The organism is Arthrobacter sp. 01T428, from assembly GCF_056398685.1.
In genome coordinates this window covers 1-54,092 of record NZ_JBFTPW010000008.1, presented here as the reverse complement: position 1 = coordinate 54,092, position 54,092 = coordinate 1, and the positions used below count along the sequence as shown (strand labels likewise).

The 54,092-nt window shown below is 62.2% G+C and carries 66 protein-coding genes and 1 pseudogene (1 of these 67 running past the window's edge); 34 read left to right on the top strand and 33 right to left on the bottom strand.

What is annotated here, in order from left to right:
* Positions 1-465: the 3' portion of an alpha/beta hydrolase gene (locus tag AC1DJB_RS10995; RefSeq protein WP_441438228.1), read on the top strand. Its footprint begins 429 nt before the window's first position; 465 of the gene's 894 nt are visible here — the last part of the coding sequence; the start codon falls outside the window, past its left edge; the stop codon is at positions 463-465.
* A gap of 66 nt (positions 466-531) precedes the next feature.
* On the opposite strand, the gene AC1DJB_RS10990 is transcribed toward AC1DJB_RS10995, so the two are convergent.
* The gene (locus AC1DJB_RS10990) at positions 532-879 is read right to left on the bottom strand and encodes a hypothetical protein (protein ID WP_332601588.1); all 348 of its coding nucleotides are present in this window, start codon (positions 877-879) and stop codon (positions 532-534) included.
* 140 nt (positions 880-1,019) lie between these two features.
* Between AC1DJB_RS10990 and AC1DJB_RS10985 the strand changes: the two genes are divergently transcribed.
* From AC1DJB_RS10985 to AC1DJB_RS10960, 6 genes are all read left to right on the top strand, one after another.
* Positions 1,020-1,544 carry an AAA family ATPase gene (locus AC1DJB_RS10985; RefSeq protein ID WP_332601589.1) on the top strand — a complete coding sequence of 175 codons (525 nt, stop codon included), beginning with the start codon at positions 1,020-1,022 and terminating at the stop codon, positions 1,542-1,544.
* A gap of 111 nt (positions 1,545-1,655) precedes the next feature.
* Entirely contained in the window at positions 1,656-2,282 is a 627-nt protein-coding gene (locus AC1DJB_RS10980) for a 2'-5' RNA ligase family protein (protein WP_332601590.1), read from the top strand.
* A 183-nt stretch (positions 2,283-2,465) separates the two neighbouring features.
* On the top strand, positions 2,466-2,990 hold the full coding sequence (locus AC1DJB_RS10975) for an adenylyl-sulfate kinase (RefSeq protein ID WP_476910243.1): 525 nt from the start codon (positions 2,466-2,468) through the stop codon (positions 2,988-2,990).
* A gap of 127 nt (positions 2,991-3,117) precedes the next feature.
* Positions 3,118-3,483, top strand: a complete 366-nt coding sequence (locus AC1DJB_RS10970; RefSeq protein WP_332601592.1) for a GNAT family N-acetyltransferase — start codon at positions 3,118-3,120, stop codon at positions 3,481-3,483.
* Positions 3,484-3,582: 99 nt separating this feature from the next.
* Positions 3,583-3,849, top strand: coding sequence for a hypothetical protein (locus AC1DJB_RS10965; protein WP_441438230.1), 267 nt, complete (start codon positions 3,583-3,585; stop codon positions 3,847-3,849).
* 70 nt (positions 3,850-3,919) lie between these two features.
* On the top strand, positions 3,920-4,330 hold the full coding sequence (locus AC1DJB_RS10960; protein ID WP_332601594.1) for a tRNA (adenosine(37)-N6)-threonylcarbamoyltransferase complex ATPase subunit type 1 TsaE: 411 nt from the start codon (positions 3,920-3,922) through the stop codon (positions 4,328-4,330).
* A 137-nt stretch (positions 4,331-4,467) separates the two neighbouring features.
* Here the strand turns inward: AC1DJB_RS10960 and AC1DJB_RS10955 are convergent, their stop codons facing one another.
* Positions 4,468-4,827 carry a hypothetical protein gene (locus AC1DJB_RS10955; RefSeq protein WP_332601595.1) on the bottom strand — a complete coding sequence of 120 codons (360 nt, stop codon included), beginning with the start codon at positions 4,825-4,827 and terminating at the stop codon, positions 4,468-4,470.
* Between the two features lie 295 nt (positions 4,828-5,122).
* Here AC1DJB_RS10955 and AC1DJB_RS10950 point away from each other — a divergent pair, with 295 nt between their 5' ends.
* Positions 5,123-5,686, top strand: a complete 564-nt coding sequence (locus tag AC1DJB_RS10950; RefSeq protein ID WP_059388055.1) for a hypothetical protein — start codon at positions 5,123-5,125, stop codon at positions 5,684-5,686.
* Between the two features lie 127 nt (positions 5,687-5,813).
* On the opposite strand, the gene AC1DJB_RS10945 is transcribed toward AC1DJB_RS10950, so the two are convergent.
* Positions 5,814-5,909 carry an MYXO-CTERM sorting domain-containing protein gene (locus AC1DJB_RS10945; protein WP_113990585.1) on the bottom strand — a complete coding sequence of 32 codons (96 nt, stop codon included), beginning with the start codon at positions 5,907-5,909 and terminating at the stop codon, positions 5,814-5,816.
* Between the two features lie 1,278 nt (positions 5,910-7,187).
* On the opposite strand from AC1DJB_RS10945, the gene AC1DJB_RS10940 reads away from it, so the two are divergent.
* The 6 genes from AC1DJB_RS10940 to AC1DJB_RS10915 all read left to right on the top strand — a co-directional run bounded on the left by AC1DJB_RS10940 (position 7,188) and on the right by AC1DJB_RS10915 (position 12,629).
* Positions 7,188-8,597, top strand: a complete 1,410-nt coding sequence (locus AC1DJB_RS10940; protein WP_059388057.1) for an MFS transporter — start codon at positions 7,188-7,190, stop codon at positions 8,595-8,597.
* A gap of 233 nt (positions 8,598-8,830) precedes the next feature.
* The gene (locus tag AC1DJB_RS10935; protein WP_284991761.1) at positions 8,831-9,250 is read left to right on the top strand and encodes a YciI family protein; all 420 of its coding nucleotides are present in this window, start codon (positions 8,831-8,833) and stop codon (positions 9,248-9,250) included.
* 7 nt (positions 9,251-9,257) lie between these two features.
* The gene (locus AC1DJB_RS10930) at positions 9,258-10,511 is read left to right on the top strand and encodes an RNA polymerase sigma factor (protein ID WP_476910242.1); all 1,254 of its coding nucleotides are present in this window, start codon (positions 9,258-9,260) and stop codon (positions 10,509-10,511) included.
* A gap of 67 nt (positions 10,512-10,578) precedes the next feature.
* The gene (locus AC1DJB_RS10925) at positions 10,579-11,721 is read left to right on the top strand and encodes an FAD-dependent oxidoreductase (RefSeq protein WP_441438232.1); all 1,143 of its coding nucleotides are present in this window, start codon (positions 10,579-10,581) and stop codon (positions 11,719-11,721) included.
* Between the two features lie 83 nt (positions 11,722-11,804).
* The gene (locus AC1DJB_RS10920; RefSeq protein WP_332601598.1) at positions 11,805-12,095 is read left to right on the top strand and encodes an antibiotic biosynthesis monooxygenase family protein; all 291 of its coding nucleotides are present in this window, start codon (positions 11,805-11,807) and stop codon (positions 12,093-12,095) included.
* A 36-nt stretch (positions 12,096-12,131) separates the two neighbouring features.
* On the top strand, positions 12,132-12,629 hold the full coding sequence (locus AC1DJB_RS10915) for a MepB family protein (RefSeq protein ID WP_332601599.1): 498 nt from the start codon (positions 12,132-12,134) through the stop codon (positions 12,627-12,629).
* On the opposite strand, the gene AC1DJB_RS10910 is transcribed toward AC1DJB_RS10915, so the two are convergent.
* A complete protein-coding gene (locus AC1DJB_RS10910; protein WP_476910241.1) occupies positions 12,601-12,879 on the bottom strand; it encodes a DNA gyrase subunit A in 279 nt (92 codons plus the stop codon). The two genes, AC1DJB_RS10915 and AC1DJB_RS10910, sit on opposite strands and share 29 nt — an antisense overlap.
* An 81-nt stretch (positions 12,880-12,960) precedes the next feature.
* Positions 12,961-13,710, bottom strand: coding sequence for a GAF and ANTAR domain-containing protein (locus AC1DJB_RS10905; protein ID WP_441438233.1), 750 nt, complete (start codon positions 13,708-13,710; stop codon positions 12,961-12,963).
* A gap of 122 nt (positions 13,711-13,832) precedes the next feature.
* Here AC1DJB_RS10905 and AC1DJB_RS10900 point away from each other — a divergent pair, with 122 nt between their 5' ends.
* Complete coding sequence (locus AC1DJB_RS10900; protein ID WP_284991767.1) at positions 13,833-14,198, top strand: TfoX/Sxy family protein; 366 nt, start codon at positions 13,833-13,835, stop codon at positions 14,196-14,198.
* Positions 14,199-14,223: 25 nt separating this feature from the next.
* On the opposite strand, the gene AC1DJB_RS10895 is transcribed toward AC1DJB_RS10900, so the two are convergent.
* Positions 14,224-14,412 (bottom strand): YegP family protein, encoded by a 189-nt coding sequence (locus AC1DJB_RS10895; protein WP_059388065.1) that lies wholly within the window; start codon positions 14,410-14,412, stop codon positions 14,224-14,226.
* A 455-nt stretch (positions 14,413-14,867) separates the two neighbouring features.
* On the bottom strand, positions 14,868-16,136 hold the full coding sequence (locus AC1DJB_RS10890) for a multidrug effflux MFS transporter (RefSeq protein ID WP_441438234.1): 1,269 nt from the start codon (positions 16,134-16,136) through the stop codon (positions 14,868-14,870).
* 145 nt (positions 16,137-16,281) lie between these two features.
* Between AC1DJB_RS10890 and AC1DJB_RS10885 the strand changes: the two genes are divergently transcribed.
* The 7 genes from AC1DJB_RS10885 to AC1DJB_RS10855 all read left to right on the top strand — a co-directional run bounded on the left by AC1DJB_RS10885 (position 16,282) and on the right by AC1DJB_RS10855 (position 21,857).
* Positions 16,282-17,190 (top strand): helix-turn-helix transcriptional regulator, encoded by a 909-nt coding sequence (locus AC1DJB_RS10885; protein WP_441438235.1) that lies wholly within the window; start codon positions 16,282-16,284, stop codon positions 17,188-17,190.
* Between the two features lie 186 nt (positions 17,191-17,376).
* Positions 17,377-18,111: a GAF and ANTAR domain-containing protein gene (locus AC1DJB_RS10880; RefSeq protein WP_059388067.1), complete on the top strand. Its 735-nt coding sequence runs from the start codon at positions 17,377-17,379 to the stop codon at positions 18,109-18,111.
* Between the two features lie 16 nt (positions 18,112-18,127).
* Complete coding sequence (locus tag AC1DJB_RS10875; RefSeq protein ID WP_307054080.1) at positions 18,128-18,385, top strand: hypothetical protein; 258 nt, start codon at positions 18,128-18,130, stop codon at positions 18,383-18,385.
* Entirely contained in the window at positions 18,382-19,161 is a 780-nt protein-coding gene (locus AC1DJB_RS10870) for a GAF and ANTAR domain-containing protein (RefSeq protein ID WP_441438236.1), read from the top strand. Before AC1DJB_RS10875 ends, AC1DJB_RS10870 begins: the two co-directional genes overlap by 4 nt.
* 107 nt (positions 19,162-19,268) lie before the next feature.
* Positions 19,269-19,988: a GAF domain-containing protein gene (locus AC1DJB_RS10865; RefSeq protein ID WP_441438237.1), complete on the top strand. Its 720-nt coding sequence runs from the start codon at positions 19,269-19,271 to the stop codon at positions 19,986-19,988.
* 9 nt (positions 19,989-19,997) lie between these two features.
* Entirely contained in the window at positions 19,998-20,324 is a 327-nt protein-coding gene (locus AC1DJB_RS10860; RefSeq protein ID WP_476910240.1) for a hypothetical protein, read from the top strand.
* Positions 20,325-20,657: 333 nt separating this feature from the next.
* On the top strand, positions 20,658-21,857 hold the full coding sequence (locus tag AC1DJB_RS10855) for a hypothetical protein (protein WP_476910239.1): 1,200 nt from the start codon (positions 20,658-20,660) through the stop codon (positions 21,855-21,857).
* Between the two features lie 484 nt (positions 21,858-22,341).
* On the opposite strand, the gene AC1DJB_RS10850 is transcribed toward AC1DJB_RS10855, so the two are convergent.
* Positions 22,342-22,509, bottom strand: coding sequence for a hypothetical protein (locus tag AC1DJB_RS10850; RefSeq protein WP_441438240.1), 168 nt, complete (start codon positions 22,507-22,509; stop codon positions 22,342-22,344).
* A gap of 98 nt (positions 22,510-22,607) precedes the next feature.
* On the opposite strand from AC1DJB_RS10850, the gene AC1DJB_RS10845 reads away from it, so the two are divergent.
* Positions 22,608-22,757 (top strand): hypothetical protein, encoded by a 150-nt coding sequence (locus tag AC1DJB_RS10845; RefSeq protein WP_307054074.1) that lies wholly within the window; start codon positions 22,608-22,610, stop codon positions 22,755-22,757.
* A gap of 884 nt (positions 22,758-23,641) precedes the next feature.
* Here AC1DJB_RS10845 and AC1DJB_RS10840 read toward each other — a convergent pair.
* The 3 genes from AC1DJB_RS10840 to AC1DJB_RS10830 form a co-directional block, all read right to left on the bottom strand.
* On the bottom strand, positions 23,642-23,854 hold the full coding sequence (locus AC1DJB_RS10840; RefSeq protein ID WP_307054073.1) for a hypothetical protein: 213 nt from the start codon (positions 23,852-23,854) through the stop codon (positions 23,642-23,644).
* Positions 23,855-24,023: 169 nt separating this feature from the next.
* A complete protein-coding gene (locus AC1DJB_RS10835; RefSeq protein WP_476910290.1) occupies positions 24,024-27,143 on the bottom strand; it encodes a DEAD/DEAH box helicase in 3,120 nt (1,039 codons plus the stop codon).
* Between the two features lie 356 nt (positions 27,144-27,499).
* Positions 27,500-28,312, bottom strand: a complete 813-nt coding sequence (locus AC1DJB_RS10830; protein WP_307054111.1) for a nuclease-related domain-containing protein — start codon at positions 28,310-28,312, stop codon at positions 27,500-27,502.
* 134 nt (positions 28,313-28,446) lie between these two features.
* On the opposite strand from AC1DJB_RS10830, the gene AC1DJB_RS10825 reads away from it, so the two are divergent.
* Positions 28,447-29,142: a DUF6994 family protein gene (locus tag AC1DJB_RS10825; RefSeq protein WP_307054071.1), complete on the top strand. Its 696-nt coding sequence runs from the start codon at positions 28,447-28,449 to the stop codon at positions 29,140-29,142.
* Between the two features lie 114 nt (positions 29,143-29,256).
* On the opposite strand, the gene AC1DJB_RS10820 is transcribed toward AC1DJB_RS10825, so the two are convergent.
* Entirely contained in the window at positions 29,257-30,192 is a 936-nt protein-coding gene (locus tag AC1DJB_RS10820; RefSeq protein WP_441438241.1) for a 2-hydroxyacid dehydrogenase, read from the bottom strand.
* 210 nt (positions 30,193-30,402) lie between these two features.
* Here AC1DJB_RS10820 and AC1DJB_RS10815 point away from each other — a divergent pair, with 210 nt between their 5' ends.
* The 4 genes from AC1DJB_RS10815 (at position 30,403) to AC1DJB_RS10800 (ending at position 32,778) form a co-directional block, all read left to right on the top strand.
* A complete protein-coding gene (locus tag AC1DJB_RS10815) occupies positions 30,403-30,966 on the top strand; it encodes a hypothetical protein (protein ID WP_441438242.1) in 564 nt (187 codons plus the stop codon).
* 128 nt (positions 30,967-31,094) lie between these two features.
* Positions 31,095-32,069, top strand: coding sequence for an aldo/keto reductase (locus tag AC1DJB_RS10810; protein WP_441438243.1), 975 nt, complete (start codon positions 31,095-31,097; stop codon positions 32,067-32,069).
* A 150-nt stretch (positions 32,070-32,219) separates the two neighbouring features.
* Positions 32,220-32,570 carry a hypothetical protein gene (locus tag AC1DJB_RS10805; RefSeq protein ID WP_441438244.1) on the top strand — a complete coding sequence of 117 codons (351 nt, stop codon included), beginning with the start codon at positions 32,220-32,222 and terminating at the stop codon, positions 32,568-32,570.
* Between the two features lie 28 nt (positions 32,571-32,598).
* Positions 32,599-32,778 (top strand): hypothetical protein, encoded by a 180-nt coding sequence (locus tag AC1DJB_RS10800; protein ID WP_441438245.1) that lies wholly within the window; start codon positions 32,599-32,601, stop codon positions 32,776-32,778.
* 75 nt (positions 32,779-32,853) lie between these two features.
* Here AC1DJB_RS10800 and AC1DJB_RS10795 read toward each other — a convergent pair whose 3' ends face one another.
* The 3 genes from AC1DJB_RS10795 to AC1DJB_RS10785 form a co-directional block, all read right to left on the bottom strand.
* The gene (locus tag AC1DJB_RS10795) at positions 32,854-33,960 is read right to left on the bottom strand and encodes an ABC transporter substrate-binding protein (RefSeq protein WP_345447790.1); all 1,107 of its coding nucleotides are present in this window, start codon (positions 33,958-33,960) and stop codon (positions 32,854-32,856) included.
* A gap of 66 nt (positions 33,961-34,026) precedes the next feature.
* Positions 34,027-34,881 carry an ABC transporter permease gene (locus AC1DJB_RS10790; RefSeq protein ID WP_284991788.1) on the bottom strand — a complete coding sequence of 285 codons (855 nt, stop codon included), beginning with the start codon at positions 34,879-34,881 and terminating at the stop codon, positions 34,027-34,029.
* A gap of 26 nt (positions 34,882-34,907) precedes the next feature.
* Positions 34,908-35,765 carry an ABC transporter ATP-binding protein gene (locus AC1DJB_RS10785; RefSeq protein WP_306962292.1) on the bottom strand — a complete coding sequence of 286 codons (858 nt, stop codon included), beginning with the start codon at positions 35,763-35,765 and terminating at the stop codon, positions 34,908-34,910.
* 215 nt (positions 35,766-35,980) lie between these two features.
* Here AC1DJB_RS10785 and AC1DJB_RS10780 point away from each other — a divergent pair, with 215 nt between their 5' ends.
* Positions 35,981-36,646: a response regulator gene (locus tag AC1DJB_RS10780; protein WP_307054066.1), complete on the top strand. Its 666-nt coding sequence runs from the start codon at positions 35,981-35,983 to the stop codon at positions 36,644-36,646.
* A gap of 37 nt (positions 36,647-36,683) precedes the next feature.
* On the opposite strand, the gene AC1DJB_RS10775 is transcribed toward AC1DJB_RS10780, so the two are convergent.
* Both AC1DJB_RS10775 and AC1DJB_RS10770 read right to left on the bottom strand, forming a co-directional pair.
* A complete protein-coding gene (locus tag AC1DJB_RS10775) occupies positions 36,684-37,247 on the bottom strand; it encodes a YceI family protein (RefSeq protein WP_306962285.1) in 564 nt (187 codons plus the stop codon).
* A gap of 103 nt (positions 37,248-37,350) precedes the next feature.
* A complete protein-coding gene (locus AC1DJB_RS10770) occupies positions 37,351-37,890 on the bottom strand; it encodes a flavodoxin domain-containing protein (protein ID WP_441438246.1) in 540 nt (179 codons plus the stop codon).
* Positions 37,891-37,998: 108 nt separating this feature from the next.
* Between AC1DJB_RS10770 and AC1DJB_RS10765 the strand changes: the two genes are divergently transcribed.
* Positions 37,999-39,333 carry a DUF2254 domain-containing protein gene (locus AC1DJB_RS10765; RefSeq protein ID WP_441438247.1) on the top strand — a complete coding sequence of 445 codons (1,335 nt, stop codon included), beginning with the start codon at positions 37,999-38,001 and terminating at the stop codon, positions 39,331-39,333.
* A 13-nt stretch (positions 39,334-39,346) separates the two neighbouring features.
* On the opposite strand, the gene AC1DJB_RS10760 is transcribed toward AC1DJB_RS10765, so the two are convergent.
* The 9 genes from AC1DJB_RS10760 to AC1DJB_RS10720 all read right to left on the bottom strand — a co-directional run bounded on the left by AC1DJB_RS10760 (position 39,347) and on the right by AC1DJB_RS10720 (position 45,538).
* Positions 39,347-40,738, bottom strand: coding sequence for an APC family permease (locus AC1DJB_RS10760; protein WP_307054063.1), 1,392 nt, complete (start codon positions 40,736-40,738; stop codon positions 39,347-39,349).
* Between the two features lie 117 nt (positions 40,739-40,855).
* Positions 40,856-41,272, bottom strand: a complete 417-nt coding sequence (locus AC1DJB_RS10755; RefSeq protein WP_059388081.1) for an ester cyclase — start codon at positions 41,270-41,272, stop codon at positions 40,856-40,858.
* A gap of 46 nt (positions 41,273-41,318) precedes the next feature.
* Positions 41,319-42,149: a DUF2182 domain-containing protein gene (locus tag AC1DJB_RS10750; protein ID WP_441438248.1), complete on the bottom strand. Its 831-nt coding sequence runs from the start codon at positions 42,147-42,149 to the stop codon at positions 41,319-41,321.
* The gene (locus tag AC1DJB_RS10745; protein WP_306962333.1) at positions 42,146-42,751 is read right to left on the bottom strand and encodes a DUF1326 domain-containing protein; all 606 of its coding nucleotides are present in this window, start codon (positions 42,749-42,751) and stop codon (positions 42,146-42,148) included. The genes AC1DJB_RS10750 and AC1DJB_RS10745 overlap by 4 nt, the downstream gene beginning before the upstream one ends.
* 180 nt (positions 42,752-42,931) lie before the next feature.
* Positions 42,932-43,435 (bottom strand): hypothetical protein, encoded by a 504-nt coding sequence (locus tag AC1DJB_RS10740; protein WP_306962273.1) that lies wholly within the window; start codon positions 43,433-43,435, stop codon positions 42,932-42,934.
* Between the two features lie 48 nt (positions 43,436-43,483).
* Complete coding sequence (locus AC1DJB_RS10735) at positions 43,484-43,924, bottom strand: hypothetical protein (protein WP_148667453.1); 441 nt, start codon at positions 43,922-43,924, stop codon at positions 43,484-43,486.
* A gap of 177 nt (positions 43,925-44,101) precedes the next feature.
* Positions 44,102-44,488, bottom strand: a complete 387-nt coding sequence (locus tag AC1DJB_RS10730; RefSeq protein ID WP_306962270.1) for a hypothetical protein — start codon at positions 44,486-44,488, stop codon at positions 44,102-44,104.
* Between the two features lie 268 nt (positions 44,489-44,756).
* A complete protein-coding gene (locus AC1DJB_RS10725; protein WP_084784395.1) occupies positions 44,757-44,966 on the bottom strand; it encodes a response regulator transcription factor in 210 nt (69 codons plus the stop codon).
* Between the two features lie 8 nt (positions 44,967-44,974).
* Positions 44,975-45,538: a hypothetical protein gene (locus AC1DJB_RS10720; protein WP_441438250.1), complete on the bottom strand. Its 564-nt coding sequence runs from the start codon at positions 45,536-45,538 to the stop codon at positions 44,975-44,977.
* Between the two features lie 28 nt (positions 45,539-45,566).
* On the opposite strand from AC1DJB_RS10720, the gene AC1DJB_RS10715 reads away from it, so the two are divergent.
* On the top strand, positions 45,567-45,782 hold the full coding sequence (locus AC1DJB_RS10715; protein ID WP_441438251.1) for a hypothetical protein: 216 nt from the start codon (positions 45,567-45,569) through the stop codon (positions 45,780-45,782).
* Positions 45,783-45,853: 71 nt separating this feature from the next.
* Here the strand turns inward: AC1DJB_RS10715 and AC1DJB_RS10710 are convergent, their stop codons facing one another.
* From AC1DJB_RS10710 to AC1DJB_RS10690, 5 genes are all read right to left on the bottom strand, one after another.
* Complete coding sequence (locus AC1DJB_RS10710; protein WP_441438252.1) at positions 45,854-46,522, bottom strand: hypothetical protein; 669 nt, start codon at positions 46,520-46,522, stop codon at positions 45,854-45,856.
* 471 nt (positions 46,523-46,993) lie between these two features.
* The gene (locus tag AC1DJB_RS10705) at positions 46,994-48,361 is read right to left on the bottom strand and encodes an MFS transporter (RefSeq protein WP_441438253.1); all 1,368 of its coding nucleotides are present in this window, start codon (positions 48,359-48,361) and stop codon (positions 46,994-46,996) included.
* Positions 48,362-48,444: 83 nt separating this feature from the next.
* Complete coding sequence (locus AC1DJB_RS10700) at positions 48,445-48,756, bottom strand: hypothetical protein (protein WP_306962261.1); 312 nt, start codon at positions 48,754-48,756, stop codon at positions 48,445-48,447.
* Between the two features lie 199 nt (positions 48,757-48,955).
* Positions 48,956-49,876, bottom strand: coding sequence for a glycoside hydrolase family 25 domain-containing protein (locus AC1DJB_RS10695; RefSeq protein WP_476910238.1), 921 nt, complete (start codon positions 49,874-49,876; stop codon positions 48,956-48,958).
* Between the two features lie 235 nt (positions 49,877-50,111).
* Complete coding sequence (locus AC1DJB_RS10690; protein WP_059388091.1) at positions 50,112-50,660, bottom strand: TetR/AcrR family transcriptional regulator; 549 nt, start codon at positions 50,658-50,660, stop codon at positions 50,112-50,114.
* A gap of 115 nt (positions 50,661-50,775) precedes the next feature.
* Between AC1DJB_RS10690 and AC1DJB_RS10685 the strand changes: the two genes are divergently transcribed.
* The gene (locus AC1DJB_RS10685; protein ID WP_441438255.1) at positions 50,776-52,185 is read left to right on the top strand and encodes an MFS transporter; all 1,410 of its coding nucleotides are present in this window, start codon (positions 50,776-50,778) and stop codon (positions 52,183-52,185) included.
* Positions 52,186-52,192: 7 nt separating this feature from the next.
* Here the strand turns inward: AC1DJB_RS10685 and AC1DJB_RS10680 are convergent, their stop codons facing one another.
* The gene (locus tag AC1DJB_RS10680) at positions 52,193-52,696 is read right to left on the bottom strand and encodes a mycothiol transferase (protein ID WP_284991801.1); all 504 of its coding nucleotides are present in this window, start codon (positions 52,694-52,696) and stop codon (positions 52,193-52,195) included.
* Between the two features lie 30 nt (positions 52,697-52,726).
* Positions 52,727-53,017 carry a nucleoside/nucleotide kinase family protein gene (locus AC1DJB_RS10675; RefSeq protein ID WP_441438256.1) on the bottom strand — a complete coding sequence of 97 codons (291 nt, stop codon included), beginning with the start codon at positions 53,015-53,017 and terminating at the stop codon, positions 52,727-52,729.
* A gap of 131 nt (positions 53,018-53,148) precedes the next feature.
* On the opposite strand from AC1DJB_RS10675, the gene AC1DJB_RS10670 reads away from it, so the two are divergent.
* Both AC1DJB_RS10670 and AC1DJB_RS10665 read left to right on the top strand, forming a co-directional pair.
* A complete protein-coding gene (locus AC1DJB_RS10670) occupies positions 53,149-53,472 on the top strand; it encodes a hypothetical protein (protein ID WP_284991803.1) in 324 nt (107 codons plus the stop codon).
* 93 nt (positions 53,473-53,565) lie between these two features.
* A pseudogene (locus AC1DJB_RS10665) lies at positions 53,566-54,092 on the top strand (HNH endonuclease signature motif containing protein); the annotation flags it as partial.

Below are 54,092 nucleotides of genomic sequence, written 5' to 3'. Positions count from 1 at the left end.
AGCCTTCAGGCCAAGCACGCCAAAGACATCGCAACTCTGACGACGTGGCTGGTTGAGGAGCCCGGGATGGCCGGGATTCTGGGCATCATGGGCCATTCCCTTGGCGGTCAGGTGGCGCTCTTCAGCCTAGCGTTCGATGCGCGCCTCTCCGTTGGCGTAGTCAGTTGCGGTCTGGGCACCGTCGCCTCATTCGCATCTCACCGCATCAAGCACAATCCGGCATGGTTCGTCCCTGGCCTTGAGGCGGCCGGCGACGTGCCTGCGCTCGCGAGAGCGCTCCACGGACAGAAGGTGCTTGTCACCGCCGGATCCGCTGATCCGTGGTTCCCAGTTATCGGAGTGCGCGCCGTGCTCGCGGGCTTCGGCCCTGGAGTCTGCGACACACATCTGTTTGATGGCGGGCACGAGCTCCCCGCCGAGATGATGGAGCTTGCCTGCTCCCACTTTGTCGACGCAATCTCGTGACAGCACCTCTTGTCCAAACGTCCGGTAAAGGATCCCCACCGGACATTTGGGATTTGCTCAGTGCGGCTACGGGCCGCCCATGAGGTCGCAGGTGTAGGTGGCTTGGCCAGTCTTGATCACGATCCAAGTCGCTGTGCCGCTTTGTGTTCCTGGTGCGGCTGAGTAGATGTCAGCTCCGCCCGCGGTCTTTCCTTGCTTGGTCACTCCGTCGAGGTTGTGCGTGTTTGGCATCGGATTCGTCCCGCATTGGTAGTCACGATTGGCGAACTGGACCTTCGATGGCACCTCCTTTGGCCAGAGCGCCCAATCAGAGGTCATCTGATGGACGTCCCAGACCCGAAACACCACTACAACGAGCGCAACGACAATGACCGCGCCGAGGACCCCGCCTGCAACCCATTTCCCCCGTTTCACTCCGCAACTATCGCACGGGTCGCTCTTCCCTCACCATGGGCGCACCCTTTCGCCGCAGCTAGTCCGTTTTGGGGTGCCCGAAAGCCGATCGGCTACCGGGCGCGCCTTGAAGGACACTTCTTGGCGCTAGAGTTCGGTTCATGATCGTTTGGCTCAACGGCACCCACGGCGCTGGAAAGACGACGACGAGCGCGCTCGTGCAGCAATTGCTGCCCGACGCGCGCGTTTTCGACGCTGAGAAGGTCGGTGAGATGCTCATGGACATCAAGCCGGGGCTTCCTGCAACGGACAACTTCCAGCATTGGGAGCCGTGGCGAAGGCTCGTCGTCGAAACGGCTCGACGCGTGCTCGAATACACCGGAGGCACACTCGTAATGCCGATGACCGTCCTGGTCGAGAGCTACTGGCGGGAGATCAGCGATGGTCTTACGGAATACGGCATACCGATCCAGCATTTCGTGCTCCACGCCGACCAGGCCACGCTCCGCGACCGCATACAGAACGACATAGACCTCGGCCCCTCGACGTTCCGCTTCGCGTACTTGGAGCCATACGCCGAGGCAGCTCGTACCTGGCTGCACGATGAAGCCGAGGTCATCGACACCACACACATCACACCGAACCAAGCCGCGCAGCAGATTGCGCATTCGGTGCTTGGCCGCTGAGAGAACTCCAGACGGATCTACTGACGCCCACCATCAAGGCGCGCGGGCGTTTTGCTGCCCATCAGGCAGTCGGTTCACCTCCGATTCATACGACGACGCTACGGTTTACCCGTGAAGCGCTTCTTTGGGCACCCCATCACCTTGTGGCCGTCTATGCAGAACCGCCTGCACATCTACGCACTGCCCGCCCCCGACCTCCGATCGGCGCTGGAAGAACGTCAGCGCGTCCTGGAGGCGTTCGACTACTGCTCCATCCAGCCAGCAAACTACCTGCATGCAACGGTGCAGCAGTTCGCGGTTACCTCCGACGACGTCAGCCCTGAAGATATGGATGCCTTCATGGCCACGCTAAAGAGCCTCGCCGCCGACACCAAGCCGTTCAGCATCGAGCTAGGCGAACCGGAAGCGGATGACTACTCGCTTGGAGTCAAAGGAACCAGTACGTCATCATGGGCGAAACTGACCGCGGCGGTTCGCGACGCGGCCGCTGACACCATCAACAAGGGCCAACCGCTGCCGGGAGCCCCCTTCAACCCCCATCTCACCCTGGGCTACGCCCTGGCCGAAGGCAGTACCGCCCTCATTCAACAAGCGTCCGACCAGCTGAGGGCACCCGCCCTTCCTCCCCTGACCATCAACGAAATGCATCTCATAGCCGTCCACCAGGATGCCAAACGAGGCACCTTCACCTGGGACACCACATCTCGCTTCCCATTCAGCGAACCCCCTGCCAAATAATCGAAGCGGACGCCTCCTGGCTTCGGCGACGTGCACGCTGAAGGATCAGCTAACGGGCACCGTTCCACATAGCCACATGGCGCTTCGAGAACTACCTGTCTGCCTAGGGTGCTTGCATTAGTACCTGTAAGCGACCGTTTCTGCTGCTTCGGGCGGCTTCTAGGCAATACTCGAGGGGTGTACATGCGTAGCGAGGTTCTTTTTATCGGGGGTCGCTCTGGCGTTGGGAAGAGCTCCGTGGCGTTTGAGCTCCACGCGCAGCTCGCCGTTCTGAACATCAAACACTGCGTGATTGAAGGCGACAATCTTGATCTGGCCTTCCCCCGTCCATGGGAGCATCAGCTGGCCGAGCGGAACCTAGCCGCGATCTGGGCAAACTATCGAGACCTTGGATATCGGAGGATGATCTACACAAACACGGTCAGCGTCCGATTTTCCCAGGAATTGGCGGCCGCCATGGGAGATGAACCCAGAATTACCGCCGTTCTGCTGACCGCTACTGATGCAACATCCTCAACTCGGCTGCGCGGGCGCGTTCAGGGGAGCGACCTTCAGGATCATCTTGACCGCAGCAGTGCCGCGGCGAGGGAACTTGAGCTCCTCACGCCGCAGTGGGTCCAGCGATGCCGTACTGACAACCGCAGCGTCCAGGATATTGCTGGTGATCTCCTGTCCCTCACCGGATGGACAGCTGTCCCGGCCAGCTAGGTCATCAAAGGTGGGTCGCTGAACCGCATTGCAGATGGCCTCGCCTACAGTTCCGCCCGGTGAGGTGCCAGATGCAAAACCTCACCATGACGATCAGACGCGCCGTCATCAATGATGCGGACAACGTTTGGCTTCTACTTCAGGATTTCGCCACAACGTTCGTGCCAGAGCCGGAAGCCTTGAACTAACCTTCCGTTCGTCGCTCCAGGCGCCCGAGACGCTCGTTCTGATAGCCGAACAGCATGACGGGTCCGTCGTTGGGTATCTTTTAGCCCGTTGTCGGGCCACCTTTCTTGCCAACGGTCCTGCTGCCTGGGTCGAAGAGGTCATGGTGACCAAGCGAGCACGACGGCAAGGTGTTGGACAGGCTCTGATGACTGAAGTCGAGTCGTGGGCGCAAGGCGCAAGGGTCGTCTTATGTGGCGCTAGCAAGCCGGAGGGCCGACGATATCTATCTTGCCCTCGCATACGAGGACGCCGCAACCTTCTATAAGAAGGCCCTTTAGCTCTCGGAAAGGGTGCGGCCGGCTGCGTGGCGCTGTCGGGGATGGTCATGCGAAATGAGTTCGTCGGCTTTATGCGATTCTTGAGCATGCGACGACCACAGATCGACCACCAGATTCCCGAGCCAACGGCGGAGGACCCGGAAAGAATTGGCAAGCTTTTGCGGCACGTCGGGGGGCAAGACGTCGCTTGGGGTGCACAGCAATCCCTCGACGTCTGGGTAATAGAGCAGCGCGCCAAACTCGATCAGCGGATGTCCGAACGAATTCGCACCGCCTCGTGGGCCCTCGTCGTGGCGACAGCCGGCCTGGTTGTATGCACTGCCGGTCTCATCTGGGCGACCCTGGCTGCCTGAACCGGCGGTGCGAGGCCAGTGATACCCGGTAAAGGATCCGTTTCGGGCATCCCTCTGTTACGTTCGAAACATGCTCGTTGTCCTGCGTGGTAACTCCGGTTCCGGTAAGAGCACCATCGCAGCGGGGCTACAACAAGCGCTGGGATGGCCGACTGCTATCCTCAGTCAAGATCATTTCCGGCGGGTCGTGTACCGCGAGCGGGAACAGGAGAGCCTCGCCCACGCAGACCTTCTCGAAGCCGCGGCAGCTCACTGCCTCAGTGCAGGGCATCACGTCATCCTCGAAGGCATATTCAACGCGGAGTGGTATTCGGCGATGCTCCAACGGGTCGCCGCCCAGCGCAACGACGCGAGGTTCTTTGCCTTCGACCTTACGTTCGATGAAAACGTCCGCAGGCACGCTACGCGGCCACAAGCGACAGACTTCAGCAAGAAGGATTGCGGGCCTGGTACCACGGCTGGCAGCCGTTATCTTTCGTAGAAGAAGAGCGCATCAATGCATCGGAATCGGCGAGCCGAATCGTGGCGCGCATTCTCGGCGCGGACGCCCGATAGTCGATCCTCACCGGACACTGTTCGCTTCGGGTGGTCTCGCCTCAGAGTTCAAGCGGGCTATTCCTAGCCTGTGGCTCCCGCCCGATTGTTCGATGGGTTGACGACCACAACGGGTTCGAGCGGCTCGGGGGGCAAGCCCTGCTTTCGCCGTTTGCGATCGGCGGCGGATGAGCGAACGATCCTCCAATATCCCGGAACCCACAAGACGGCATAGGTCAGAACAGACAGCCACATCACACCAATAGGAACCCAAAAGAACGGGCTGCTCACGTCAGGTCGAAGGCTAGCAAGCGTAATCATGATGATGATCATCTCGCCGAGAAGGAGACCGGTCCTGATCAGCATGCCCTTTTGGAACCGTGTGTAGGCTTCCAGGGTGGCGTTGCTGTATTTGCCCGTTGCGGCCAAGGCCTCGATGTTCATTTTCCCCGCCCCATTGTCGAAATGAATCAGACCGATCCTGGTCCGCTGTTGGATCTATTGCACAACCGAGGCCGTAGCGCGATAGCCGAGGCCCTGATGCTTTCACGTGAGTCTAACCTCGCCGATCCCTCTCCGCGCCGCTCCACTGGTTCTGTCCAGGTGCACGGTGAGGGATCCCTATTCGGGCACCGCGGTATACGGCGAGGCACTGGCTTGCGGTCACTTCGGACGGGCCCCTACCGACGCCGGCCATGCGCCTGCTACCGTGAACCATCGCTGACGCAAGGGGGATGTCATGCAGCTACGCGGCGCCGCTGGGTTGGCCGTCATAACGCTCAGTTTGTCCGGCTGCGCGCCTTTGCTGCCGATGATCCACCCCAGTCCCGCACCCAGCCCAAGTTCGTCAGGGCCTTCAGGCAAGATCCCCGTCACCGGTCAGCCGTCCGCTCAGTTCTGTGAGAACGCCGGGACCTACCTGTCCAAGTTCCCCGACCTCCCGCTGTACGGGCCACACCCGGAGACGCAGGAGGCCACGGGCTTTCTCAGCTGCTGGTACACCGTCGACGGTGACCCCTACCATCCGCGTGTCACCTTGGAGGCGCTGACTTTGAAAAACGACGACGACCGGGCCGTCTTTACCGAACAATGCGATGGCGGAAAGCTGGGACCCGGCACCGTCAAGATCATCGCTAACTGGACTCAGGACCGTCATTGGTCTGCGTGGATAGCGGCACACGACAGCTCCTACAGCGAGGCTATCCTCTGCACCCCGGACCAGATCTACACAGCGTCGGTGACGTACGTCCCCGGCGCCACCGCCGACGATGCCCTGGCCACCATCATGGCCGCCATCGACTGATCCGGCCTGGATAGCGACTGACTCGTCGGCCGGGCAGTCAACGCCCTCCGGGTGCCGCGTCAACAAGCCGACTATCCGCAGAATGCACGGGCAGGGATCCCTCGCGAGGACGTTTGCGAAGGGGCATTCACTTCCTGCGGCGTACCACCAGCACGATGTACAAGGCAGCGGCCACAGCAACCAATGCTCCGACGCTGACCCCTGCGCTTCCATTGTTGAGCACGCTAGAACTCCTCTACGGCCTCAATTGGCTACTGACTACACAGCGTACGCGGTGTTCTGGGTGCTGAATGAAAACCTGGCGAAAGCAGTGAATGCCATCCCGCCCGCGGGAGCCTTGTTGGAGGATTTAGCTTTGAACGCAAGTGGGATCCAAAGCGATGGTAGTTTCAGGACCGCATGTTCTCCGGTCGCGTCCGCGGGTGCTGAACATACACTGATTCCAGTCGATGATCTGGGGGACGATGCAAGCGGAAACCGTTCAGCTGCCTGATGATCTGCTGCTGCCCGCGACCGCCCTGCCTCTTGCGGCCGCGCCCAGATGGTCGGGCTCGCGTCTCCGCCGGCGTCTGCTGTGGCGCGCTGGGTTGAGCGTGTTCGCCTTCGCCTTCCTGGTCGTTGGCCTGGTTTTTCTCTGCGGACAGTCCCCCATTCGGCCGGTCCGTGCCGTTGTGGAAATCGTCCGACTCGCCGACGGTGCCTTTCGAATAGAACCGAGATCCTAGGCGTTCCGGTGCGGGATCCCTAACCCGGACGGACGGTGGCCCCTGGGCGCGTGAAGTCCACAGTCTCGACCCAGGACGAGCCTGCTGAAGAACGAGTTGCAGGTCCGAAGTCGTGAGGTCGTCGCGTGGTCGAGGCCATTTGTTTTCAACCAGACGGCACTTGTACTGGATTGAACCGCACTGGTCCGCCGCATTCGGGGCCGTCAGGGTGCTCCCCTATCGGCTCCGTTTCTATTCGGGAGCACGCGCCACACGGACACCTGAAGAGTCCACAGCGTCGACAAACACAGACGTGACTCTGACGGGCGGCATCAGGAAAGGCGCAGACTGCGGTACCAGCCACCTGCCGTCGGGTGTCCTGATTACCCGGGCCGGAGTGCAGCCCTCCCCGAAGCAAGCCCAAAGTCTCCGGCGTACGCTGCCGAGTCTGGCAGCACTAAATGTTGGCTCAGAGCGTCCGCCTGGCATGCACGTTGACGGAACCTGCGCCGGTTCAGACAGACCCCGTGAGCCGACGGATACAACCAATTTACACATCAAACTCTTGACCGGGTGAGGATCGCACCCATAGAGTTCTCTGATATATGAGTCATATGTCACATTGGGCAGCAGTGATACATGACGACGCCGAAATCATCTCGCGAGTCCTGCGCGGCCATATCGGCTGGCGTCAAGCCAATCGGCATCGTCCACCGGTCGCTAAGGGCTGCGGCTGTCCGTGCGTCTAGGAAACGGCGTCAGCGGTTTGCGCTGACGTCAGAAGGGAACAAATCTCAATGATCTATCCGACCGGGACGACGGCCTCCGTCGACACCTCCATATCAAGAGAGACCAGCTCCAAGTTCAAGCGCCGCTTCATGGTGCGGCTTGTCGCTGTCTTCATCGGCGGGATGTTCCTCGATGGTTACATCCTCGGAATTATCGGCCCCGTCAGCGGACTCATGCGGTCAGATCTCCAGCTCGACGCACTATCTCTGGGCATGATTGCTGCAGGCCCGCTGGTTGGTATCTTCGTCGGCTCCCCGCTGGCCGGCTGGGCTACTGACAAGTTCGGACGAAAGCCCATGTTCATGGTGGACATGGGCCTGTTCCTGGTCGCCTCAGGGGCCCAGTTCTTCGTGACTTCCGGAGAAGGGGCCGTGATCCAGCTGGCCGCCATCCGGTTCTTCATGGGCGTCGCGATCGGCGGCGAGTACTCGATCGGTGGGCCATTGCTATCAGAGTTCTCCCCGCCAAAGCTCCGCGGGCGATTGCTCGGGCTGACTCTGATCGCCTGGTACGTCGGTTTCATGATGGCATTCATCATCGGCACGCTCCTGCACGACGCCGGCACCCCATGGCGCCTCGTAATCGGGACAAGCACGATACTCGCATTCGTCCTGTTCCTCGCCCGCTTGGGCCTCCCCGAATCTCCGAGCTGGCTCATTACGAAGGGACGGCATGAGGAAGCACTCGCGATAGCACGCCGATATGTCGAATCGCCCCAGATGCACGACAGCATCACTGGAGAGATGGATCTGAGGATGATCCAGGAGGCCCAAGCCGCGCAGAGTAGGACCAAAATCAAGGGCGCCTCCTTCGGAATGCTGTTCTCGAGGCAGTACTGGCGCACCACCCTCTTCACCTCAGGTTTTTGGTTCTGTGCGGTCACTCCGTACTTCGCGATCGCGACCTTCGCCGACGACGTGCTCAACCAATTCGGCTTCGGCGGCTGGACCGGCGGAGTCGGCCTGTCCGCACTTGCGGCCGCGGGTGTTGTCACCACCGTGCTTCTGATTGACAAGCTCGGCCGTCGAATTCTCACCGTGCCCGGGCAGTGGCTCTGCGCAGGCATCCTGCTGATCATCGGAGTCTGGGCGAACGCACCAGCGATCCTCGTGCTCGTCCTGTTTCTCGCCTTCTCCTTCTTCAATGCCGGCTACACCACGATGACCCAGGTCTATCCGGCGGAGGTATTCCCCGGCCACCTGCGCGGCATCGGCATGGGCTTCGCCGCGGCCTTCAGCCGCATCGGAGCCGCACTCGGCACCTTTGCACTGCCATGGGCGATCAGCAACATCGGCCTGGGCCCAAGCATGGTCGTGGCCGCCGCCGTCGCATTACTCGGCGCAGCCCTCTCGCAATGGCTCGCGCCCGAGACAAAGGGGCGCACCCTCGCCGAGATCTCAGCAAACTTCTCCCACTGACACCGGCGTCCGACTGTCCCGTTCAAGGATCCCCTTACGGGCGGGGGCCTGCGCGCCCTTGACCCTACGGTCAGGCACCGCTGGTCAGCTAGCGTTGGTCGAACGATGGCAAGCAGTCCACCGCGGAAGCAAACAAAAAAAGATTCTCCGGTCTGTGTCGATCCGGCCTCGCGCCGTTCGACCTGTGGGTGAGAAGGTCGAAAAAGCGACCTTCCGGAATCAAGGAGCATTCGATGGCCAAGTACATGTTGATCATGCGTCCCACGGACGAGTCCTTCGCGAACTTCGCGAACACGGACTTCGCCGAAATCATGGATGCCATGGGAAAGTTCAACGACGAGTTGATTCGTGCCGGTGTCCTGCTGGCGGCCGAGGGGCTGGACGACGCGAATGAGGGCGTCGTGGTCGACTTCACCGGCGAGACGCCGGTTGTCACCGATGGCCCGTACGGAGAGACCAAGGAGCTGTTCGCCGGCTACTACATCCTTGATGTCGCATCGAAGCAGGAGGCCGTCGAGTGGGCCAAGCGGGCGCCGCTCACGGCGGGTAGCAAGACCGAGATCCGCCGCGTGACGACGATCGATGAGTTCCCGCAGGACAACAAGTGGATCCAGAAGGAACGGGCGTGGCGCGAGCTGACCGGGCAGCTCTGAGTCGACGGTGAGCAGCGCAGAGGCGCGGGGCGCCGTCGAGGCTGTGTGGCGGATGGAGTCCGCCCGCATCGTCGGCGCCCTCGCCCGCTATACGGGGGACTTCTCGCTGGCCGAAGATCTCGCCCAGGAAGCCCTCGCCGAGGCGCTGGTGTCCTGGTCCGTAAACGGGGTGCCGGCCCAGCCGGCAGGGTGGCTGCTCACTACGGGCCGCCGTCGTGCCATCGATGCTTTCCGGCGGCGCGCCGGGCGCGACGAACGGTACGCTCTTCTCGCCCGGGGCCTGGACGACTCGACGCCCGGGGCGGACGCGCTGTTCGACCCTGACGCGATTGATGACGACGTGCTCGCGTTGATGTTTATCTCGTGCCACCCCGTGCTGTCGAAGGAGGCCCGGATCGCCTTGACGCTGCGGGTGGTCGGCGGACTGGGCAGCGACGAGATCGCCACGGCGTTCCTGGTTCCGGTGGCGACGATCCAGGCACGCATCACGCGGGCCAAGAAGACGCTGGCCGCCGCACAGGTGCCCTTCGCTGTGCCCGAACGGCAGGAGTTGAACGAACGGCTTGGCTCGGTGCTTCAGGTCGTCTATCTCATCTTCACGGAGGGCTCGTTTGCATCGGGCGGCGAGGAGTGGATCCGCACCGATCTGGCCAGCGAGGCCCGCCGGCTGGCCCGCGTCCTGGTGCGGCTCGCGCCCGAGCCGGAGGTATTCGGTCTTCTCGCGCTGCTGGAACTCACGGCAGCCCGGTTCCCGGCCCGACTTGATGAGTCCGGCCGCCCGGTGCTTCTGGAGGACCAGGACCGGAGGCTGTGGGACCAGGCGGCGATCCGGCGCGGGCGTGCGGCGCTGGCACAGGCTGTGGGGGCCGGACGTGGACTGGGCGCATATGGCCTCCAAGCCGCCATCGCCGAGTGTCACGCGGTGGCTCGCTCGGTTGCCGAAACGGACTGGCAGCGGATCGTAATCCTCTATGAAGCCCTCGGACGGCTGACGCCTTCGCCCGTCATCGAACTCAACCTAGCGGTCGCGGTCGCGATGGCCACCGGCCCCGCGGAGGGTCTCGAGCTGGTAGACGCGATCTCGTCACGGGGCGAACTGACGGGTTCGCACCTGCTCCCCGCGATCCGCGGCGCGATGCTCACCCGGCTCGGTCGTCGAGACGAAGCGCGGTCCGCTCTCCTGCAGGCCGTTGAGCTGTGCAGGAACGCCGCCGAACGAGCTGCGCTCGAGCGCAAGATCGACGGCGTCAGCCAACCATGAAGGGGGCCGCCGTCGACCGCGGCAACGCCCGAAGACCACCCCTGGTGTTGAGTGCTTGAATGAGGGCATGGTGGATCGAAGCGTACTTGTCTCCGGTGGCGGCATTGCCGGCTTGACCGCCGCGTACTGGCTGGCGAAGGCTGGTTGGTCAGTCACGATTGTGGAACGATCGGCCGATGCGCGATCTAGTGGCAACCCCATCGACGTACGCGGAGACGCGGTCGCTATTACACGGCAAATGGGCATCTGGTCGCGCCTGGAGGAGGCCGCCACTGGTGTCGAACGCCTGGTCTTCGTCGATGCCGACGGGCGGCCGCAGGCCACCATCCCCACCCGGCAACGCGCCGACCGCGACGGAGAGGTCGAGGTCGAGGTCGCACGCACCGACCTCGTCGGCCTGTTGCTTGAGAAGGCCCAGGAGACAAGCCGCATCATCCGGGACGACTCGATCACCGCCTTGCACCAGGACGACGGCGGAATCGACGTCGAGTTTCGGCGGACTCCTTCCCGTCGCTTCGACCTGGTCGTCGGGTCCGACGGGCTCCACTCCGCCGTTCGGCGCTTGGTATTCGGCCCCGAAGAACGCTTTTCCCGCCCATTCGGCATGTTCGTGGGCACCGTGCGCGCCCCTGCACCGATCCAAGATCCGCGCATTGTGCTGATGTACAACGAACCGGGAACCTCCTTGACCATCCACCCGGCGGGCGGGAAGCCCGGGTTCGCATTCATCTTCCGGGGGCAGCACCATTTCGACTACCGCGACGCGGACCAAGGCAGACGCCTCGTCGAGTCCACCTACGCCGACGGCGGATGGCTCACCCCGCTCGCGCTCGAGGAATGGGGCGCGTCCGACGAAAGGTACTTCGACGCAGTCACCCGCATGGACGTACCGCAGTGGTCTGCCGGCCGCGTGGTGCTGCTCGGTGACGCGGCGAGTTGCATCTCGCTGTTCGGTGAAGGATCCAGCAGCGCGATCGTTGGAGCCAAGACCCTCGCCGACGCGATTGCTGCCTACCCGGATGACCACACCGCCGCTTTCGCCGTCTATGAACGCAGCCACCGCAAACACGTGCACTCGCTACAACGGGGCGCCGGCATCGCATCGCGCCTCCTCGTACCCAAAACGCAATCGGGCATCACGATCCGCAATGCTGTGTTGAACGCGCTCCCCTTTCGGAACACCCGACAAGCCCCGGATTCGCGGCGATAAGCGACGAACTTTTCCCAACGCTATTTTGTCACCCGGTGACCGTTAGCCGGCCCTCATCTGGACCACCGTGAGAAGCTGAGGGAATGATTCTGGAGCACGCAATCCTCCCCGTCCGTCCCGGCAGCGAGTCCGATTTTGAAGAGGCATTCCGGATGGCGCGACCTCTGATCAGCCGGCAGCAGGGCTTCCGCAGTCTTTCGATTTCACGCTCGATCGAGTCCCCAAACCTGTACCTTCTACTCGTTGAGTGGGATTCGGTCGAAGCCCATTCCGACGGCTTCCGTGGGTCCGCCGACTATGAGCGGTGGAAGGAGCTGTTGCACCATTTCTACGATCCATTCCCGGTGGTTGAGCACTTCACGACGGTGCGGTAGCCAGCCCCTCACCCGGCATGTGGATACAGTTTGAGAGTGAATTTCCACGCGTTCAAGCGTTTCTTCGATCTTGCGCCTGCTCTTGCCGCTGCACAGCCTGTCATCGAGGTTGAAGAACAGAACAGCGACTACGAATCCGGTGTTGCCCGCATCAGGAATGAGCTATGGCGAATCCGCACCGCCCGGATCACACCGACGAAACCCGGTGCCTTCGTCGCGGTCTGGAAGCGCGGCGAAGGCGGATCGACCAGGCCCTTCACGGCTGACGAGTCGATGTCCGGACTGCTCGTCTTCGTAGAGGAGCAAGAACGGTTCGGGGTCTTCCAATTCACCAAAGCCCACCTGGTCTCGCTCGGATACGTCAGTTCCGACGTTCATCCCGGCAAACGCGGTTTCCGCGTCTATCCCGCATGGTGCAACGACCTGAATCCTCAAGCGTCACGCACGCAGCGCGCGCAAGGGCCTGCGTTCGCCGAGATTACTCCGACAACCGCACGCGACCACTTCAGCGCCCGTTGGGCAGCCTTGATCTGAGTTCTTCTGCATAGGAAGCGATGGCCTGGCGCTGGTCTCGGGTGAATCTTCTGACTTGCATGTCGAGGACTACCCGACTGCCCAGTTCTCCCAGGCCCAACAGCTGACCCACCCGCTGGATTGATTCGTCCACGTTCTCTGAATCCTCAACCACCTCGAAGACCTCGCCCCGCCGATCCATCGCCTTCACCAGGGCCTCGTGGAGCATCAATTGTTCCCTTGTCCGCCGCTCATCCTCATCCTCATCCATGCCGCGATTCTTGCACGAATGGTTGCGTCAAACTGCCGGTGCTATCCCGCCTACCGCGGCGCCCAAAGCGTGCGCGTGCCCCTACTCGAAGTGGGTTTCGATCCCGCTCCCCGAGACTTGTTCGATCAGTTCGGTGGCGATGTCCCGTAGTTTGCGGTTGCGGTTGCTGGAGACCTTGGTGAGGATTTCCATCGCTTCTGCCTGCGAGCATCGGTTTTGCGCCATGATGACACCGCAGGCCAGGTCGATGGCCGTCCTGCTTTGCATTGCTGATTCCAGGTCCTCTGCCCGGTGGTGGGCCGAGTCGATGCGCACCGACAGGTGGAGGATGTTGCGGGCAGCAGCGGCGAAGCCCACGGCCTTGTTGAAGACATCGGGGGTGAACGCGCCGGGCTTGGATGCGAAAAAGTTCAGCGCCGCACTAGCGTCCTCGCTGATTTCCATGGGAATCCCCAACGAGCTATGAACGCCGATCTCGGCGAATTTCTTGGTGACCGCCGGCCAGCGGAGATCTGTCGAACCGTCGTCGATGATCACGGGAGACATCTCGCGGAGTGCCGCGATGCAGGGGCCGTCACCGATAGCCTGCTCAAACCGGTCAATCTGCACGGCGCGTGGGGAGCTGCCCGCTGCAGTGAGGGGCCGGCGTCTGACTTTGACAGTGATGGCGCATTCAATCTCGTCGCCGGAAGCTTCGGAAATCGACGCAGCGGCGAGCTTAGTGAGCCCGCTCAGGAAATCAGATGCATTCCCTGCGCCGACCAGAACAGACTGAAGGTCCAGAATGCCTTGAAGCAGGTCTGCTGCTTCGTTTTCCGGTGAACTCGACATTCGCCCATCCTACTTTCATCGTTTGCCAAGGAGAACGGTGCGCCGACGCTGGAAGCCCGCATCCCGCCGTCGTATGCTGCATGCAGTCCTAGGCTTTCGATCCCCTACCGTGGAGTACGCACATGCAGATCCCCAAACCGTCCGACGCCGACAAAGACCGCTTCCGCGCGGTGGTGCCGGAGAACCCTGACGTCGTGGTCAAGCCGATGTTCGGGAATCTGGGCGCTTTCGTGAACGGCAACATGTTCGCCGGACTGTTCGGCCCGATGATCGGCGTCAAGCTTTCCGACGCCGACCGCGAGGCACTGGAGGCAAGCCACCAAACGCTCCCGTTCGGCCCGGAAGGCCGCGCCATGGGCGGCTACGTCGGGCTCCCCGAAGCCTTGGCCGGCGACGATGAGCAAACGGCGGAGTGGGTCGAAAAGGCCTTCGCTTACGTTGCGACTCTCCCGCCGAAAGCCGCGAAGCCGCGTTCGGCGAAGAAGTAGCTGCCGCGGAGGCGGCGCACAAAGCTCAGAACCGGGACGTGTGGTCTTCGATCAGTCCGCTTGCCGCAATCTCACGGAAGGTATAGATCCCCCGGACTGCGGCGGCCGTGTCCCGGAATGGTGACGAGACCGCAAGCTCTTTCCCGAACTCGTCAACCAGCCTGACCCTGCAGCTGCCCCCGTTGTCAGTGAACACTTCAAAGTGTCCCGCCATCAGAGAAGTTCTCCCCGACGGCGTACAGGAGCAAGCTTGGGCAGTCCGGGATGCCGGGAAGCCGGGCTGCTGTTAAGCGGTTGATGATGTCCCGATTCGCGTCGCCGCTCCAGTTCGCCCGTCACGAGGTCAAGCAACGCCTGCGCTGGTTCGGAGAGCCTGTGGGTTGCCGCCGTGTGCGCTATTTCGTCGCAGTGAAGAAGAACGAGGCGGATGCGTTCCAATTCGCGCGAGGGCACGGATGGCCATTGCCGAAATAGTTGTTGAAGCGCACTGTGCCTGGGTAGGTGGTTCCGCCAAGATTCATCGGAGGTGTCTGGGGTCCAGGATCCCCGACGCCGTGCAGCGCGAACATGGGGGTGACTGGGTTGAATAGGTGCCATGGCTGACCTCCTCGTACTAAATCGAGAAAGCCAGCTGCTTGACCTCTACCAGCATAAGTGACCCAGGTCATATCAACCAATTTCGGCTTGCTTCGAATCGCGTGGGGCTGGTGAACGCCCCGCGGGCGTGCTGGGCCGGGCCACCATGAGGAGGCCGAAGAGGGACAGCATGGCCCCGACGATCATGATGGCCGCCATCGGGACGGCTGTGTCCGTGCCGCCCAACCCTGCGATCGGCGCGATGATGCCGGCTGTGGTCCATTGCACCAGGCCAAGGACGGCGGAACTCGTGCCCGGGTGCGCGGGTACTTCGGCCGAGGCAAGGGCACCGCCGTTGGTATTGATCAGCCCCTGGGCCACCATGAGCGCTAAGAAGCTGCCCATTGCCACGAGCAAAGGAGTGCCCCACCAGAGGGCCCCGGCAAGCATGACGATGCCGGCGGCGAGCGCGATGGCCTGTCCTACGAGGATGACTCGTCGGGTGGGTACCCGGCCTGCCAGCCGCGCCGAGACGAGGGCGGCGATGGTCATCCCGCCGGCGTTCGCGGCGAAGACGATGGAGTACGCCACCGGGGAGAGTCCGTTCATGTTCTGCAGGATGAACGCGGACGTGGCGACGTAGGCGAACAAGGCGATGAATGCCGAAGATGCCACCAGGACGTATCCAACGAACCGGCGGTTCGCCAGGACAGTGCGCGCCGCGTGCCCGAATTCACGCAGTCCGCCCGCGTGACGTTTCCCGGGCGGCAGGGATTCCGGCACGACGAACAGCGCACAAAGGGTCATCAGGACACCAAGGGCCGCCAGCGTCCAGAAGGTCATCCGCCACCCGGTCAGCTGCAGGATCACCGCGCCCAGCAGAGGGCTGATGATCGGTGCCACGCCCCCAATCCCCATCACGACGTTGAGCACCCGGACCAGCTGCGGGCCGTGGGCCAAGTCTACGATGACGGCGCGGCCGATCACCATTGCCCATCCCCCGCCAAAGCCCTGCAGGAACCGGGCAACCATCATGAATCCGATGCTCGGGGCCAGGGCGCAGCCAACCGTCGCGATGGTCATGAGTATCGTGCCCGCCACAAGCGGCATGCGCCGGCCGCGTTGGTCGCTGAACGGACCCCCGACCAGTTGCCCGAGTCCCATCCCGGCAAAGAACGTCGTCAGGGTCAGCTGCACGGATGACGCCGAGGTGCCGAACTCTTCTGACACGCGTGGGAACGCCGGGACGTACATGTCGGTGGCGAGGGGTGCGACTGCAGTCAAGAAGATGACAGTGGCGACTAGTGCTGCCGGGACGGTCCCTGCCGTCGCAGCCCGTGTGGTTGTCGGCGTCGTGCTCACGGGCATACGCTGGTGCTCCATTTCATCGAATGCTTGACCTTCGATTTCCATGAAACCCTCGATGCGCAGGCGTAGCGAGGGCCCTGCCGAAACGGGTCATGGCAGAACCTCCCAACCGTTCGTGGTTACGTCGTACCGTTTCCATATGGATAACCGAGCCGAGGTACGAGAGTTTCTGGTCTCCCGCCGAGGACGCATCACCCCCGAGCAGGCGGGCATCGAGCCCATCGGCGGCCGGCGCCGAGTGGCGGGTCTCCGAAGGGAAGAAGTCGCCCGTCTCGCCGGGGTCAGCATCGACTACTACACCCGCCTCGAGCGTGGAAACCTCACCGGGGTCTCGGACAGCGTCCTCGACTCAATCGCTCGGGCTCTGGAGCTTGACCGCGCCGAACACGACCACCTCTACGACCTGGCACGTGCGGCCGGTCCCGCTGCGCGGAAACCCGCGAGCCCACCGGCGTCGGCCGTGCGGCCCGTGATGCAGTATCTGCTCGACGCCATCACCGGCGCCCCGGCCTTTATCGGCAACAACCGCATGGACATCGTTGCTGCCAACGCCCTCGGCTATGCCCTCTACTCCGAGATGTATCGTGGCCCGGCACGCCCCGCGAACCACTCGCGCTTCATCTTCCTGGACCCCCGCGCCCACAACTTCTATCCCGACTGGGACCGTGCAGCGAACGTCAACGTCGCGATACTGCGCCGCGACGCGGGCCGCAACCCCCATGACAAGGACATTGCAGCACTCGTCGGCGAACTCTCCATGCGCAGCGACGAATTCCGCACCCGCTGGGCAGCACACAACGTCCGCCGCCACTATTCAGGCACCAAGTTCTTCAACCACCCCGTGGTCGGGCTCCTGGAACTGACCTACCAGGCCATGGAACTCGAAGACGACCCGGGCCACACGCTCACTGTTTACCCTGCCATTCCCGGCAGCCCCTCGGAAGAAGCCCTCAAACTCCTCGCCTCCTGGGCGGCCACCGAAAACATCGCCCAGTCCCCCAAGCCCTCGCTGGACCTTAAAACCAGCACCATCAAAGGTGAGGTCTGAGCCTTCTCCGCCCGCGCCCACGGGCTCTCGTGTCTTAAGTTCCCACGAGGGCGTAGTGTCGAATTAGGAGATTTCGGGATGGTCGTTCGGATCCGGGGATTGAATATCAGGGCTGTGCGACGCGCGAGCGGCCACGGCTGCAGGCCTGGGTCGAAGATCCCGGGCGCCCCTTGGAATCGAGGCCGCATGGCCAACAACAACGCAGTACCCACCACGGAACAATTGCAGGATCTACTGCTTGAAAGCCCGGGCTTCACCGAATTTCTCCTAGGTTTGGCTACCATCTCAGCGTCGTTGTTGGACGGCAGGGAACCTCTCTTGTGCGCCATTACCGTCGAACGGGATGCCGGCCCTTCGACGGTGGCGAGCAGTACCGCTGCGGCGCAGCGCTTGGACGAGAAGCAATACGCGTTCGACGACGGCCCTTGCCTTACGGCCTTGCGTCACCAACATCGCGTGCTGATTGACGACCTGCAGGCCGACGACCGTTGGGCACAGTACGCCCACCAGGTGGATGGCGAAGGTATTCGCTCTGTCCTCGCAGTGCCTATCCAGACGGACTCTTCCTCACGCGCAGCTTTGAATTGCTACGCCTACGCACCCGGCACTTTCAACCCGGCCATCGTCGCCCGCGTATTGGAGCATGCGGAGACAATTTCGAAGACGCTGAGGTTGGCGCTGAGGCTTCACGTCCCGGAGCCGTACCCTGAACATTTGCGCTCGGCCCTGCAATCACGGGCCGTGGTGGACGCGGCGCTGTCCTTGATCATGCTCCAGAACCGTTGTGGGCGGGACCGCGCCATGGAGCTCCTTCAGCTTGCTGCTCGGAACAACAACCGGCGTCTTCATGAGATCGCCACCGATATCCTGAACGGATCAGTCCCCCAGGATTGGACTTCCACTGGTGCGTCCCATGAATAATCGTGAGGGGTCGGGAATGCGTCATCCTGAGTGGGCATCCGCGCAACGGAGAAGCGCCGCCGAATGGTACCGTGACGGCCGCACGGCCTTGGCCGGGGTGTGGGCCTACTTTTACGGGATTGGGGGCGATGTGGATGAAATGGCTGTGGACGCGTACCTTCATGAGCTCGGCGAGCTCCCCCCATCGCAAATGAACCTTCTGACCTTGGCAATGCGGGAACTGGACACAGAGGCGATGCGGGAACTGGATTCGGAAAGGATGGCGGACACATGAATATTGCGGAGCGGGGGCCCACCCGCACTGCGTCGGCCGGCTTGGCTGCCCACCCGAACCAGGATCTTGGCGTGACCCTCCAGGATCTTGTTTTGGAGAGCGTCGACCTGGACGAATTCCTTGCTGAGCTAGCGACACTTGCAGCGGCCGCGCTGACAACTGCCTCCAACGCCGTCTCGTGCGGCGTCACCGTTGTGACAAGGAAAAAGGGCGTCACCACGGGCAGCAGCGATGAAAGAGTGGGCGCTCTCGATGAACTGCAGATTGAGTTCGGCGACGGGCCGTGCCTCACGGCGCTTCGGCACAATTCGGTGGTTCTTGTCGTCGATAGCCGCCACGAAAGCCGTTGGAGCGACTACATGGAGGCTGTTTGGCGGAACGGCGTTGGAGCCATCCTGGCAGTGCCGCTTGATCTGGACGGTGAAACCGAGGCCGTCATGAACCTCTATTCGACCACCCCGCACGGGTTTACAGGACCGGACATTACGGCCGCGGAGGAATTCGCCGAGGGTGCAGCAACGTCCCTTCGCCTGGCTTTGAAGATCTCCCAGTTGCGTAACGCCAAGGACGATCTCACTGCAGCCATGCAGTCCCGCTCGACGATCGATACCGCCGTCGGGATTGTCATGGCGCAGAACCGATGCGGCCGCGATACCGCCTTCAACGTTTTGACCAGGGCGTCGAACAGCCGGAACGTCAAACTCCGGGACATTGCCGCCCATGTCATTGCCTCCGTTTCGGGCGAGACGGATCCAGAAGCTTACTTCGACGAATAGCCAAAGCGCTGGGAATGGTGCGGACTAAGCTAGGAACAGCGCACCAACTGCCGTGTTGAATTCTCTTTCACAGGAACGCTGCGGCTCGACCTAGATGAATGAGGACTATGGCGCGGAAACTACCGCTGGATGAACTGTCGACCGTTATCGCGCGAATCCAGGGCCTGCTGCTGACGGAAGAGAAAGTGGAACGCGCCGTGCGGTTGCTTGCCCGTGCCATCAAGGACTCTGTGTCCGGAGCGAGCGGCGCGGGGGTCTCCATCCTGGATTCGAGGGGCAGGCTGACCAGCAGTGCATCGACGGACGAGGTGGTCACCCGCGCGGACGCCCTTCAATATGAATTGGGCCAGGGGCCGTGCCTGACGGCTTGGGCGATGGAGGAAACGGTGATCGTCCGGGACGTCGAAACTGATCCGCGGTGGCCGGACTGGACCGACGCCGTGAAGGGCATGCCCATCCATGCGGTGGTCAGCACCCCTTTGATCGCCGAGCAAGAATGCATCGGCGCCTTGAAGATCTACTCGGACCGTGCCGGCGCTTTCGGCGAGGACGAGGCCCGACTGCTGGAACTATTCGCCGCCCCGGCAGCGACGCTGCTGGCGAATATCCAGGCCAGCGAAGCGCCACACCGCATCACCGAAGCCCTGGCGGAGTCCCTCCACAGTCGAGACCTCGTCAACCGCGCCTGCGGCATACTGATGCAGCGCCACTCTTTGACCGTTGACATGGCCCTTGCCGAACTGATGAGCCGGGCCCGGCTGCAGAACAGCACGCTGGGCCAGATGAGTGCCGATCTCGTCGCCGGGATTCCGGCGGCCCTGGACTAAGGCCGGCCCGTGGGCTTCGATCAGCACGAACCACAACAGCAGCGCATGCTGGCCGCTGCCATGAAGTCAGCACAAATCAACGTTGGCGAACTCTGGCTCAAGTACTTCAGCCTGGGCGGCGAAGTTGGCGAGTACGAGGTGGAAGCCTATCTCCAAGGCCTCCTCTCCCTGCCCGTCCTACAACGCGACCTCCTGGCCATGGCCGCCAACGAACTCATCGACACATTCCCCCACGGTCGCGCACCCTACTCCGACGAGCTCGGCAGCCCCGATGGCGGGTCGCCGAGGAAAGAACCTGGGTCCGGGACGCAGGAGCTGCCGGAGTCTGAGGAGTAGGCGGCGGGTTGCGTCGCTCGGGGTTGAGGCGTACGACGGCGGGCGGCACCTGGGCGGTTGCGTTCACTTCGCATGTGGTTCGGTCGCCGAGCACGACGGGGCGGTGCCAACACGTAGACACCCTTAGCCCAAAACACGTAGAGGTCGGCTCTTCCACACTGAATTTTGCAATTTTCACACGGAGATTCGCCCAAAACGCACGGAGATTGGACCGATTCCACACGGAGACGGGCTTTCGCGGGTTTATCTTTCTCTCAGGATGGGGCCGTCAGCAGCTCAAGAGCTGGCAAACCCTCCTAACCAAACAATGTCAACGTAACCCTTGGGGGGATTATGAATTGGCACCAAATTGGCTGCGTTCTGCGAGGAAAGACAAAAGCCAGTCGAGCAGTCGCAGCCGGAATTATCGCGCTTGGGTTGTTTGTCGCCCAGCCCACCTCGGCATTTGCAGCGCCACCCACGCTGGAAGATGCTAACCAGATCCTGGCCAAGACATCGACGAGAATGCAGGTCACGTCGAACTTGGTTGACCCTACAGATGACGCTGGCGTTGTTGCACCTGGGCGACCAACCGATACTGGTCAAAAGGCTCACGTTCCCAGCAAAGTCGAACTCTCAGCTTCGGGCACGGCCGAGATTCTCGTTTCGTCGGGGAATGATCAGAAGAAGCCGGACAGGAAGATCACTGCATCGTTTGCCCATGGGAAAGCCAAGGTATCCGGGAACACTGCGGTGTATTCAACTTCTGGTGTCGACAGAAGGTTGTATGTGCGTTCCACGCCGAGTGGTGCCGATGTGTTTGTTGCCCTCGGCAGTCCCAAGGCGGATCGGACGGCGGCCTTTGACTACGACCTTCCGCCCGGGTTTACTGTCTCGGACGGAATCCCTGGTTCCAAGAACTTCTACTCGGCTCAAGGCAACTATTTGGGTTCGGCGAAGCAGGGCAGCGCCAAGGACTCTGCGGGCAACGCAGTCCCCACAACATTGGAAATTAGCGCAGCCACGATCACGCAGAAGGTACGGCCCACCAGTGCGACTGCGTATCCGCTCGTGATGGCGGCCCCTTCGTGGACCTACAACTACGAGTTCTCACTGGGCTACGGCAATCACGTGGAGCCGTTCAATCTCCTTCGAACCTGCTTCAACTGCTACTTCCCGATCAACGGGGCAACGTCAACGTACCCCTACGTAGGGCAGGTCTTGGATCTGAAAATCCTCGTTGCCGGGGCGATTCAGGTTCCGGCGCCAGTGCAAATTGGTTATGCCGGAAACTTCTATTTCCAATTCACGGCACTGGCAGGGCACTTCGACGGCGAGGGATCGATCATCAATTTCGCCTCGATACCCAAGCCAAACGGCGAGAGGGCTTTGAACGTCAACGCGGCCATCGTCATTGACCGCGGAGTACTGAATGCCGGGAACCAGTACGCCGCACGTGGGCAGTGGTACCAATTTGCAAGCAACATGTGCATGGGGCTTTGGAGGACGAATGCCTCAGCCTGCAACTGGCCTGCTCTCTACCCACCCTTCTAACTAAGGATCTGTCGTTGGGGAGTCTAGCGAGACTCCCCAACGACAGTTTTCGTGCGCGGCCACGCCAGTCCGCCAACAAGAGCTGCCGCACCGGCCGAAACAAGATTCGTCCACCACGGCCACTTTGAATCTGATGTCGAAGCCAAGGCCATGAGGATCAGCAACGTTGAAGCCCCGGTAATTACGGCGGCGGTGGCCTTTTCAAGATCACGTCGAATCACGATCAGGCGACACGCCCAAAAGATCAATACGGCAATGATGCAACCCAAGACGGCACCTACCATCGCGCCGCCGAGGCCCGAGAGTATCGCCAATCCCGGGCCGCCGGGCCCGCCCAAGAGAAGAACCACTAGCGCATAGGCGCATCCGAACCCAGCCCCAAAGAATAATCCCCTGCTTACTGGTCTGTTCAACGTTCCCCCGTCCCTGGCGATTTCAGAATGCCCCAAATTCCCAAAGTCTATTGCGTCTACGATAATTCGTTTCAGGGAGCCGGTGCCAGCGGTGGGACCCTGACCATATTCGGGTCGAAGTCTTCGGCCTCCAACCACGCCGCAGGTTCCTTGCCGACGAATTCCTGGACACCCGAGCGCTTCGGCCTGGTCGATGCGACGGCGGACTCGGCTACACGGAGACGGTCGCCTGCGAACACTGAGATTGGCTCTTTTCACACTGATTTTTGGTGAAATCACACTGAGATTCGGTACATGGCACACGGAGACGCCCTCGGCGGGGCTTATTTTGCTGTTGATGAAACTTCTAACTCTCTCCGCGGCCGCAATGCTCTTGATCGTTGCCATCATTTCATTCGTCGGCAATCAGCCGACGTGGGTGCTCTCCCTGGCGGCTTCCGGGGCGAGTCTTGCGACATGGTTTGTCTACAGGAAGCAAGCAAAATGACCACCGGGAACGAGAGGTTTGGTCCGAAGCCTGTCCCGCTCGTCGGAACTGGTGGTTCCAAGCCTGATCAAATGCTCGCGAGATCAATAGCAGTAACTTCTGAAAAAGGCGGTATACATGAACCTGTCGGTCGTGGTGAACCCAACTGATCCGGATAACCCCGACGTCAGCGACGCCTGGGCTACGCCCGTTTTGGGCATCGTCTATTTCGTGTTGGTAGTCGTCGCGCTTGCATCGCTTATGGCATCAAAGTGGATTCCCGCCCCCAGTCAAGTAAGCGATTGCCGTCGGGATCCTTGTGTTGCCGTTTGTAGGCTCAGGTCTCCGGATTGTCTATTCCCAAGTTCGGCACCGTGGGCTCATGCGACCGTCCAAAAGCTCGTAGTGGGCCCGGTCGAATTAGGGCGAGAAATTGGGCGAAACATGGTGATTTCGGAGGCCCGGCTGGCAGGTCGCTCCCAAGGTAGCCACAGCCTCAGAGACATCCCGCGCTTATGGATATGGCTTCCGGGTCATGGGCAGGGACACACGGGGGTTGCCGATGGGAGGGCCTGCGATCGCTTTGGACACGAACAACCGCCAATGGATTGTCTCGACCGCCCATCCCGAAGAGGTTGTATCAACAATCCAGGATCAAATTGCAGCTAAGTGAACAAGTCCAATTGCACGTTCCAGATACGACGGGAGCCGGACAATGTCCGCCAGACCTAAATTCCCGACCCCAAAAACCGTGTGGGGACGACTTTATCTTTACGTCGCTTCGGTGGGCGGCATGTGGACAGCGCAATGGTTGCTTTACTGTGCGACCTCTGGTTGGTCACCCGAGCCGACTCTAGCCAGCTTGGTGATGTTCAGCATCATCTTCCTGTTCTTGGTCCTTGCCATCATTTAACCCCGGCCAACAAGTCGTTCGGCTTCTGCGAAAGGTCAAGCGGAAACTCTACAACTGAAATCTCTTTGTCGACCGACTCGATGCTGCGGGAAGGGAGCAGCGAATCCGACGTCACGGTCGAGGCCGGACGCTGCGTGAATATCTTCGGGTGCTGGACGAGGCTTCGTCCGACTGCGGAAACCGAGTGATTTTCATCGCCAGTCAACAATCGAAGACTGTTATAGGGACCCAGCACTGGACCATTTCCATGAGGCTGTCTTGATCCTCCGGAGATGTCTAACTGCAATCCAGATAACTGAAAATGTTGGGTCTGTCGCTGACGCCCGGATTTCCATCCATATCGCAAAATGACCGATATTCCTGAGTCCGTTTCGCTATTGCGCGGCCGCAGCCGCCGTCGCAAACACATCCGCCGGCATCGGCCGGTGCAGCTTCCAAGTGATCGCCATCGGCTTCTCGCCTGCGTGTTGGACGTAGTCCACCTGGCCCAGACATGTGTACGGAACGGTCAGCCCCGTCTCGTCCTCTGAAGTATCCCGCGTGAAAATAAGGATCTTTGACCCGTGCACGGCCCTGTCCAAATACCGTCTGCCCGTCGGGCTTCCGGGCGAGGTCGCGTTCTGCGACTCCCAGTGGAACAGCTCCGGGCTGATCGCGTAGTCCTTATACATCGTCGTCGCTGAGTGCTTCTTGTCGTCCTTATTGAGGGTGACAAAGAAGGCATCGGTGGACGTTGCCGGGCACCAGGCCACCCCCTCCCGATGCTGCACATTCTTTCCGAATTCCAATGACCCGTACTGCAACGCCGCCAGAATTTCCTCCCGTCGGTAGGTCGCGTGCGAGAGCAGCGGAACGTGCTGCAGCCCTGCTCCGAGGCCCTTAGCGGCATGTTTGGACGCCAAAACCCCGAGCTTCACGATTTGGCGGATCTCGCTGCACACAAACTGATAGCCGCGAAGGTAGTCCAAGCCAGCGTCGTACGACGGGAAACCGCCGCCGTCGTCCCAGAGCGTGTAGAACAGCATACGGGCGAAAGTCTGCTCCCGCATGCCGAGCGCTGCGTAGCGGGGTGCGTCGGGGCTTACTAGCGTCGAGTACGCCTCGGCACGTTCCGGATCGTCCACATGGATGAGCGCTGCCATACGTCCGAGGAGCCTTCTCTCGTCGGCATCTGAGAGTTCGTGGATCCTCCCACTGAGAACTGCCTCCAGCGGCGAGAATCCCTCGATCAGCTCCGCCTGGCGGAGGTACCCTGTCCAGGAGTCCCTTGTCGAACGGTAAATCGACTTCACATCGTTTCCGGACTGCTCCAGGTAGGCCTCCAGCTCGGTCTCCCCATACGATGCGATGTCCCGAACCAGCTGCGCCCGGTTAAACCGCAGCTGCGCCTTGATGTTGTCCAGCACTACCTTCTGAGCCACCCTGTCCAACACGATTTGCGACCCCGAGGGAAGGTACGGGAACTCATCCTCGACAGCCTTCTCCAGTTCCTTGCGCCCGAAGCCGGTGAGCGCCCGGTAGCGCAGATCAAAGCGGAACTCACGGCGTTGCTGGCCGATGAAATCCATGACGGTCAGCACCGCTTTACCCTCCGCACGGCGCAGCCCACGTCCCAACTGCTGGAGGAAGATTGTGGCGCTCTGCGTGGGCCGGAGCATCAGGATAGTGTCCACCTGCGGCAGGTCCAGGCCTTCGTTGAAAAGGTCGACAGCGAAGATACAGTTGATCTCCTGCCGGCTGAGCCGTTCCAGCGCCGCGGCGCGGCCGGCGTCGTCGGTGCTCCCGTCGACCGCAACGGAGGCGATCCCGGCGCGGTTGAAGACCTCCGCCATGTAGTGGGCGTGCTGAACCGAGACGCAGAAGCCGATGGCCCGCATCTGGTCGGTGCTGGTGACTTTGTCTCGAAGTTCGCGGATCACCTTGGCGGCGCGGGCGTCGTTGCCGGTGTACAGGTTGTTCAGCTGGCCAGCGTCGTAATTGCCGCGCTTCCATTCCAGTTGGCTCAGGTCGACGTCGTCGGAGACCCCAAAATAGTGGAAAGGCACAAGCAGGTCCGCGTCGAGAGCGTCCCAGAGTCGCAGCTCCGAGGCGGTTCGCCCGTCGAAGAACTGTTTCGCGACGTCGACTCCGTCGCCGCGTTCCGGGGTCGCGGTCAGTCCGAGAAGCTGCTGCGGCCGGAGGTGGTCCAGTAACCGGCGGTAGGTGGGCGCCATGGCGTGGTGGAATTCGTCGATAACCACGACGTCGAAGAAGTCCGGTTTCAGCTGTTCGATGCCGAGGGACGAAAGGGACTGTACCGATGCGAAGATGTGCTTCCACTCTTCCGGTTTATGTGCCCCGACGTAGAGTTCACCGAAAGCACCGTCCTGCATAACGTCACGGTAGGTGCGCATCGCCTGTTTGAGGATTTCCTGGCGATGGGCAACAAAGAGCAGCTTCAGATCACGGCCGGCGGCCTCGCGCAATCTTTTGTAGTCAAGTGCGGCGATCACCGTCTTTCCGGTGCCCGTTGCTGCAACGACGAGGTTGTGGTTGAAGCCCTTGAGCCGCTCGGCTTCGAGGTCTTCAAGCATCTCCTCCTGGTGAAGGAAAGGCTGGACCTCCAGGCCCGTGAGTGCGTCCGCGGCTGCCGTGCGTCGTCCGCCATTGCGCTCCAGTGCGGCGTCGAGTTTTTCGCCGTCACGCTCCGGGTCGTAGCTTTGGAAAGCCCGCTGTGCCCAGTAGCTGTCGAAGGTGATCTCAAACTTGTTCAGGAGTGCTGGCGTGCCGATGGAGCTGAGGCGGACGTTCCATTCGAGTCCGTCGAGGAGGGCCGCTTGGCTGAGGTTGGAGCTGCCGACATAGGCAGTGTCGAATCCTGAGTTCCTGCGGAATAGCCACGCCTTCGCATGGAGGCGCGTGGCCTGGGTTTCGTAGCTGATCTTCACCTCGGCCCCGTACCGGGTCACGAGCTCGTCGATAGCCCGCCGTTCGGTGGCACCCATGTACGTGGTGGTGATGACTCTTAGGCGGGCACCGCGTTCCTTCAGTTGCTCGAGTGCGGGCTGGAGCAACCGGAGACCGGTCCAGCGGACAAAGGCGCAAAGAAGATCAACGGTATCGGCGGATTCAATCTCGGTTCGTAGCTCGGCTGCGAGGTTCGGATCGTCTTTGCTGTTTGTGAGGAGGGCCGAGTCGGATAGCGGCGTGGTGGGGCGGCGCAAATTACGGCGCTTTAGAGTATCCGGGCGGTGGAGGGAGCGGAGCTGGGTGGGACCCGGTGCAATGCGGTCCGCATCCCGCAGTTCCTGAAGGAGTTTGTTTGCGAGGCCTACGCGTTCGGTGGGTTCCGCCGCGGCCAGACTTTTGCGGACGGCGTCGGCGACGTGGCGGGACAGGACCTCCGCGCTTTCTTCATCTTCGACCGATCCAAAATGAGGTCGTAGCTGAGGAAACTTTGAGAGGCTTGTCATCAGCCTTTCGGTCTTGAGCAGTTCGTATAGACCTTCGGGCAATTGTTCAATTGCCGATCCCCCATTGGATGTATTCACTGCGCCAGGGTATTTGGTGGAAGCGACAAAGACCAACAACTCCAATTGCGCGGGGTGTCATTTAGCACGGGCCAATGACCATCTCTGGGGAACTCTCCGAAAGAGGTGTGATTCGGACCGCTCTGACAGCTGCCGGAAGGGAACTGGAAATCTTCTTGGACATGATGATGGCCAACGCGAGCGGTAACGCTCCTATCTGTTAGCCCCGCCTATGACTAGTGCGATAGAGGCGCTTGAGGATCTGCGGCGGGTGCCGCCGGGAGGGCGACCAAATGAACTATTCATGCGTGTGCTCAAGAACTGTGGAGACTGGTGGGACGTCACGCAGACTTGAAACGCGAGGCCACCGACTCACATGTAGCGGCGACATCAACATCGCCGGCTGTCTGCTCTGCAAGCACTTTGGCTAGTCGTTTCGGCCAGAGAACGTGAATGCCCCCGGTGACGAACGCGCCCCCTATCAGGGGCCAGTCGGCTTCGACGAAGCACAGCGCCCCGGTGACCGGCACATCTCCGGCGAGGTCGCGTACGAGCCCGACCTGTTTAAGCACCCCATCGACCAGTTTCGTGCAGTCGCGCCGGCCGACGAGGAGCTTCTCGACGCGTGGCCGAAGGATGCCGCCCTCGATCTTCAGCTCGGGCCGGCCCTTGTAGCGCTTGGCATCGATCACCCAGATCCCTTTGCGGGTTATAGCGATATGGTCAATGTTCGCCTTCGAACCGGGGATGCGGCGGTCATGGAGGACCGCGATGTCGTCGGCGACCAGGGAATCGAGCCGGGCCCCGAGTCGTTCCTCGCCGATCGCACCCTGGTCCCAGGCTTTGGTGCTTTGCCGCTCGCCAGAGAGCGCGACGGCGAGACCACCCAATCGGCCCCATTTCTCGCGGAGCCTCGCCTCATCATTGGCCTTGCGGCGCTCGTATTCACGCCGAGCCGACGACCCGGCTACTCCGGACGCGGCGGGCGATGAATCCTCAGCAGATGGTTCGGGTGGTTCGAGATCCAGGGACTTCGCTTCGGGGACGCATTCCAGGCAGCGGACGGTCTTCGTCTCGCTCTCATAGATTGCTTCGGTCCCGGCCGGAAGAGAGACATCGCACAACCGACAAGCTCCGGCGTACCGGAGCCTCATTTGCTTCACGAGGATGCCCCCTGGATCGCTGGCAAGAACCCGGTCTGCTTATAGATCACGGCGGTTAGGCCGTGGATGCGTTTTGCCATGGCTCAATCCTCACCCGCGTCGGCGGTTCCTGCTAGTTTCAGTTCATGGGCGAGCTGAGAAAGATTGACGTCGACTTCAACTTCTTCGATGACACTCCGGCGGGTAAGGACCCCGACAGTCACAGCCCCACACTCCGGCGATACCACCAGCTCCTATGGGGCAAGGCGCTCCCTGACGGGCGGCCTTTCGAGCTTCATGCTGGGCGCGCTCGCTCACCGTACCTTGTGTATGAAGCAGACGACACGAGAATAGTTCTCGGAAGCGACACGATTGCGACGCGGCATCGGAGGAAACTGAGCCACCTCTACGCGCAGCTTCCAGGCGAGGTCAATGATGCGTTCCTGCGACGCTCGTACACGATCTGCGGCTTCATGATCTTCCCGGTCTCGCGGGGCAGTCTCAACCAGAATCGGGGCACTCATCCCCGGATCCAAGACCGATGGGACTTGACCCTTGAAGCGATCCGGCGCTTTTACGAGGGTGGCACGAGTCCTTTGGCCACGACGATAGATCGCCATGAAGGCTTCTTTGCGCTGTTCGGCTCCTTCGCCGGATACATCGATCATTTCCATCTCGGCGACTTCGTAGATGCCAATGGTGCAGTGCGCTTCTTGCTCCCCTTCGACAACTTCGTGTCGCCGGCGCTGCCCTCTGACCTGCCAACCTACGCGCGTTACCGCCTAGACAGTCTCGAATTATTTGAGGCACGCCGCCTGCGCATCCTTAACGCGACGAGGTAGCAGCCTCACACGAACACAGAGACCGAGGTCGGTCCGATTACAGGACGAGCCACGGCAACGACTGCCATTGCGGCCACTTCGCTCAGCCAGAACCGTAGTTGCCTTCTCAGCCCACTACCCAGCCACCGATTCCGCACCCAGCACCACGTTCACCGGCGCCTCGCCCGCCAGCAGCAACGAAATCTGCTTCTTGATCAGGCGGACCATGCGAGGGAACATCGCCGAGCTCGCCCCGCCCACGTGGGGCGTTATAAGCACACCAGGGACCGTCCACAAGGGATGGTCGGCGGGCAGCGGTTCCGGGTCTGTCACGTCCAAAGCAGCACGTAACCGTCCCGAAGACGTCTCCCGCAGCAAGGCTTCCGTGTCCACCACCGGACCCCGAGCCACGTTCACCAACAATGCTCCGTCCGGCATGGCCGCGAGGAACCGAGCATCAACCAACCCGCGGGTGCGCTCGGACAGCGGAACGCTGACCACCACGATCTCGTTCAGCGGCAACTGTTCGTACAGCGAATCGATGCCGAAAATGCGCCCGTGTTCGTCGTCCCGTTCGCGGCTTGCCATCCGCATGACCAGCGCTTCGCATGCCAACAGCCTGGCCGCAATGGCCTTGCCCACGCCCCCGTAACCCACCAGGAGAACCTTCCGGTCCGCCAGGCTAGGACGCTGGCCATAGCCCCATGTCCCGGATTCTTGGTTCCGTACAAATTCAGGAATCCCGCGCTGGCTGGCGATCATCATCCCCAAGGCGAGTTCCGCCGTCGACGTCTCATGGACTCCGGCCGCGTTTGCGAAAGCGCAACCCGGCGGCAAGACGTCAGCGACGCCGTCGTACCCTATCGACTGGCTCTGCACGAGCCGGACCGTCACGCCATCCAGCGCCGCGAGCGCGTCTGGCCGGCCCATGTAAGGCGGCACCAGCAGGTCGAAGCCGGCCGCCGGGGCGGGACCGGTAAGGTCCCACACCACGAACTCGACGTCGGCTGAGGGTTCCATGGCGTCCAGGAGGTTCTGATCGGGCAGGCACACCCGCAGCCGGGCCGTCACGGCGCCACCAGCAGATTGACGTTCGCCGCACGTAGCGCAGTTTCGCTCATTTCCCTATTCCTGTTCCCGTTGCGGGTCGATTTAGCCAGACGGCATCGCGTGTTCCCACACCAATTTACTTTCCCGCCGCGGTCCTGCGGCCCGTTCGGACATCAGCACCGGTGGGGCCACGTCCGGGACAACGCGTGGGACCCGGGCCTATAGTGTGGCATGACCGGGAAGCAAGCCAGGATGAAGCGTCTGCTGACAACCGCCCTCGGGTGTGCAGTCAGCGCCGCTTTTGCTTCGATCGTCCTGCTGTCGCTCGGCTGGGAAAAACCCAACTCACTTCCCATTTTCTTCATCACTTTGGTGGCCGCTTGGCTTGTTTCGCCAGTGGCAACCCGCGTGATTGACCGGCTCAGATTCAAGCTATGGCGACGGCGCGGGTGGACGGAATTCTGGGTTCGCTCGCCCGAACCATTGCCCGGCGGCCTGGCCAACGGCTGGGTGCGGGGCCTGCTTTCCGTACGCGCACCGCTTGTTGACTTCGTGACAAATGAGTCCCGGGACGGATCATGGGTCAATCCAGCTACTTTCCTCGTCAATGGGCGCATCCCGGCGGACCGCGGGCACCTGGAGCTGTCGGATTTCGCGGAAGTCAACTTCGGCCCGGGATTCCGAGTGGTCTCAATCCAGACCACATACGGACCCATCGATGTGGCCGGGTATCCCGAAGCCCTCGACCAACTCGAAGCAGAACTGTTCGGCCAATCCGAGGTTGCCAGTCAGTAGGTAGGCCGCCCTGCCTGCCTCAACGTTGTCCCTCCTCCACCGACGTGCCTATAGTGGCCCAACCCGCACCCCTCTCTGAGCACCGTCCTGCCGTCCAGCACGTTCTGCCACCTACAGGAGAGAACCCCATGGAAAACCGCACGCTTGGTTCATTGACCGTTTCTGCCCTCGGCCTCGGCTGCATGGGCATGAGCGAGTTCTACGGCGAAGGGGACGACCGCGAATCCCTCGCCACCATCAACGCCTTCCTCGACGCCGGCGGCAGCCTGTTGGACACCGCCGACATGTACGGGCCATTCACCAACGAGAAGCTCGTCGGCAAGGCCATCGCGGGCCGCCGTGACGACGTCGTTGTGGCCACGAAATTCGGAAACGAACGCCGCGAGGACGGATCCTTCCTGCGCGTCAACGGCAGGCCCGAATATGTCCGCTCCGCCTGCGACGCCAGCCTGCAGCGCCTCGGCGTCGACTACATCGACCTTTATTACCAGCACCGTGTGGACAAGACCGTCCCCATCGAAGACACCGTGGGCGCCATGGCCGAACTTGTCCAGGCCGGAAAGGTCCGGCATCTGGGACTCTCGGAGGCAGCACCGGACACCATCCGCCGCGCCCACGCAGTCCATCCCATCACCGCTTTGCAGACTGAGTACTCCCTCTGGGAACGGGAACCCGAAACAAAGGTCTTCCCTGTGTTGGCCGAGCTGGGCATCGGATTCGTTCCGTACAGCCCCCTCGGCCGCGGGTTCCTGACGGGCCAACTGCGCAGCGAGGCGGACTTCGCCGAGAACGACTACCGCCGGCACTCCCCTAGGTTCCAAGGCGACAACTTCAAGCGCAACCTCGAACTCGTGGACCGGGTGAAGGAACTCGCTGACCAAAAGCAATGCACCCCGGGGCAACTGGCCCTCGCATGGCTGCTGGCACAGGGCGAGCACATCGTCCCGATCCCCGGCACCAAGAAGCGCGAACGCCTGGCAGAAAACCTGGGGGCCACCGCCGTCGTACTCTCAGAAGAGGACCTGAAGCGCCTCGACCAGCTGGCCCCGGCAGGGTCCGCCGCGGGATCCCGCTACCCCAACATGGCGAGCATAGACACCTAAGTCCAAGGGCCTTCGAATAAGGGTTGACCCTCGGGAGCGTTGTGGCCTAGTTTAAACAAACCGCTCGTCCTGTTTTGGAATGCCCACCTTCCCGCTGGAGATGAAGATGCGCCTCGTAAGGAAATCGGTTCTGTTCATGGCGGTGGTCCAATGACAAGCCATGAAAGCAGAGCCGGGGACAGGACCACCTTCGGGCCTCTTCAACTACAGAGCATCTGGCATGAGCATGAGCTAAGAAACTTCGACCTCATGGTCATAATGCAAGTTTCCGGGTGCGAGCACATTGCAGAGCGAGTGATCAGCGGCGAGTCTGTGTCCACAGAGGATAAGTCGGCACTCGTAATAGCGAATGAGATAGCGGAGCAAAAAGGCTACCTTCCCCTGTTTGACGTGACCGATGACGACGCACGTATCTCGGAGAATGCAGGATCGGAGCTGGAAAAGTTCTTCAGATCCGAGGAATGGCAAACAAGGGATCGAAGCAGTACGCGGCGGCTCTAGCGTCGAGGGCCCTTAGGAGGTCTGCAAGATGACTACTCGTGCTGTTGTATTTGCCGCAGTGGCAACGGGGATACTTGTGTTCGTCGTCCCGTACGTTGCCTGGGGACTGTTCGGTGTTGCTCCCAACGGGACCGAGACGTTGATCGTCGTCGTTCTGCTCTGGGTCGCTGTCTGGACGGTCAGCAGAACAAGATCCCAACCAAGATGAAGATCGCCTGAGAAACCAAAACAATCGGCCTGCGTGGATTACCACGCAGGCCGATCGTCTGGGAGCTAGAAGAGACTAGCCGTCGTTGCCGGCAGGGGTGCTGGTGGCGGTGTAGCCCTCCAGCTTGAGAGCGGCCTGGGCGTACTTCTGGGTGAACGTGTCCGCGATGTTGACCTTGGAGGTGTCAACGCCGATGGTCTTCTCTTCGTCGAAGATCGTCTTCGGGCCACCGGCAGGCATGATGCCGTCCGGGAGGAACTGACCCTTGTCCTGGTTCAGTGCGGCGACGTACTGGTCCTTGGAGATGGTGCTGTTCTGGACGTAGGACTGGGGCAGCTTGTCGGCGATCTCCTGGGCGGAGTGGGTGCTGATCCAGTGCATCGTGTCCACCAGGGCGTTGACTACCTTCTGGGCTGCGTCCTCGTGGGTCTTGACCCAGTCCGACTGGGCCAGGAGGCCGGCCGACGGCAAGGTGCCGCCAAGCGCTGCCTTGGCCCCGTCGGAGGTGGCGAGGTCGATCGCGGAAACGGCGAGGTTCTTGTTCTCGAGGGCGCCCACGGTCGGCTGGGTGGTCATGACGCAGTCAGCGGACCCGCGCTGGATCGCCGCGATTGCGGTTGCTCCGGCGCCGACGGCGATCGTGTGGTAATCGCTCTTCGCGAGGCCGGCCTTTGCAGCGATGAACTGGGTGAGCTCATCGGTTCCCGAGCCGAGGTCGGTGACGCCGACGGTCTTGCCCTTGAGGTCTGCGCCCGTTTTCACGTTCGCCTTGGGGTTGCACATGATGCGTTCGCCCGGTGCGCTCGAGAGCTGCACGAGGTTGATGACGTTCTTGCCCTTGGACTGGAAGTCGACCGTGTGGACGTACCACGCACCGGCCATGTCCACCTGCCCGGATGCCATGGCGTCCTCGGCGCCCACGCCACCCTGGGACTCGGTGGAAAGCTCCATCTTGACGCCGTACTTCTGGTAGAAGCCGAGCTGCTCTGCGAGCTGGTACGGCAGGTAGATCTGCTTGTCGATGCCGCCGACCATGAGCTTCACGGTGGGCATCGAGGCGGTGTCCGCGGCAGCACTGCCGCTTGCCGTGCTGTTGCTGCTTGCAGTGCTGGTGCCGCAAGCTGCGAGGCTCAGGGCGATCACTCCGGCAGCGCCGACGGCGTAGATCTTGTTCTTCATCATGGTTGTGCTTTTCCTTCTATTGTGAGGATTCGAGCGTTGGGTAAGGGGAATGGAAGACGGCGAGCGTCAGATCGCCTGGGCTTCGGAACGGTTTGGTGGCCGCCATTTGAGCAGCGTGTGCTCTAGCAGGGCGATGAGGTATTCCGCGCCGAGCGTGATGACTGCGATGATCACCATGCAGGCGAAGACCGTGTTGGGATCGAAGGTTCCCTGCGCCTGGCTGATGATCAGGCCGATTCCCTGCTGGGCACCGAGCACTTCAGCAACAAGGGCGCCGATGATCGCGAAACCGAACGCCGTGTGCAAGCTGGCGATAATCCAGGTCATGGCCGAGGGAATGGTCACGTGGATCGCAACCTGAAGCGGGGATGCGCCCAGAACGCGGACGTTCCCGACCAGGTTCTGGTCCACTTCGCGGACGCCCTGGAAGGCGTTGAAGAAGACCACGAAGAACACCAGGACCGCTGCGAGGAGCACCTTCGGGAAGACGCCGAGGCCGAATGCCACGATGAAGATCGAGCCGAGCACGATTCTGGGGATCGAGTTCACAATCCGGATGTACGGGCCCACAACTTCGGACAGGTACTTGTTCGAGCCGAGGAGGATTCCGAGCACGACGCCGACCAGCGTTCCGAGCGCGAAGCCGTAGATGGCTTCCTGCATGGTGACCCAGAGGTTCTCCCAGATGGTGCCGAATGCCGTGCCCTTGGTGAAGAGATCCACCAGGCTGTTCCAGATTTCGGACGGCTGGCCGAAGAAGAACTTGTCCACCCAGCCGGCCGTGGTGAACCACTGCCAGCCGCCGATCACGATGACCGCGAGGATGGCGCGGCCGGCCCAAACCCACGTGGTGCGGCGGTTCATGGCACGCCGGGCGGAATTCTTAAGCTCACTCGCTTGTGCTTTTTCTTGCTCTTGCACGGGAGCACCCCTACTGATTGTGGTTGTCATGCTGCTACACCCGCCGATTGCTTGTAGGCGCGGGTAACTTCGTCCTTCAAGGACTCCCAGATCTGGCCCTGCAACTCCAGGAACCGCTCCTCGTGCCGGATCTTCTGGACATCTCCACGCGGCCTGGGCAGATCGATCTCGAAAACATCCTTGATGGTGCCGGGGCTGCTGGTCATGATGACCACCTTGTCCGCCAGCGCCACTGCCTCGTCGAGGTCGTGCGTGATGAAGAGGACAGAGGGGCGCAGTTCCTCCCAGAGCTGCAGCAGTTCGTTCTGCATGATGGCCTTGGTCTGCACGTCGAGTGCGCCGAACGGCTCATCCATCAAGAGGATCCGCGGGTTGTTGATCAGCGCCGCCGCCATGGCGACGCGCTTGCGCATACCGCCGGACAACTGGTGCGGGTAACGGTCCTCGAAGCCGGCCAGGCCCACGCGGCGCAGCCAATCCCTTGCGAGCAGGGTGGCTTCCTTCTTGGGCGTCCCGAGCAGGACCGGGCCGATCAGCACGTTTCCGAGAACGGTCTTCCAGGGGAAGAGCGCGTCCGCTTGGAACATGTAGCTGACGCCGTTGGTGATGCCGTCTACGATCTGGTCGTGGACCTTCACCGAGCCGGCACTTGGCCGCTCGAGTCCGGAAACCTGGGCCAGGGTGGTCGACTTGCCGCAGCCCGTCGGTCCGACGATCGCGCAGAACTCGCCGGGTTCGACCCTCAGCGTCACATCGCGGATGGCAGTGAACGTCTCGTTCTTGGGAGTGAGGTAACGCTTGGTCAACCCGACAATGTCGATGCCCGCGGCGTCCTCAGCCCTCTCGGGGGCCCCGGGCGGCCGGTTGGGGTGGATGGCATTCATTTGCTAAGACCTCTCTGTCTTACGGATCCCTTCCTTGGGAGTCCGACGAATTCGTGATGTGGATCACTGAAACTATGTAAAGCTTAGGAAGCGATCATCAGGCCCAGAAGTCTTCAGTAAGTTGTGCGCCTTAGCCGCAAAAGTGCACGTTTTGTGCGTTTTCTGCTGTCGCCTCACCTACCGAGGAAATGCCCGGGAAAGGAGCCAAAACGTTGATGAGGACATTGGTGGTTGACGACGATTTCCGGGTCGCCGGAATCCACGCCGCCCGGGTGGCCAGGGTTGACGGTTTCGAATGCGTCGGTCAGGTGTACACCGCTGCGGCCGCGCGGGAGGCGATCGAGCGCCTCAACCCGGACCTGCTCTTGCTGGATGTACACCTGCCGGACGAGGACGGGATCGCGATGCTGCGATCCCTGCAGGCCGCCGGTACCGACGTCGACTGCATCGTCATCACCGCGGCCCAGGACCTGGCTACCGTCAAGTCAGCGATGACAAGCGGCGCGGTCTACTACATGGTCAAGCCGTTCAGCTTTGACCGGCTCCGAACGCAGTTGGAGGCGTACCGGAACTGGCGGCAGGAGCTGGATTCCGCTTCGACTGCCGACCAGGCAACTATTGATAGCCTCTACAACGCGCGCTCTGCCGGGGTCAGGCCCGCGGCCCCGGCGCCTCGCCTGCAACCCACCATGCAAAAAGCGTTCGACGCCGTCCGCGCCGCCGGGGGTCCCATCAGCGCCGCTGAAATCGCCGGACAGCTCGGTGTCAGCCGCCCGACAGCGCAGCGCTACCTCAGCGTCCTGGAACAGAAAGGCCTTCTCGTTTTGGACCTCACGTATGGCGGCACCGGCCGCCCGCTCAACTCCTACACGGTGAGTTGAGCGGACGGCCGGCTACTTCTTGACTACTTGGTGCTGACTACTCGGCCGCTACGGGCTCGGCCTGCTTCACAAGGGCAGCCTCGAGGTTGATCTTCACCTTGTCGCTCACCAGGAAACCGCCGGTCTCCAACGCTGCGTTCCACGTCAGTCCGAAGTCCTTGCGGCTGATTTCGGTTTCGGCGGAGAACCCGGCGCGGGTCGCGCCGAAAGGATCAACCGCGACGCCGGTGAACTCAACTTCCAGCTCCACCGGCTTGGTGATCCCCCGGATGGTGAGGTCGCCCGTGAGGGTGTAGTCCTCGCCGTCGCCCTCTACGCTGGTGGCCCGGAAGGTCATCTCCGGGAACTTCTCGACGTCGAAGAAGTCGGCGCCGCGGACGTGGCCGTCACGGTTGGCATCGCCGGAGTCGAAGCTCGCGGTCTTGACGGTTGCGTGAAGGGACGCGTCGGCCAGGGACTCGCGGACGCGGGCCTCGGCGCTCGCTTCCGTGAAGCGGCCGCGGACCTTGCTGATGCCGGCGTGCCTGACGCTGAAGCCGATCTCGCTGTGGGACATGTCCAGCAACCAGGTGCCTGAAGTCAAACCTGCGGGAAGAGTCATTTTTGGATCTCCTGATTCGAAAGAATTTCGCGTGGATCGATCCCTTCCACCCTTGTTGAGCCTCGGCATGAAGTCAAGGATTCTGGTGCGATCCGGCCCTTGCCTAAGCCACGTGTGTAGCCAATCCAGCCAGGAAGTCCTCGGTGAACCGCCTCACCCCGTCCCACTCGGTGTAGACGTAGTCACGCGAGGTATCCGTGTCCAGGCTGCCCTTGTCGCGGGCGATCTTCTTCATCATGGCGCGTTTGAGGAAACCGTAATGGGTGTAGAGGAGGGCGCCGCTGAAGAGCCCCACGTGGGCCGGACGCCACCCCGTCTCAGCCTCGAACTTCTCCACATAACCCTCGGCGTTCACTTCATCGCCCTGGGCGGCAAGGCTGACCGAGAAGAAGGCGGAGGGAAGGCGCTGAAGCGCGGCCGTGTTTTTCCGGACAAAGTCCCGGACATAGCCCTCGTGCTTGCCCACATGGACGGACGCCCCCACCAGGACGGCGTCGTAACCGTCCGGCAAGGTATCCCCGGACTTCTTGATGTCCGCCGTCTGCACCTCGTGGCCATGGCCACGAGCGACGTCGGCAATATATTCAGCAATCTGGGCCGTCTGTCCTTCAACGGTCCCGTAAGCAATGTATATGTTGGCCATATGCCAGTCTGTCCCGGCTCCGGGCGGCCGTTATAGGGTCCAAGGTCCTCCGGATATTCAACATGCCTCCCCTTGACTGGCGAGCACCGTCGGCAGAGAGTGTCACATGTGAGGCGTGATGCCGTTCGGGAGTATCTGGCAAGTGCCCTGTGGGCGATGCCGACCTGCGCCGTCGTCGTCGCGATCATCGCGGGCGCGGGCCTTTCCGCGGTGCAGCTCGACACTACGTCACCTTTCGCCGTCCTCCTCTTCCAAGGGACATCCGACGACGCGCGGAACCTGCTCATCGGGATCGCGAGCACCATGGTGACGGTCATCGCCGTCGTGCTCGGCCTCACTGTGGTGGCACTGCAGCTCGCGTCCACGCAGTTCAGCCCGCGGCTGCTGCGGAACTTCCTGCGCGACATACCCAACCAGGTAACCCTCAGCGCCTTCGTGGCCACATTCGCATACAGCACGGCGGGCCTCTACACGGTAGGCATCGCCGCCGGACAGCGCACCCAGGACTACCCTCGCCTCGCCGTGAGCGGCGCACTCCTGCTGCTGTTCGTGAGCATGGTGATGCTTGTCTTCTTCGCCCACCATCTGTCCCACTCGATCCAGGTGGACCAAGTCATGAAGGGCGTTGAGAAGGCCACGCTGAAGGTGATCGCGCGGTCGTTCGTCCCTGGTAATCCCGGAATCCGCATGCCAGACCCGCCGCCCGGCGCCACCGCTTTGCTGGTGCCGCAGTCCGGATATGTCCAGGCATTCCATGCCGAGGCGTTCGTCGAAGTGCTCGCGAGCCGAGGCCTCACGGCCCTGATGGTGCCCATGATCGGCCGGCACGTCGTCGCGGGTTCCCCGCTCGCCTGGGTGTGGGAGACCACCGGCGAGCGCGTGCGTCCCCTAGCCCCCGACGGCGGCACTGAACTGCGCCGGGCGCTTGCCCAGAGCGTGCGGATCGGTTACGAGCGGACCCTCGAGCAGGATGTCGCCTTCGGGATCCGGCAACTCGCCGACGTCGCGTCCAAGGCGCTCTCGCCCGCCATCAACGACCCCTACACCGCGAACCAAGCGGTGGACCACCTCGGCTCGATCCTCGCCGCCCTCTCACTCCGGCAGCACGGGCCGCAGGTCGTGGCGGACGCGCAAGGCATGGTCAGGCTGCACGTCCCGGGCCGCGATTTCGCCTATCTCGTGGATCTGGCCCTCGGACAGGTGCGACGGTACGGCGCGAACGAGCCTCGCGTTGTCAGGGCCCTGTTGCGCGTGTGCCGTGAGCTCGTGTGGTTCGGCGACGCGGCCCACCACGCCGTCGTGCGGCGCTACGTCGAGACCCTCATGAGCGACGTGACCCGGCTCGTGGCCCAGCCGGCCGATCGCGAACCCCTCCTCGCGGAGGGCGCGGCGCTGCTCCAAGCGTTCGACGTCGCGGACGGCACGAGCGACGCCGGCAGCTAGCTCGATGCGAGCATCACTCGATTTCTGCTTCCGCGGCTACATTGCGGATGCCGCGGGGCCGTCCTGCTTTGGTCCAGAGCCGGTAGAGGAGGCCTGCGACGGCGAGGGCGGCGGCGAGGCTGACGATCGGGAAGCCGCGGGAGAGATTGGCGACCAGGGTGAAGGCCACAACGAAGGCTCCGACAGTGTTGAGGATGACGGCTCCCGGCTGGCGGTCCCTCCGGGCCAAGAGTGCCATGGAAACCAGGCCGCCGAGGAAGCTGAGGAAGACCGCGACGGCGTAGAACAGGACAAGCTCCTGGTCGTCGCCGCCGGCGATGGCTGTCACTGCACCGGCCAGGACGATGAATACCGCCACGCCCCAATAGGGCGTGTGGTGGTGGTTGGTACGGCCCAGTAAGAGCGGAAGGACGCCGACGGTCTCACCGTGGGGGTTGATGTGGCGCGCCAGGGCTTTGAGCAAGCCCGGTCCCGCTTGGAAACCCGAGGAAGCCGCCGAGAGCAGGAGCAACGCAGTGACGAGTTGGAAGGCGGCGAACACGGGCGCCGGCGCAGCGAGGCGGGCGAGTTCGGCGATCTGCGTGCTGTCCTTCGGCGGAATGCCGACGTGCAGCTGCGCGGCCTCCACGGCGAGGCCCAGCGTGATGGTGCCGACGATGCCGAGGGTCAGCCAGAGAGTGAGCTGGCCGAAACGCCGCTTCCCGTCATTGTCGAGCTGCCCGAGCTGGGCAACCGCCGAGGTCGCCGCTTCCACACCGGTGGCCATGGCCATGGCGACCGGGAACGCAAGCACCACGGCAAGGACCGGTGGATGCCCGGGAGCGCCGGCGATCGTACTGAGCGGTTTAGGTGCTGCGCCCAGGCCGTAGAGAAGGACGACAACGGAAACGACGATAAAGGCCATTGTCATCGCCGCGAAGACCAACCTGCCAAGGTGACCGAACCAGGTCGCCGCACCGACGAGGACCACCAAGCCGAGTCCGAGCAACAAACGCCAGGGAGCAAGGGCGGGGAAATAGGCGATCACCGCCGAGGACCCCGCCGAGACGCTGATCGCGATAGTGAGCAGGAAATCCACCACCAGCGCGCCGATCGGGATGAAGGACCAGCCGTCTCCGAAGGCCTCACCCACCGCGGCCGGCGCCCCGCCACCTCTCGGGTAGCGCGCGACGAGTTGCCGGTAGTTCACGATCACCAAGGCGACGATGGCTACCACCAGGACCATCGCCGGGACCAGCAACGCCAAATCCCCGTCCAGGGCGCGCAGGGCCGCTTCTATGGCGTACGCGACGGAGGAGACGGGGTCGGCCATCACCGCGAAGGCAAACGCCAAGAGCAGTGCGGTGCGGGAACGCAGGCCTCTTCCCAGTCCACCTCCTGGGGACGTTCCGCTCGGAATTTTCACTGGGACCTCCGGTTCCATGACAGCCTTATCGAGCTGCCGACCAGACTTCCCGGCTCACCTCCGAATGCCTCCCGCCCACAGCTAGGAGCGCGGGCGGGAGACGCTATCGCGGAATCGCTACTGGGGAATGGCGCCGATCTGCTGCATGAGGCTGAGGGTGTCAGTAGATCCCCAGTGCTCGGCAACCTTGCCGTCCTCGACGCGGATGATGTCGGTCCCGCCGAATTCGACGGTGTTGCCCGACGCTGGAACGCCCGCCATGTCCCCGCGGTGCGTACCCGTCATCACCACGTGGCACGCCTCCAATCGTCCGTCAGTCAGCCACGGCTCTATCGTCTTGACCTTGATGTCCGGGAACGCCGCCCGGATGGCGGTGACGAAGAACCGGACGCCTTCCTTCCCGGGCGGTTGCCCGGGGAGAGCCTCTTCGTGGTCCACCAGGTTGTCCGTCGCCAGTTCATCAATGAGATCGAGGTTTCCACCCTCGATGATTTCCTTGTAAAAACGCCCGATCAGTCCAGTGCCATCAGTCATTTCCGTCTCCTTAATGAACGAGACCGTCCCATTTTTTCCCCCGCACTTACATCCCGACGCCGGGCACCATCCCCGGTGCAACGGCGATCGCCACCGCGATCAGGGCCAGGGCGACGGCGACCAATCGGTTGGCGATCCGTCTCCACGGAAGCATCTTCTCCAAGGCAATGAATGCCCCCACCACAGCCATCCAGCCGACACTCATCACACCGAGCGCGAAGAGTGCCACCATCAGCGCCCAGCAGCAGGCAACGCACCATGCACCGTGCTCGAGTCCAAGGCGCAGCGCGCCAAACCGTCCATAGCGGATGCGGCGCAGGATGAAGTCCATCGGCGTCCGGCATTTCATCAGGGAGACGTTCTTGGCTGGCGTGAGTTGGTAGACGGCCGCCACAAAAATCACTCCGGCCGCCAAGTAGCGACCGCCCGGATCGGAGGAAAACAATCCGGGGATGAGGGACGCGACCATCGCGTAGAGCGCGTACGCGGCGAGGCCGAAGATCGTCCAGGAGATCAGGTAGCCGGCCACGAAGACTGCCGTGGAGCCTGCCGGGGCATAGCGTCCGGTCTCCCGACGGTGGTGGGTGATCCGGGCGTAAGCAACCACCATGGGCGCCACCGACGGAAACATCATGGCCGCCAACATGACCACCCAGGTGGTGAGGAAGAAGCCGAGCGGTCCCGGATCTGTCCAGCGCCCCATGTCCATCCCGGATGTTTGTACGGCAGAAACGATCCAGCTCACGGCCGCAAGAATCAGCAAAACAGCAACCAGGCCGGCCTCGCGAGGATCCAAGTTGAAGGCTGTGGCACGCGGCGTACCGGCCGCCACAGCTCCCCGAATCAACTTTCTACGAGGCAGGTTCCCGGCTGTCATGCCCTGCCCTTGGGGGCGCCTTCAGCCATTTCGCTTGCGTAGGCGAACTCTCCGCTCTCGCCGTAGATCCCATCGAAGTCCAGGCCGAAGAGATCCGAGTGACCGGGCGCCTTCCCGATCATGTAGTCGGACGCGAAGGCGTACATCGCGTTCTTGACGGTAGTGACGCTGCCACCCGGTCCGGGCAGCGTTTCCAGTGCGTAGTTCACACTGTCTCCCACCGAGGCGGACGGGTTATCGCCATCCGAGAACGCGACAGCGGCCCGCTGCACGCCCAGCCATTCGCCGTACAGGGCCGCCAGATCCCCGAACGGTCCGCCGACCTCGCCGTGCAGGATGCTTTCAAGGGCGGTCGTCTGCCCATCGGAAGCGCCTTCATCGACGACGACGCCGATCTTCCAGCCGCCCGCTGTGAGGTTCGACGGGAAGAAATTGACGAAGGCGAAGTCGACACCCGAAAGGTCGGTGTCATCGAGCTTCCCGTTCGCAACATGGAACACTGCCACGCCGCGGCATTCGCCGTTGGCACTGTTGGGTCTGCCGTCCACCGGACAGGGACAGATCAAAGCGCAACTGCAATTGGCAACATATTTTCCGGACATTTCCCAAGACATTGAGGACTCTCCTCGCTAGTTCATTCGACTAGCGGAGCTCCCCCAGAGGCAGCGCCGAAAACACTCACTATGAGACCCACGAACCTCGTAAGGCCGAGATTATTCCCACCGGATAGGGGTGTCAACAAGCTCTGCTAAGCCACAACGCGAGCGTCTCAAAGAAGCCCTTCAGTTCCCCGTGGCCGGGACCACGCCCCCTGTTTCGAGGCGGACCGGGTAGCCGAGCCGGGCTTCGTAAGCGGCGGCAAGGGCACTGCTGTCTGCGCCCTCTGAAACAGTGGCCACCACATGGGATCCGTCATTGGCCATCCCGACGACCCTGACTCTTACATCTTCTGCTAAAAGGGTTCCCGCCCGGTCCATGGCAGTTCCCGGAACGCACGCTGCGGAACGGAGCGAGATATCAACGCCGGGGAGTTGGTCGCGCAAAAGTGCGATGCGGTCGTTCTCCGGGCCGTGCCACGTGATGACGAGCTTCCCCTGTCCAAGGGCGACTGACCCGAAGTTGGGGTCGCCGCTCAACTCTTTGGTGAGGAGGCTTGCCGCTGACGCCAGCGCCCCGTCCTGCGGTGCCGCTTCGGTAATCTGGACCGGATCCGTAACTCGTATTGAGCCGGCATGACGTTGGACACCCTTGTCGCACGCAGTCAACGCGTCTCCGCAGATCAGCATCGCTGAAACTATGCCTGCATTGCTTCTCCAACGCACAACACCCGCCAGCTACAAGGCCCTCACGAACGATCTAACAAGGAGATCACCGGGACTGTAATTCTCTGCCCACAATGCGAAGCTCTCGTTGATCGCAAGCATGTACAACTTGGCGCGGAAGGTGCCTTCGTAGGTGCCGTTAAGTCCCAATGAAATAAGGGGATAGAAGTCCTTGTGCTCATCAAAGCTGGCAAAGATTCCTTCCAGAAGCTTCTGGCGGTCTGGACTAAGGAACCACTCCGACGGCGCATCAGGCTTCGACTCTGCATATCTTGGGTCCGCTTCCTCCCACGAGTCGAGCCATTGCGCAGGGGTATCGAGCACAGCAGTTACTTCGATCCTCATCCCGCTTAGAACGCCTCGGATGGTATGCCAGGAACCCTCTAGGTTGCCAAGCACGGATTCACCAGTTTCAAGGCCCGTGACCCTGATTCTTAGTGTTGTTGTGTCCATTTGAGCCTGCTCGGGCAAACCGATATGCGGTTCATCGGGGTGCATTCTCGGCCGCACATAAGCACGTCCGTCGGCTCCCGTGAACAGGCGACCGCGCGCTTCGACCAAGCTTCCGTCTTGGACAGAAAGCAATTGCTGGCCGCTGTTTGATGATCTGTTTCTATTCATAGGGCGTAGTTACCGCACGGAATCAGGAACCAACACCCAGAGCGACCAGCGGCCGGCGTTGAAGGTGCCGGGACGATTCTGAAGACAGTCATAGTCACGAATATAGCCGTGCATGCTCAGGACTGCGAAGGAAGCCCTTTTACACGTCTCTTTACTGTAGAAGTTGTCTTGCCAGACGTTCCAAACAAGGGCAACCTGCGGCTCCATGGTTGCATCCACAACGGCGCCAGCAAAGCCCGTAGTCGGGGCGGCGGTGGCGATACCGACGCTGGTGCCCGAAAAGGCCAACACTGAAGAAAGCGCGATTGAGCCAAGTGTCTTGCGGAAATTGAACATAACGAATCTCCCCCAAAAAGGTAAGCCAAAAGCTTGTTCATCAACAATATTTGCAATCAATATAAAAAATCAATAGCCGATGGAGGACTTTAATTTTAAGGTCAGAACCAGAATTGATTTTTGCGTCCGTGCGGGCTTCGCTAATACTCAATTCCGGCTTTGGGACCACTCAATTTGAGGTCCTTACATACTCAATTTCGAGTACTCACCACTCATTAAAGGCAAAACGCTTGACACCGGCAGATAGGGAGTGAGTCAAGCCCCAACTCAGGCAGGGCCCGTACTCACCGTGGCGGGCGCAGCCGAGGAGCTACAGCCGGGCGTCCAATTATCCGCCGTTTGTTTGGGAGTTTCGAGCGTGCGTATGAAGGGACTGGCGCGTAGTGGTTCCGGTCTTGGCAAGGGCCCTGGAGATGTGGTTTTCCACGGTCCGGGGACTGATCCCCAGGAGGGCAGCGATTTCTGGGGTGCGTTGGCTGCCTGCCAGGAGGGCAACTTCCCTCTCGCAAGGAGTCAGACCCTGGGGATGCCCTCCCATGTCGAGGGTCAGTTGTACCCCTTTTGTGCCGGGAAGCGGTTTTCGAAAGTTGAGATGATCTGATGAAAGGTCTTGGCCACTCCCCGGTGGCGTTTGAAGAGGTGATCCTTCACCACGCCTTTCAGCAGCCTGGTGATCGCGGGAAGGTCGGAGTCGGCTTCATATTGGTCCAACAGCATTTTTAGCAGTTGGTGGTCGCGGTCACGGACGGCACCGGCGATGGCGATGAACTTGGCATTCGATGTCACCGCGTTCTCTTGCAGTAACCGTTGCGTGATCTCCAGGATCTTATGCCCGGGATAGAGGGAAAGCATGAACAGTGAGGCATACACGGCTTCGGTGATGTAACCCCGGTCTAGTTGTTGTTCCAGAAGGTCGGCAGCCTTTTCATCAAATTCGGCTGGATCGGCGTATTTCCGGGTAACGAGCTCATAGACTGCTTTTCCGGTTCCAGGCAGGGGCCCGATGTCGGCGACGTCTTTGCGCGCCTGAATCCCCAGCGAGTGGACATTCTTGCTGGAGAGCGAGTCCACGGACAAACGGCTCCATGCCAGCGGCAAGGTCGAAGCCATCTGCTGAATCAAGGGCCCGGAGTGCAGCTTGGGCGTCGAAGCGGTAGAGCTCCAGAATGCCCCGGCTGACCTGCAGAACGCCGCTCTCCGGGTGACGGCTGCGGAGCCCGCCCAGGGTTTCGTCAAGGTTCACAGGCATTCGGTCAAAGGACGCCTCGAGGTAGAGCGCGAACGCTTGGGCTTCTGCCTTCCAATCGGGGTGAGCTTCGCCGATCGCTTGGAGCATGTCCGTCGCCGCAGCTAACTGGCCGCCATTGACGATGGCCCACGGCGCCCGGGTCATGGCGACGAAGAAGTGATCGCCGGAATCAGCTCCTACAGCCTCAGTTTCGCTGAAGACTTGTTCGATGCGTGAGGGATCGATCGGACCGCCCCAGTAGAACTTGAGGAACGCTGCTGCGCTGGACATGGTCTTTTCGGACGCATTTCGAGGCTGTCCAGGATGTCTGCCTCAACTATCTGCATGAGGGGCCCCAGCGGCCGGGCTCCCACCACGGACAGGGTATGCAGAGCCGTCCGCTCATCGGCGCTTAGTCCGTGAAGTAGTTCCTGGACGGTGCTCTGGAGATATTCGTTCCAGAGTGTGTGCCCGCTCATGCTCCACTGTCCGTCAAGGAGAACAAGCTGCTCGCTCAGCTCCGCGCTTTGGGCGATCCTGACCACGAGCCGCGGGTTGCCACCGGATTTCATGAGCACGGCGGTGGTCAAATCCACGTCCGGCGGCGACCCGAGCGTTTGGGCCAGCAGTTTGTTGACTTGATCGTAGTCAAGAGGACTGAGTCGCATCGTTGTCTCCGGCCATCGGGCAGGCGTGAACACGGAGGCCATTGAATACAGTGGGGCATCGTCCATCGTCACCACCAGCGGCCGTTCGGTCCGCCTCTGAACAATGTCGATGACTGCCACCGATTCCTTGTCGAGCTCATCGATATCGTCAACAACTATTGCCCGGGCGCCTCGCTGCGCCAACTGTTCGGCGAGCACGTTCGCGACTCCTAGCGGCCCATTCTCTTGCCCGCGCCCTTCCAGTCCGAGTGCGCCAATCCCTGCGAACGGAGTATCATTCAGAAGCGGCGAGCCCGAGAGGCTGTAGACCGTGAACCCGGCCTTTCGAGGCCAGCGGCGATCGACTCCAGGACCGTTGATTTTCCGCTTCCGGGGCCGCCGACGATCCGAACACTGACACCGCCAGCCACGTAGTCAAGTGCCCGCCGGACTTCCTCTTCGAACACTTCGCAACTCCTGACGCAGACACCCCAGCTTTGAAATGTGAGCCTAGTGGCATTCCACATCCGAGGAGAGCGCCCCAGAGCCCTAGCCTGACAATCTATCCAACGCTACGGGCGAAAATGATCACTGAGTAGGCATTGCACCGAAAATGAGTGGGGAAGGTGCGTCGGAGTAGGTATAGGGGTTTGTCGACCCGCAGCGGGTATCGGAGCGGCGCGATGGGAATTACCCCACTGCCCCCGGCTTCCGCCAAGCCAGCGCCAGCACAAACACCACCGCGCTCAACCCCAGCATCACCAAGACCATGAGCCCCCAGTTTGCCTGGTTGACTCCGGGACCGTACAGCACACCAATGAGCACCGTCGCCGTGATGGCCCCGAGGTATCGGCACGTCTGGAAAATCCCGGCTGCCACTCCCCTGTCCTCCGGCCGTGCGGACACGTACAAACCTTGGTTCGATGCCGTACTGACCACGCCATATGGCACACCCATCAGCGCCGTGAGCACGAGCACCAGCGGCGGCCAGAAGGAAAGCGTCAACACTCCGAGCGCACCGGAAGCCAGCGCCAAAAGCACGACGCCGGCGATCATCACGGACCGCACGCCGAACCGCTCAATGAACCGCACCGTCACCGGCGTCATGAAAACCGACATGGCAGCAAGGGGCAGCATCAGCAGGCCGACCACGCCGGCGTCGTACTTTCCAGCCTGCTGCAGCAACTGCGGAAGGCCGAAGAACGCAAAATAGTAGACCGCACTGAACACCGCGAAACCCAGGTACAACAGCAGCAGCGGCCGGTTCCGGCCGAGCAGCCGCAAGTCCAGGAACGGCGGACTGAACCGGAACTCGCGCCACGCGAACAGCCCCGCAAGGACAACCGCGACGGCGATGAACCACCAACGATAAGCCGGCATCACGTTAAGCAGCGCCATCATCGCGAGCGTCAGTGAGGCGATGAACGCCAGGATGCCCGGAATGTCGGAATCGCGCAGGAGGGCGGAGAGCTTGCCGCTTTCGCGTCCGACGTCGGGCGGCGCCACCCGCTGCACCACAATGAGGGCCAGAAGCGAGATCGGCACGTTGATCGCGAACAGCGCCTGCCAGCCGACCAGGCTCACCAGGAGGCCGCCGACGACGGGTCCCACCGCCGCTGCCGACGTGTTCGCCATCTGGATCCGCCCCAGGGGTCGGGTTGAGCTGATGTTCGCCTGCCGGCTGAGCGTCGAGACCATGACGACGGCGCACGGGTACGCCGTCGCGGTCCCTACCGCCATGAGTGCGCGGGCCACGCAGACCAGTGCGAAGTTCGGCGAGAACGGCGCCAGAAGGCAGGAAACGGCGACCACCGCCATACCGAAGGTGAACAACCTTCGCGGACCGAAGCGGTCCGCGAGCCGGCCCATGAGCGGCTGGCCGGCCGCCGAGGCGAGGTAGAAGGACGTGATCACCCAGGTGACGGTGGCGACGTCGAGCGCGAAGTCCTGGCGCAGCACCACCAGTGCGACCGCGATCATCGACGAGTTCAGCGGATTCAGCGCCGTCCCGAGACTCAGTGCAGCGATCGCTAGGCCGGGGCGGGTTTTGTTGGTCACGTCCCTAAGTCTGGTCCATCGTTGCCTGAGGTCACGAAACGGCGCGTCACGAACCTCGCTGCCGGGCCCTCAGGCCCGCAGGGTTAGTGTCCCCCGCGGAACGCCGCCGGAAGGAAAAGGAGAAGGAAGACCAGAAGCCCCAACACGGAAGCGATTGTGTCGACCCAACCCAGGACCTTCCCCACGGTTGCCGAATGGTGCAGGGCTTCGGCCTTTCGTGCATTGGAAATCGCCAGCGGCCCGAAAACAATGCCCAGGAAAAAGAAACCGATGACCCCAAAGATTATCGACTTTTCTTTGAACTTGCTCCCCTGAAAGTGCTCAAGGGAGTTGTTCTGCTGGACGTTCGGGTAGTTCGGGTATTGGTAAGGCTGGTTGTAGTTTGGCTGGGACATTTCGAGACCTTTCGACGGCTTTGTCGCTGCGAATAGCAATGTCGGGAGTCGCCCGTCAACCGCATTTACCGGCCCCGTCGTTCGTCCCCCGATCGAAGTTACTTAGCTACCGCTGCCGACGGTGCAAACTAGGTCAATCTTCGGGAAATCTTGCTGTGGTGCTGCGCTAGTCCAGCCCCGGACCCTCGCTGCCGGGCCCTCAGCTCTGCGCTACGGACAGTACCGGCTTCTTTTTGCCGCTGGCATCTTGGGTCAGCGTCGGGGCCGGAGGCTTCGGCGGGGCCACTACCGGCGCAGGTGCCGGTGGTGGCGGCGGCGGCGGTGCGGGCGGAAGGCAGGAGTAGTTGTAGTCGAAGTCCGTGGTGAATTGGGTGAGCACAACCACGCCGCCGGCAGTCAGGGGCGGGGCCGAGCAGAGTTCCGCCGCAGTCTCTGGTGATGTTGCTCCGGCAAGCCAGCTCTTAAGCCCGTTCAGATTGCTATCGGGATGAAGCTGGCCGGCGATGAGCCCGAACTGGTACGAGGTTGAGTAGATGCCAACCTGGGCGCCGATGCTTTGCAGGAACGCGGCCATGCCTTCAATGTCGGCGGCGTTGGCCACGGTGTCCCAAGACCATGCATTCCCGGTCTCCACATCCAGCCACCACAGGCGCTTGGCGGGATCGGGCACGCCGTACCGGGTGACGGCGTCGAAGGCCATTCCGTAACCGTAAAGGTAGGCGCACGCCGCCGAAGCTGACCCGTCGCAGCTCCCATACGGGTTGGGCCCGGCCAGACCCACCTCCGCATCGGATCCCGGCCACCACGCGCCATAGCCCGCGGGATTGGCGGTGTTGACGTACACAGCGGCTGCGGGTTGGCTTGTCCCGCCCGCCGAGCCGCTGGCCCAGCCCAGCTGCTCGGCGAAACAGGGATTCGCGGTGCCCGGACGGCCGCCGTTCACGCCGACAATTCCGAACGCCTGGCCGGAAGGAAGTCCGCCACCACATTGGGGCCAGGAAATGTCGCTGCCCAAGGAGATCCCAGAAACTTCCATGGGAGCGGCATTAGCGGCGGATAATGGTGTGGCGGTCGTAGCTAACAAGAGGCAAGCAACGGCCATGATTTTTGCAGTTTTCATGATGTGCGTCCTTGGCATGGTTCAGGGCCCTGCCGGGGTTGGTACTGCCGCACATTGCATCCCAAAAGCAATGGCAGTGAGCCATCTTCGGCTCACTACGGATCCTACGGACGGGCTTCTGGGCAGCCTTGAGTGATCTCTACTGGACTTGGTTAACGAATTTGCGAGTAAGTGGCGTGGTGCACTTGGAGTACAGCCCAGACGCCGGAGTACTCAGCTCTGCGCCAGAACTCGGTCAGGAAGCGACGAGTCCATCTGCGACTACCGCCAGCATTGATGCTGCCGCATCGGCGGGAAGTTCGCTGTTATCCACTACCGCGGCCACGCCGCCGACGAGCCTGCTGATCTGCATCGCATCGACTCCGGGGCGCAAGGCCGAGTCCAACGCTTCGATCACGCGCTGATTGGCGCCGAGGTAGGTCTGGCACTTCGCGGCAAACGGGGATCCGGGGTCGCCCAGCGCTGCGGTGATCCGCGCGGCGGCGCCTTTGTGTTCAGTCAGCATCGACGCATAGTCGGTTAGCCAGCTCAACAACCGTTCCCGTGCGGGGGCGTCGAGGGACAGGGCCCGGTCGACGGCGGTGCGGACCTTCTCTGCCCACGCCTCGAGGACCGCGTCGTACAACGACTCTTTGGTGGGGAAGTGCCGGTAGAGCGTGCCGGGTCCCACCTCGGCCGCTTTGGCGACTTCGTCCATCGAAACGGCTTCGAAGCCTTTGACGCGGAAGAGTGCACGCGCAACCTCCACGATCCGGTCGCGGTTGCGTTGAGCGTCAGCGCGCACAGAAACACCTTTCGATTCACCCTTGAAAAACGGAGAGTGTCTCCGTATAGTTCTAAACGGAGCAACTCTCCTCTTAGTGTACGTCAGCCCCCTCGGCTAGAACAGGACACCTCCCATGACACCCACAATCGCCACACGCGCCCCAGCCGGGATCGTTTCATCCGGCCGTCGGGCCGGCAGCATTGGCCTCTGGCTGGTCATGCTGGCCCAACTCATGCTTGTCCTCGACGCGACCGTCGTGAACGTCGCGCTCCCCCACATCGCCACCGACCTCCACTTCGACCGGGCCGAGCTCAGCTGGGTCCTGAACGGCTACGCCGTCGCTTTCGGCGGCCTCCTGCTGCTCGGCGGACGGATCGGAGACGTGATGGGCCGCCGTCGCACCTTCCTGGTGGGCGTCGCAGCCTTCACGCTCTTCTCCCTGCTTGGTGGCCTCGCCACCTCGCCCCTCTTCCTTGTTATCGCACGCGCGCTCCAGGGCCTCGGCGCCGCATTCGCCGCCCCGAGCGTTCTGGCGCTCATCACCACCAGCGCAAAGGACGACGGCGCGCGGAACCGGGCGCTCGCCCTGTTCTCCGCCATTGCCTCAATGGGTGGCGCGCTCGGGCTCATCCTCGGCGGGCTCCTCACCGACACCACCAGCTGGCGGTGGACCCTCTTCATCAACGTGCCGATCGGCGTCGTCGTCCTCATTGCGGTGCCGCGCCTCGTCGCGGAAACTCCCCGGCGGCCCGGACGCTTCGACATCCTCGGAGCCGTGACCGCCACGGGCGGCGCCATCGCCATCGTGTGGGGTCTCATTCAAGCGGGCGACGTCGGATGGTCCAGCCCGCGCACGATCGGCGGCCTGGTTGTCGGGGCCGCACTGATCGCAATTCTCGCCGTTACCGAGCGGAGGGTGGCCCACCCGCTGCTTCGTCCGCAACTGCTGCGCAGCCCGAGCCGAGTGGCGGCGCTGGCAGCGATGGCAGCAACCTACGGCGGGATGCTGGCGATGTTTTTCCTCATGGTCCAGTACCTCGAAGACGATCTGCACCTCACGCCGATGGTCACCGGACTGGCCTTCCTGCCGATGCCGCTCAGCATCTTCGCGATGTCGCGGATCGTCCCGCGCCTACTCGAGCGCTTCGGGGCCGTCCCGCTGGTCATCGTCGGTACCGCGCTCCGCGTCGTCGCCTTCCTGCCGCTGACGCAACTGAACACGGACACCCCGTTCGCCCTCGTTTTGCTTGCACTGCTGGGCACTGGAATCTCGGCCGGCATGACGTTCATGCCGCTCACCACGCTCGCGCTGCGCAACGTCGAACCCGAGCACGCAGGGTCTGCGTCCGGACTCTTCCAGACGATGCAGCAGCTGGGCGGAGCTGTCGGCCTGGCCATCGTGGCTTCGATCTACGCGGCCTTCGCGATCCCCGGCGACTTCCTGACCGGCGGGCGGGCCGGGTTCTGGTCTGCAACTGTCCTGTCCGCGCTCGCGCTGGCAGCCGTCGTGGGGTTGGTCCTCAAGCCGCGGAAAGCGGTCTGAACGGTTTTTACCGGCCGCCTAGGCCTTTGGCGTAGGCGGCCTGACCCGCGTGCTGAAGGCAATCGGCAATCGTGCTGACCAGGCGCACGCCCAGAGTGACGGGCGGATCCCAGCGGGTGTCGACGATGCGATCAAGGTCCGTGTCACCGAGCGTTTTCAGGAACGCAACCGTCTGCCGGTGCACGGCGTCGTAGTATTCGAGCAACAGCTCCGGCGGAGCTTGAACCGCATCGACTTTATCGCTCGAGTGGCCATAGCCGGTGTCGCGTTCGGGTAGCGGCAGCTTGAAGCGGCCCGCGAACTCCTGCGAAGTCCACACCTGTTCGACGCCGGCGGCGGACGCGACTTGGACGTCCTCCACCCGGCTGAGGTGCCAGATCAACCACGCAATCGAATTTCCGGTGCCGGCGGGCCGGTGGATCAAGGACTCGTCGTCGACCCCTTCCAGCGTTGCGGCCACGACGTCACGGATCCGGCCAAAGGAATCCAGCAGCAGTTCGTTGGATCTCATCGCGTCCTTTCAGTGGTGCGTTGGCTACGCCTACCACCCAATCAGAGCCCGAACCGCCTGGGCAACCTGTTGTGGGGTTCGTGGTCCCGTCGGCACCACATGAGTTTCGACTTGGGTCTCGCTCAGGATTTCACCGAGCTCCACGCTGCGATCCAGGTGCCAGGTCAGCTCCTGGCTGTTCGGCTCGTGTCTGTTTCTGAGGTCAATCACGGCGTTGCTGATTCCGTCGTCGGCGAGAAGCCAGTGCAAGGCTTCGCCGGTGGTCGTCTTGCCGGCACCAACCGTGCCGTTGAGGAAAACACTCTCAAGGTCCATAGCCATCCAAGGAGTCTAGGCGGCAGATCGGGCGCACCCTGCCCGGGTATTCAAAATGGCCACGTAGGCAGCGACGGGAGGCGATCCGCGGGCATAAGCTACAAGCAGAACGTCTCTTCCGACGCCGGGGAGCTCAAATGGACACTGAATTCGCTGATGTCATCGGTCATGATGTCACGACGATCACTTGCCTGTGCGGAAACACCGTCAGTAAAGAGGGATTGATTCAGGCCAACTCGCAGGGCGTCCCTGTTTTCGCCGGGGCCGACAAGCCCGTGCCCGCCGGACTCGCCCCGTGGCCCGACGATGAGGACCTCTACACCTTGTGTCCGTCCTGCGGCCGGGTTTACCACGACACCGTCATTGAAGCGACAGGGACCGCCCCCGTGGCCTTCCAAGTTGACGTCACCGCCGGCCCGATCGCCGAGGCGATCCGGGTTCATTGGGAGCTCAGCACCTGATTTTTGGGACGTGTTTTCCTTGTTTCGCTTTTCGCGACGCCGAACGCCGGTGCGGGAGGTAAAAATGTCTGACCCCCGTGACAGGGTTTATTCATGGAAGGCATCGGTCAACTCGTCACACCTCGGGCAGCCGCGCCCGACGGCGGGATCCCGTCGCCGGGACGCCTGTCGCGCCGGCTGAAGCCCGTCCCCGCCCGGCATGCGCAGTTCCAAAACCCGGCGCAGTTCCAAAGCCCTTCCCAGGTCCGAAACCCGGCCCAGTTCCAAAGCCCTTCCCGGCCCCGAAACCCGGCCCAGTTCCAAAGCCCTTCCCGGCCCCGAAACCCGGCCCAGTTCCAGGTCCCTTCCCGGCTCCAAAACCCGGCCGCCGTGCCGTCCGCCGCGGGTGGCCTTGACCGGGCGGTGGCGGCGATGGATGCACTGCGCTCAACCGCCGTCGCCGACGCCCGCTCGTTCGGTTTCCTTGATGCCGCGGATTTCGCCGGCACGGTCGAAGAGATCTCCCGGACGGTCGAGTTCCTGCAGCTCGTCGCGGCCCACGCCGTGGAACGGACACGCCGCGAAGCCCAGGCCGCCCGCCGGCCGTCCGCGGCGCCGGGCTGGCGGACCGGCTGGACCGA

Excerpts from the sequence above, each read along its gene's own strand:
- AC1DJB_RS10785 (WP_306962292.1), bottom strand. The coding sequence starts at position 35,765 with ATGAATGCCATCCACCCCAACCGGCCGCCCGGGGCCCCCGAGAGGGCT.
- AC1DJB_RS10755 (WP_059388081.1), bottom strand. The coding sequence starts at position 41,272 with ATGACTGATGGCACTGGACTGATCGGGCGTTTTTACAAGGAAATCATC.
- AC1DJB_RS10865 (WP_441438237.1), top strand. The coding sequence starts at position 19,269 with ATGGCGCGGAAACTACCGCTGGATGAACTGTCGACCGTTATCGCGCGA.
- AC1DJB_RS10895 (WP_059388065.1), bottom strand. The coding sequence starts at position 14,412 with ATGGCGGGACACTTTGAAGTGTTCACTGACAACGGGGGCAGCTGCAGG.
- AC1DJB_RS10925 (WP_441438232.1), top strand. The coding sequence starts at position 10,579 with ATGGTGGATCGAAGCGTACTTGTCTCCGGTGGCGGCATTGCCGGCTTG.
- AC1DJB_RS10780 (WP_307054066.1), top strand. The coding sequence starts at position 35,981 with ATGAGGACATTGGTGGTTGACGACGATTTCCGGGTCGCCGGAATCCAC.
- AC1DJB_RS10800 (WP_441438245.1), top strand. The coding sequence starts at position 32,599 with ATGACTACTCGTGCTGTTGTATTTGCCGCAGTGGCAACGGGGATACTT.
- AC1DJB_RS10675 (WP_441438256.1), bottom strand. The coding sequence starts at position 53,017 with ATGGCTATGGACCTTGAGAGTGTTTTCCTCAACGGCACGGTTGGTGCC.
- AC1DJB_RS10920 (WP_332601598.1), top strand. The coding sequence starts at position 11,805 with ATGATTCTGGAGCACGCAATCCTCCCCGTCCGTCCCGGCAGCGAGTCC.
- AC1DJB_RS10775 (WP_306962285.1), bottom strand. The coding sequence starts at position 37,247 with ATGACTCTTCCCGCAGGTTTGACTTCAGGCACCTGGTTGCTGGACATG.
- AC1DJB_RS10885 (WP_441438235.1), top strand. The coding sequence starts at position 16,282 with ATGGATAACCGAGCCGAGGTACGAGAGTTTCTGGTCTCCCGCCGAGGA.
- AC1DJB_RS10700 (WP_306962261.1), bottom strand. The coding sequence starts at position 48,756 with ATGTCCCAGCCAAACTACAACCAGCCTTACCAATACCCGAACTACCCG.
- AC1DJB_RS10880 (WP_059388067.1), top strand. The coding sequence starts at position 17,377 with ATGGCCAACAACAACGCAGTACCCACCACGGAACAATTGCAGGATCTA.
- AC1DJB_RS10960 (WP_332601594.1), top strand. The coding sequence starts at position 3,920 with ATGCTCGTTGTCCTGCGTGGTAACTCCGGTTCCGGTAAGAGCACCATC.
- AC1DJB_RS10830 (WP_307054111.1), bottom strand. The coding sequence starts at position 28,312 with ATGAGGCTCCGGTACGCCGGAGCTTGTCGGTTGTGCGATGTCTCTCTT.
- AC1DJB_RS10720 (WP_441438250.1), bottom strand. The coding sequence starts at position 45,538 with ATGGCTTCGACCTTGCCGCTGGCATGGAGCCGTTTGTCCGTGGACTCG.
- AC1DJB_RS10725 (WP_084784395.1), bottom strand. The coding sequence starts at position 44,966 with ATGGGAGGGCATCCCCAGGGTCTGACTCCTTGCGAGAGGGAAGTTGCC.
- AC1DJB_RS10935 (WP_284991761.1), top strand. The coding sequence starts at position 8,831 with ATGGCCAAGTACATGTTGATCATGCGTCCCACGGACGAGTCCTTCGCG.
- AC1DJB_RS10855 (WP_476910239.1), top strand. The coding sequence starts at position 20,658 with ATGAATTGGCACCAAATTGGCTGCGTTCTGCGAGGAAAGACAAAAGCC.
- AC1DJB_RS10975 (WP_476910243.1), top strand. The coding sequence starts at position 2,466 with ATGCGTAGCGAGGTTCTTTTTATCGGGGGTCGCTCTGGCGTTGGGAAG.
- AC1DJB_RS10815 (WP_441438242.1), top strand. The coding sequence starts at position 30,403 with ATGACCGGGAAGCAAGCCAGGATGAAGCGTCTGCTGACAACCGCCCTC.
- AC1DJB_RS10955 (WP_332601595.1), bottom strand. The coding sequence starts at position 4,827 with ATGAACATCGAGGCCTTGGCCGCAACGGGCAAATACAGCAACGCCACC.
- AC1DJB_RS10685 (WP_441438255.1), top strand. The coding sequence starts at position 50,776 with ATGACACCCACAATCGCCACACGCGCCCCAGCCGGGATCGTTTCATCC.
- AC1DJB_RS10795 (WP_345447790.1), bottom strand. The coding sequence starts at position 33,960 with ATGATGAAGAACAAGATCTACGCCGTCGGCGCTGCCGGAGTGATCGCC.
- AC1DJB_RS10845 (WP_307054074.1), top strand. The coding sequence starts at position 22,608 with ATGAAACTTCTAACTCTCTCCGCGGCCGCAATGCTCTTGATCGTTGCC.
- AC1DJB_RS10740 (WP_306962273.1), bottom strand. The coding sequence starts at position 43,435 with ATGCTGATCTGCGGAGACGCGTTGACTGCGTGCGACAAGGGTGTCCAA.
- AC1DJB_RS10810 (WP_441438243.1), top strand. The coding sequence starts at position 31,095 with ATGGAAAACCGCACGCTTGGTTCATTGACCGTTTCTGCCCTCGGCCTC.
- AC1DJB_RS10900 (WP_284991767.1), top strand. The coding sequence starts at position 13,833 with ATGCAGATCCCCAAACCGTCCGACGCCGACAAAGACCGCTTCCGCGCG.
- AC1DJB_RS10825 (WP_307054071.1), top strand. The coding sequence starts at position 28,447 with ATGGGCGAGCTGAGAAAGATTGACGTCGACTTCAACTTCTTCGATGAC.
- AC1DJB_RS10805 (WP_441438244.1), top strand. The coding sequence starts at position 32,220 with ATGACAAGCCATGAAAGCAGAGCCGGGGACAGGACCACCTTCGGGCCT.
- AC1DJB_RS10910 (WP_476910241.1), bottom strand. The coding sequence starts at position 12,879 with ATGGATGAGGATGAGGATGAGCGGCGGACAAGGGAACAATTGATGCTC.
- AC1DJB_RS10750 (WP_441438248.1), bottom strand. The coding sequence starts at position 42,149 with ATGACAGCCGGGAACCTGCCTCGTAGAAAGTTGATTCGGGGAGCTGTG.
- AC1DJB_RS10905 (WP_441438233.1), bottom strand. The coding sequence starts at position 13,710 with ATGTCGAGTTCACCGGAAAACGAAGCAGCAGACCTGCTTCAAGGCATT.
- AC1DJB_RS10770 (WP_441438246.1), bottom strand. The coding sequence starts at position 37,890 with ATGGCCAACATATACATTGCTTACGGGACCGTTGAAGGACAGACGGCC.
- AC1DJB_RS10965 (WP_441438230.1), top strand. The coding sequence starts at position 3,583 with ATGCGACGACCACAGATCGACCACCAGATTCCCGAGCCAACGGCGGAG.
- AC1DJB_RS10695 (WP_476910238.1), bottom strand. The coding sequence starts at position 49,876 with ATGAAAACTGCAAAAATCATGGCCGTTGCTTGCCTCTTGTTAGCTACG.
- AC1DJB_RS10950 (WP_059388055.1), top strand. The coding sequence starts at position 5,123 with ATGCAGCTACGCGGCGCCGCTGGGTTGGCCGTCATAACGCTCAGTTTG.
- AC1DJB_RS10870 (WP_441438236.1), top strand. The coding sequence starts at position 18,382 with ATGAATATTGCGGAGCGGGGGCCCACCCGCACTGCGTCGGCCGGCTTG.
- AC1DJB_RS10680 (WP_284991801.1), bottom strand. The coding sequence starts at position 52,696 with ATGAGATCCAACGAACTGCTGCTGGATTCCTTTGGCCGGATCCGTGAC.
- AC1DJB_RS10875 (WP_307054080.1), top strand. The coding sequence starts at position 18,128 with ATGCGTCATCCTGAGTGGGCATCCGCGCAACGGAGAAGCGCCGCCGAA.
- AC1DJB_RS10985 (WP_332601589.1), top strand. The coding sequence starts at position 1,020 with ATGATCGTTTGGCTCAACGGCACCCACGGCGCTGGAAAGACGACGACG.
- AC1DJB_RS10735 (WP_148667453.1), bottom strand. The coding sequence starts at position 43,924 with ATGGACACAACAACACTAAGAATCAGGGTCACGGGCCTTGAAACTGGT.
- AC1DJB_RS10745 (WP_306962333.1), bottom strand. The coding sequence starts at position 42,751 with ATGTCCGGAAAATATGTTGCCAATTGCAGTTGCGCTTTGATCTGTCCC.
- AC1DJB_RS10940 (WP_059388057.1), top strand. The coding sequence starts at position 7,188 with ATGATCTATCCGACCGGGACGACGGCCTCCGTCGACACCTCCATATCA.
- AC1DJB_RS10670 (WP_284991803.1), top strand. The coding sequence starts at position 53,149 with ATGGACACTGAATTCGCTGATGTCATCGGTCATGATGTCACGACGATC.